The sequence below is a fragment of the Mucilaginibacter sp. P19 genome (assembly GCF_050632265.1).
GTDB lineage: Bacteria > Bacteroidota > Bacteroidia > Sphingobacteriales > Sphingobacteriaceae > Mucilaginibacter > Mucilaginibacter gossypii.
On record NZ_CP192586.1, the window covers coordinates 5,245,471 to 5,303,141 of the forward strand.

At 42.4% G+C, this 57,671-nt stretch carries 55 protein-coding genes and 3 pseudogenes (2 of these 58 only partly in view); 24 read left to right on the forward strand and 34 right to left on the reverse strand.

The genetic code is table 11. From position 1 onward, the window contains the following. Positions 1-202, forward strand: partial view of a M24 family metallopeptidase gene (locus ACQ86K_RS25610; protein WP_431199033.1) — the 3' portion only. 635 nt of this gene lie to the left of the window's left edge; only the last 202 of its 837 coding nucleotides appear in the window; its start codon lies beyond the left edge, outside the window; the stop codon is at positions 200-202. Between the two features lie 128 nt (positions 203-330). Here the strand turns inward: ACQ86K_RS25610 and meaB are convergent. Continuing rightward, positions 331-1,154 (reverse strand): annotated as a pseudogene (gene meaB / locus ACQ86K_RS25615) (methylmalonyl Co-A mutase-associated GTPase MeaB). 332 nt (positions 1,155-1,486) lie between these two features. Here meaB and ACQ86K_RS25620 point away from each other — a divergent pair. Genes ACQ86K_RS25620 through ACQ86K_RS25630 form a run of 3 tightly spaced genes read left to right on the forward strand, consistent with a single transcriptional unit; the run spans position 1,487 to position 3,535 of the window. Beyond that, the gene (locus tag ACQ86K_RS25620) at positions 1,487-2,479 is read left to right on the forward strand and encodes a glycosyltransferase family 9 protein (RefSeq protein WP_256337394.1); all 993 of its coding nucleotides are present in this window, start codon (positions 1,487-1,489) and stop codon (positions 2,477-2,479) included. Continuing rightward, positions 2,476-2,838, forward strand: a complete 363-nt coding sequence (locus ACQ86K_RS25625) for a hypothetical protein (RefSeq protein ID WP_431199034.1) — start codon at positions 2,476-2,478, stop codon at positions 2,836-2,838. The genes ACQ86K_RS25620 and ACQ86K_RS25625 overlap by 4 nt, the downstream gene beginning before the upstream one ends. After that, a complete protein-coding gene (locus ACQ86K_RS25630; protein ID WP_431199035.1) occupies positions 2,810-3,535 on the forward strand; it encodes a glycosyltransferase family 4 protein in 726 nt (241 codons plus the stop codon). The genes ACQ86K_RS25625 and ACQ86K_RS25630 overlap by 29 nt, the downstream gene beginning before the upstream one ends. Here ACQ86K_RS25630 and ACQ86K_RS25635 read toward each other — a convergent pair. From ACQ86K_RS25635 to ACQ86K_RS25645, 3 genes are all read right to left on the reverse strand, one after another. After that, positions 3,508-4,776, reverse strand: a complete 1,269-nt coding sequence (locus ACQ86K_RS25635; protein WP_091165849.1) for a glycosyltransferase family 4 protein — start codon at positions 4,774-4,776, stop codon at positions 3,508-3,510. The two genes, ACQ86K_RS25630 and ACQ86K_RS25635, sit on opposite strands and share 28 nt — an antisense overlap. Positions 4,777-4,794: 18 nt before the next feature. Continuing rightward, complete coding sequence (locus ACQ86K_RS25640) at positions 4,795-5,448, reverse strand: glycosyltransferase (protein ID WP_091165846.1); 654 nt, start codon at positions 5,446-5,448, stop codon at positions 4,795-4,797. Between the two features lie 148 nt (positions 5,449-5,596). Continuing rightward, a complete protein-coding gene (locus ACQ86K_RS25645) occupies positions 5,597-6,619 on the reverse strand; it encodes a glycosyltransferase family 2 protein (RefSeq protein ID WP_431199036.1) in 1,023 nt (340 codons plus the stop codon). 187 nt (positions 6,620-6,806) lie between these two features. Between ACQ86K_RS25645 and ACQ86K_RS25650 the strand changes: the two genes are divergently transcribed. Then, positions 6,807-8,687 (forward strand): ABC transporter ATP-binding protein, encoded by a 1,881-nt coding sequence (locus tag ACQ86K_RS25650; RefSeq protein ID WP_431199037.1) that lies wholly within the window; start codon positions 6,807-6,809, stop codon positions 8,685-8,687. Between the two features lie 105 nt (positions 8,688-8,792). Here the strand turns inward: ACQ86K_RS25650 and ACQ86K_RS25655 are convergent, their stop codons facing one another. The 3 genes from ACQ86K_RS25655 to ACQ86K_RS25665 are packed head-to-tail and all read right to left on the reverse strand — an operon-like array spanning position 8,793 to position 11,174. Continuing rightward, entirely contained in the window at positions 8,793-9,158 is a 366-nt protein-coding gene (locus ACQ86K_RS25655; RefSeq protein WP_091165836.1) for a CoA-binding protein, read from the reverse strand. Further along, positions 9,151-9,627, reverse strand: a complete 477-nt coding sequence (locus tag ACQ86K_RS25660) for a DinB family protein (protein ID WP_091165832.1) — start codon at positions 9,625-9,627, stop codon at positions 9,151-9,153. The genes ACQ86K_RS25655 and ACQ86K_RS25660 overlap by 8 nt, the downstream gene beginning before the upstream one ends. Next, on the reverse strand, positions 9,624-11,174 hold the full coding sequence (locus ACQ86K_RS25665) for an NAD(P)/FAD-dependent oxidoreductase (protein ID WP_431199038.1): 1,551 nt from the start codon (positions 11,172-11,174) through the stop codon (positions 9,624-9,626). Before ACQ86K_RS25665 ends, ACQ86K_RS25660 begins: the two co-directional genes overlap by 4 nt. A 249-nt stretch (positions 11,175-11,423) precedes the next feature. On the opposite strand from ACQ86K_RS25665, the gene ACQ86K_RS25670 reads away from it, so the two are divergent. From ACQ86K_RS25670 to ACQ86K_RS25700, 7 genes are all read left to right on the forward strand, one after another. Continuing rightward, positions 11,424-12,017 carry an RNA polymerase sigma factor gene (locus ACQ86K_RS25670; protein ID WP_431199039.1) on the forward strand — a complete coding sequence of 198 codons (594 nt, stop codon included), beginning with the start codon at positions 11,424-11,426 and terminating at the stop codon, positions 12,015-12,017. 265 nt (positions 12,018-12,282) lie between these two features. Next, a complete protein-coding gene (locus ACQ86K_RS25675) occupies positions 12,283-12,864 on the forward strand; it encodes a LemA family protein (RefSeq protein ID WP_090528807.1) in 582 nt (193 codons plus the stop codon). 119 nt (positions 12,865-12,983) lie between these two features. Beyond that, positions 12,984-13,418, forward strand: coding sequence for a TPM domain-containing protein (locus ACQ86K_RS25680; protein ID WP_090528810.1), 435 nt, complete (start codon positions 12,984-12,986; stop codon positions 13,416-13,418). A gap of 11 nt (positions 13,419-13,429) precedes the next feature. After that, on the forward strand, positions 13,430-14,080 hold the full coding sequence (locus ACQ86K_RS25685; protein WP_431199040.1) for a TPM domain-containing protein: 651 nt from the start codon (positions 13,430-13,432) through the stop codon (positions 14,078-14,080). Position 14,081: 1 nt separating this feature from the next. Continuing rightward, positions 14,082-14,210 carry a hypothetical protein gene (locus tag ACQ86K_RS25690; protein ID WP_431199041.1) on the forward strand — a complete coding sequence of 43 codons (129 nt, stop codon included), beginning with the start codon at positions 14,082-14,084 and terminating at the stop codon, positions 14,208-14,210. 28 nt (positions 14,211-14,238) lie between these two features. Continuing rightward, positions 14,239-14,643, forward strand: coding sequence for a hypothetical protein (locus ACQ86K_RS25695; protein ID WP_091165818.1), 405 nt, complete (start codon positions 14,239-14,241; stop codon positions 14,641-14,643). Next, positions 14,636-15,187, forward strand: a complete 552-nt coding sequence (locus tag ACQ86K_RS25700; protein WP_091165815.1) for an NUDIX hydrolase — start codon at positions 14,636-14,638, stop codon at positions 15,185-15,187. The genes ACQ86K_RS25695 and ACQ86K_RS25700 overlap by 8 nt, the downstream gene beginning before the upstream one ends. Positions 15,188-15,191: 4 nt before the next feature. On the opposite strand, the gene ACQ86K_RS25705 is transcribed toward ACQ86K_RS25700, so the two are convergent. From ACQ86K_RS25705 to ACQ86K_RS25725, 5 genes are all read right to left on the reverse strand, one after another. After that, the gene (locus ACQ86K_RS25705) at positions 15,192-15,647 is read right to left on the reverse strand and encodes a nuclear transport factor 2 family protein (RefSeq protein WP_091165812.1); all 456 of its coding nucleotides are present in this window, start codon (positions 15,645-15,647) and stop codon (positions 15,192-15,194) included. A gap of 38 nt (positions 15,648-15,685) precedes the next feature. Next, entirely contained in the window at positions 15,686-18,088 is a 2,403-nt protein-coding gene (locus ACQ86K_RS25710; RefSeq protein WP_143020730.1) for a DUF6263 family protein, read from the reverse strand. A 111-nt stretch (positions 18,089-18,199) separates the two neighbouring features. Then, entirely contained in the window at positions 18,200-19,624 is a 1,425-nt protein-coding gene (dnaA, locus tag ACQ86K_RS25715) for a chromosomal replication initiator protein DnaA (protein ID WP_090528828.1), read from the reverse strand. 433 nt (positions 19,625-20,057) lie between these two features. Beyond that, positions 20,058-21,608 carry a methylmalonyl-CoA mutase family protein gene (locus ACQ86K_RS25720; protein WP_091165807.1) on the reverse strand — a complete coding sequence of 517 codons (1,551 nt, stop codon included), beginning with the start codon at positions 21,606-21,608 and terminating at the stop codon, positions 20,058-20,060. Between the two features lie 4 nt (positions 21,609-21,612). Next, the gene (locus tag ACQ86K_RS25725) at positions 21,613-22,143 is read right to left on the reverse strand and encodes a hypothetical protein (protein ID WP_091165804.1); all 531 of its coding nucleotides are present in this window, start codon (positions 22,141-22,143) and stop codon (positions 21,613-21,615) included. A gap of 92 nt (positions 22,144-22,235) precedes the next feature. On the opposite strand from ACQ86K_RS25725, the gene ACQ86K_RS25730 reads away from it, so the two are divergent. Then, complete coding sequence (locus ACQ86K_RS25730) at positions 22,236-22,583, forward strand: HesB/IscA family protein (protein WP_091165800.1); 348 nt, start codon at positions 22,236-22,238, stop codon at positions 22,581-22,583. 162 nt (positions 22,584-22,745) lie between these two features. On the opposite strand, the gene ACQ86K_RS25735 is transcribed toward ACQ86K_RS25730, so the two are convergent. After that, the gene (locus ACQ86K_RS25735; RefSeq protein ID WP_091165795.1) at positions 22,746-23,552 is read right to left on the reverse strand and encodes a redoxin domain-containing protein; all 807 of its coding nucleotides are present in this window, start codon (positions 23,550-23,552) and stop codon (positions 22,746-22,748) included. 185 nt (positions 23,553-23,737) lie between these two features. Between ACQ86K_RS25735 and ACQ86K_RS25740 the strand changes: the two genes are divergently transcribed. Next, a complete protein-coding gene (locus ACQ86K_RS25740) occupies positions 23,738-24,976 on the forward strand; it encodes an ABC transporter permease (protein WP_091165792.1) in 1,239 nt (412 codons plus the stop codon). A gap of 142 nt (positions 24,977-25,118) precedes the next feature. On the opposite strand, the gene ACQ86K_RS25745 is transcribed toward ACQ86K_RS25740, so the two are convergent. The 6 genes and pseudogenes from ACQ86K_RS25745 to ACQ86K_RS25770 form a co-directional block, all read right to left on the reverse strand. Further along, positions 25,119-25,520 (reverse strand): hypothetical protein, encoded by a 402-nt coding sequence (locus tag ACQ86K_RS25745; RefSeq protein ID WP_091165788.1) that lies wholly within the window; start codon positions 25,518-25,520, stop codon positions 25,119-25,121. A 460-nt stretch (positions 25,521-25,980) separates the two neighbouring features. After that, a pseudogene (locus ACQ86K_RS25750) lies at positions 25,981-26,720 on the reverse strand (tyrosine-protein phosphatase). 2 nt (positions 26,721-26,722) lie between these two features. Further along, on the reverse strand, positions 26,723-27,775 hold the full coding sequence (gene rfbB / locus ACQ86K_RS25755) for a dTDP-glucose 4,6-dehydratase (RefSeq protein ID WP_091165779.1): 1,053 nt from the start codon (positions 27,773-27,775) through the stop codon (positions 26,723-26,725). Positions 27,776-27,790: 15 nt separating this feature from the next. Next, positions 27,791-28,813: a UDP-glucose 4-epimerase GalE gene (galE, locus tag ACQ86K_RS25760; protein ID WP_091165775.1), complete on the reverse strand. Its 1,023-nt coding sequence runs from the start codon at positions 28,811-28,813 to the stop codon at positions 27,791-27,793. 113 nt (positions 28,814-28,926) lie between these two features. Then, positions 28,927-29,910 carry a UDP-glucuronic acid decarboxylase family protein gene (locus tag ACQ86K_RS25765; RefSeq protein WP_091165770.1) on the reverse strand — a complete coding sequence of 328 codons (984 nt, stop codon included), beginning with the start codon at positions 29,908-29,910 and terminating at the stop codon, positions 28,927-28,929. Then, complete coding sequence (locus tag ACQ86K_RS25770) at positions 29,907-31,223, reverse strand: UDP-glucose dehydrogenase family protein (RefSeq protein ID WP_091165765.1); 1,317 nt, start codon at positions 31,221-31,223, stop codon at positions 29,907-29,909. Before ACQ86K_RS25770 ends, ACQ86K_RS25765 begins: the two co-directional genes overlap by 4 nt. Positions 31,224-31,376: 153 nt before the next feature. Between ACQ86K_RS25770 and ACQ86K_RS25775 the strand changes: the two are divergent. The 10 genes and pseudogenes from ACQ86K_RS25775 (at position 31,377) to hemH (ending at position 39,719) form a co-directional block, all read left to right on the forward strand. Continuing rightward, positions 31,377-32,626: pseudogene (locus ACQ86K_RS25775) on the forward strand (3-deoxy-D-manno-octulosonic acid transferase). A gap of 221 nt (positions 32,627-32,847) precedes the next feature. Further along, on the forward strand, positions 32,848-33,657 hold the full coding sequence (locus ACQ86K_RS25780; protein ID WP_091165758.1) for an alpha/beta fold hydrolase: 810 nt from the start codon (positions 32,848-32,850) through the stop codon (positions 33,655-33,657). A 2-nt stretch (positions 33,658-33,659) separates the two neighbouring features. Next, on the forward strand, positions 33,660-34,283 hold the full coding sequence (locus ACQ86K_RS25785; protein ID WP_091165755.1) for a lysophospholipid acyltransferase family protein: 624 nt from the start codon (positions 33,660-33,662) through the stop codon (positions 34,281-34,283). Positions 34,284-34,405: 122 nt separating this feature from the next. Further along, a complete protein-coding gene (locus ACQ86K_RS25790) occupies positions 34,406-35,032 on the forward strand; it encodes a 1-acyl-sn-glycerol-3-phosphate acyltransferase (RefSeq protein ID WP_091165753.1) in 627 nt (208 codons plus the stop codon). Positions 35,033-35,035: 3 nt separating this feature from the next. Further along, positions 35,036-35,443, forward strand: a complete 408-nt coding sequence (locus ACQ86K_RS25795) for a glycosyltransferase (protein ID WP_431199042.1) — start codon at positions 35,036-35,038, stop codon at positions 35,441-35,443. Then, positions 35,424-36,125, forward strand: a complete 702-nt coding sequence (locus ACQ86K_RS25800; protein WP_431199043.1) for a glycosyltransferase — start codon at positions 35,424-35,426, stop codon at positions 36,123-36,125. Before ACQ86K_RS25795 ends, ACQ86K_RS25800 begins: the two co-directional genes overlap by 20 nt. Positions 36,126-36,273: 148 nt before the next feature. Then, positions 36,274-36,780 (forward strand): carotenoid biosynthesis protein, encoded by a 507-nt coding sequence (locus tag ACQ86K_RS25805; protein ID WP_431199044.1) that lies wholly within the window; start codon positions 36,274-36,276, stop codon positions 36,778-36,780. A 93-nt stretch (positions 36,781-36,873) separates the two neighbouring features. After that, a complete protein-coding gene (locus ACQ86K_RS25810; protein WP_091165745.1) occupies positions 36,874-37,725 on the forward strand; it encodes a 4-hydroxy-3-methylbut-2-enyl diphosphate reductase in 852 nt (283 codons plus the stop codon). A gap of 28 nt (positions 37,726-37,753) precedes the next feature. Then, positions 37,754-38,440, forward strand: a complete 687-nt coding sequence (locus tag ACQ86K_RS25815) for a fatty acid desaturase (protein ID WP_091165742.1) — start codon at positions 37,754-37,756, stop codon at positions 38,438-38,440. A gap of 259 nt (positions 38,441-38,699) precedes the next feature. Beyond that, positions 38,700-39,719 (forward strand): ferrochelatase, encoded by a 1,020-nt coding sequence (gene hemH, locus ACQ86K_RS25820; protein ID WP_091166956.1) that lies wholly within the window; start codon positions 38,700-38,702, stop codon positions 39,717-39,719. 134 nt (positions 39,720-39,853) lie between these two features. Here hemH and ACQ86K_RS25825 read toward each other — a convergent pair whose 3' ends face one another. The 15 genes from ACQ86K_RS25825 to ACQ86K_RS25895 form a co-directional block, all read right to left on the reverse strand. Beyond that, on the reverse strand, positions 39,854-40,045 hold the full coding sequence (locus ACQ86K_RS25825) for a cold-shock protein (protein ID WP_090528875.1): 192 nt from the start codon (positions 40,043-40,045) through the stop codon (positions 39,854-39,856). A 167-nt stretch (positions 40,046-40,212) separates the two neighbouring features. Next, entirely contained in the window at positions 40,213-42,150 is a 1,938-nt protein-coding gene (locus tag ACQ86K_RS25830; RefSeq protein ID WP_091165739.1) for an alpha-amylase family glycosyl hydrolase, read from the reverse strand. Between the two features lie 210 nt (positions 42,151-42,360). Beyond that, the gene (locus tag ACQ86K_RS25835; RefSeq protein WP_091165736.1) at positions 42,361-43,338 is read right to left on the reverse strand and encodes a glycoside hydrolase family 43 protein; all 978 of its coding nucleotides are present in this window, start codon (positions 43,336-43,338) and stop codon (positions 42,361-42,363) included. Positions 43,339-43,554: 216 nt separating this feature from the next. Next, positions 43,555-44,559 carry an arabinan endo-1,5-alpha-L-arabinosidase gene (locus ACQ86K_RS25840; RefSeq protein ID WP_256337391.1) on the reverse strand — a complete coding sequence of 335 codons (1,005 nt, stop codon included), beginning with the start codon at positions 44,557-44,559 and terminating at the stop codon, positions 43,555-43,557. Positions 44,560-44,561: 2 nt separating this feature from the next. Next, a complete protein-coding gene (locus ACQ86K_RS25845; RefSeq protein WP_431200934.1) occupies positions 44,562-45,758 on the reverse strand; it encodes an alpha-L-arabinofuranosidase C-terminal domain-containing protein in 1,197 nt (398 codons plus the stop codon). Continuing rightward, positions 45,641-46,528 (reverse strand): carbohydrate binding domain-containing protein, encoded by an 888-nt coding sequence (locus ACQ86K_RS25850; protein ID WP_431199045.1) that lies wholly within the window; start codon positions 46,526-46,528, stop codon positions 45,641-45,643. The genes ACQ86K_RS25845 and ACQ86K_RS25850 overlap by 118 nt, the downstream gene beginning before the upstream one ends. Before the next feature lie 7 nt (positions 46,529-46,535). After that, positions 46,536-47,708 (reverse strand): aldose epimerase family protein, encoded by a 1,173-nt coding sequence (locus tag ACQ86K_RS25855; protein ID WP_256337389.1) that lies wholly within the window; start codon positions 47,706-47,708, stop codon positions 46,536-46,538. A 212-nt stretch (positions 47,709-47,920) separates the two neighbouring features. Further along, positions 47,921-48,580, reverse strand: coding sequence for a fructose-6-phosphate aldolase (fsa, locus tag ACQ86K_RS25860; RefSeq protein WP_090528887.1), 660 nt, complete (start codon positions 48,578-48,580; stop codon positions 47,921-47,923). A gap of 17 nt (positions 48,581-48,597) precedes the next feature. Next, complete coding sequence (locus ACQ86K_RS25865; RefSeq protein WP_091165733.1) at positions 48,598-50,298, reverse strand: sodium:solute symporter family transporter; 1,701 nt, start codon at positions 50,296-50,298, stop codon at positions 48,598-48,600. Positions 50,299-50,837: 539 nt separating this feature from the next. Next, positions 50,838-52,328 (reverse strand): L-arabinose isomerase, encoded by a 1,491-nt coding sequence (gene araA / locus ACQ86K_RS25870; protein WP_091165728.1) that lies wholly within the window; start codon positions 52,326-52,328, stop codon positions 50,838-50,840. 33 nt (positions 52,329-52,361) lie between these two features. Then, positions 52,362-53,786, reverse strand: a complete 1,425-nt coding sequence (locus ACQ86K_RS25875; protein ID WP_091165725.1) for a glycoside hydrolase family 27 protein — start codon at positions 53,784-53,786, stop codon at positions 52,362-52,364. Positions 53,787-53,788: 2 nt separating this feature from the next. Further along, on the reverse strand, positions 53,789-54,487 hold the full coding sequence (locus ACQ86K_RS25880; protein WP_091165722.1) for an L-ribulose-5-phosphate 4-epimerase: 699 nt from the start codon (positions 54,485-54,487) through the stop codon (positions 53,789-53,791). 7 nt (positions 54,488-54,494) lie between these two features. Beyond that, on the reverse strand, positions 54,495-56,201 hold the full coding sequence (locus ACQ86K_RS25885; RefSeq protein WP_091165719.1) for a ribulokinase: 1,707 nt from the start codon (positions 56,199-56,201) through the stop codon (positions 54,495-54,497). Positions 56,202-56,627: 426 nt separating this feature from the next. After that, entirely contained in the window at positions 56,628-57,443 is an 816-nt protein-coding gene (locus ACQ86K_RS25890; protein ID WP_256337388.1) for an alpha/beta hydrolase, read from the reverse strand. Positions 57,444-57,591: 148 nt separating this feature from the next. Next, on the reverse strand, positions 57,592-57,671 hold the end of the coding sequence (locus tag ACQ86K_RS25895; RefSeq protein WP_091165716.1) for an NAD-dependent epimerase/dehydratase family protein. 595 nt of this gene lie beyond the right edge of the window; 80 of the gene's 675 nt are visible here — the last part of the coding sequence; its start codon lies beyond the right edge, outside the window — the gene reads right to left on this strand; the stop codon is at positions 57,592-57,594.

Genomic DNA, 57,671 nt, shown 5'->3' on the forward strand with positions numbered 1-57,671 from the left:
GGATGTTCATGACTATGCCAGCAGGTATAAACCTTTCGAGGCAGGGAATATACTAACCTGCGAACCAGGCATTTACATTTCCGCTGAGGGGTTGGGTATCCGCCTCGAAAACAATATCCTCATCACCGGCACCGGTAATATAGATTTAATGGGCAGCATCCCGGTTGAAGCAGAACACATTGAAGAAATTATGAACAGCTAAAACATACATTAAATTTATATAAACAAAAAAGCTCAATCTGTATTTTCTTTACATTAAGCTATCAAATAACTATACATAAGTATCCACAAAACTATACAGGTTAAAATTTCCGGCCTCCAAAGCTTTAGCTATATCAAGCTGAAGCTTTTTTTATCGATTCCAGTCATCATTTTTTGCTGAATAAGTTTGTATACTTTTTCGGTCAACAGCAATTTACGCCTGTTATTTTGCTTTAAATTGGCGTTTTGTATAAAGGCGGCTATATCCACGAGCCCCTGGTTTTGGGAGGCTATAGTTTTAAAAATGGGCGGCTGCTCGTTAACGCTGTGTGCAATGATCTTTTTTAAATTATTGGCAAACACATCGGCCCCCTCCCGATCTGCTTTATTGATAATAAAAGCATCAGCAATTTCCATCAAGCCCGATTTAATATGCTGAATCTCGTCTCCTGCCTCAGGCACCAATACAACCAGCGTAATATCGGCAAGCCCAGTAATTTCAATTTCAGATTGCCCTACGCCTACTGTTTCAATCAACACGAAATCAAACCCTGCAGCCCTTAGCACATCGGCCATCTCAATAGTTTTTGCTGACAAGCCTCCTAAAGAGCCCCGTGTGGCTAATGATCGGATAAAAACATCGGGATGAGTAAAATGAGAAGCCATCCTAATCCTGTCGCCAAGCAGGGAGCCAAAATTAAACGGCGATGTAGGGTCAATAGCCAGCACAGCCACTTTTTTCCCTCTCTTAAAAGTAAATCAATAACACCGTTTACCAGCGTACTCTTGCCGGCTCCGGGTGGGCCGGTAATGCCGATAACCGGGCAGCTTTTATCAAACTTAAGGCTTTTAAGCAATGCGCCGCTGCCATTAAGATCATTCTCAACGATCGTTAAAGCACGCGCAATTACACGAAAATTTAATTGACCAACGATATTTTGATGCAAATTCAAAGCAAATGATAATAAAGTCCAAATCTATTCATTATGTAACAAACACCTTATACCAATATTAAAACTTCGCTACGGGGAATTGGCTTATTTATTATATATCATGCGTATTATACCACTAACATAAATAACTAATATTTAAGCAAAAGACGAATAAGTAAAACTATAAATTGTTAATCAGATAAATAAGATATCTATAAACTACTATCTATAAAAGATGCGGATTAATATAACAACGATATAAAATTACATTAACCCTGTAACAGATTTAATCTTATCATTGCAAATTAATGTGTAGCATTTTTTTAATCCTGCCCGTACAATTCTTTAAGACAATGGCCGATATTAATTATATAAAAACACCACACATCTTAATAAGCAGGGTTGACGCTATTGGCGATGTTGTACTTACTTTACCTGTAGCAGCATACATTAAGCAATTATTTCCAAATGCTATGGTATCTTTTTTAGGCCGTACCTATACGCAGCCAGTAATCAATACCATATCTTCAATAGACTCATTTATTAATTACGATGAATTAAAAAAGCTCTCCGAAGCACAACAGATTGAATATCTGCAGAAACAAAACGTAGATGCAATAATTCATGTGTTGCCTAATAAACATATTGCCAGGATAGCAAGACAATCGGGTATTAAGCTCCGGATAGGAACAACCAACAGGGTTTTTCATTGGTACACCTGCAACAGGCTGGTAAAATTAAGCCGCAAAAAGTCCGACCTGCATGAGGCACAGCTTAATCTGGTGTTGTTAAAACCATTGGGGCTTAAGTATGTACCGTCCTTAATAGAAATTATATCCAATAATAACTTTCACAGCAAAATTGAGCTTACGCCGGCTTTAAGTTCTGTACTTGTAAATGATAAGTTTAACCTGATCATCCATCCAAAATCACACGGCAGCGGTATGGAATGGGGCCTGGATAATTTTGCCGAATTGATACACCTCCTTTCACCCGAAAAATTCAACATCATTGTAACTGGCTCCGAAAACGAAAAGGCCTTGCTTGCAAACTGGCTGAAAACACTCCCTTCAACAGTACAAGATATGACCGGAAAGATGTCGTTAAGTGAGTTAATTGCATTTATAAGTAAAACTGGCGGGCTTATTGCTTCAGGTACAGGCCCGCTGCATTTGGCTGCTCTAACCGGGATCAATACCCTTGGATTATTCCCCTCATTAAGGCCTATACACCCTGGCCGATGGGCACCTGTTGGCAAAAAAGCGAGCTATATTGAAAGCGGAACAAACAATTTAGAAACAATTACGCCGTTTATGGTGTCAGAGAAAGTTAAAACATGGATATGAATAAACCTCGTGTATTGGTAACGTTTGATTCGATGCAATATCCCAATACAGGCTTATTTTATTTTGGAAGAAGCTTGGGAAAGGCACTGATAAAAGAAAATAAAAATTTTGATTTGAGTTATTTTTTATATGACGCCACATCTGACTTTGATAACGATGAAGTGAAGCGGCATTTCCGCCAAAAATATCATAAGTTTTTTTTCATAAACAGAGACAGTATAAAACTTTTCCATTTTACCGATCAATTTTCAAGGTTAAAACCCAAAAAAGTACATAGCAAGTACAAGAAGATCATGACTATACATGATATTAACCAGATTCACGAAAATATTGGCAAAAAAACTAAATCATTACCTTAAAAAGTTAGGCGAGCGTATTAATAAATGCCACCGTATAGTAACCATTTCTAAGTTTGCTGCAAGAGATGTTGTTACTTATTTTCCTGAAGTAGCTGATAAATTAACGGTAATTTACAACGGTGCCGACAAACTTGAATCACCGCACGGCCACCTCCCCGCATATCATACTAAAGGAAAATTCCTGTTTACTATAGGTATCGTATCTGCCAAGAAAAACTTTCATGTTTTACCTGCATTATTAGCCAATAACAACTTTGAACTCATTATAGCCGGGATAAAAACCCCGTATGAAGACGAAGTTATGGCAGAAGCAAAAAAATATGGAGTGGAAAGCAGAGTAAAAATAATTGGAACAATATCAGATAATGACAAAGCATGGTATTACAAACATTGTGAGGCCTTTGTTTTCCCTTCAATAGCCGAGGGCTTTGGCTTGCCTGTAATAGAGGCGATGCACCACGGCAAACCTGTTTTTACTTCAACGCATACTTCGTTACCCGAAATTGCAGGAGATTGCGCTTACTTTTTCCCGAGTTTTGATGGCAGCGAGATGCAAAAAGCATTTAATGAGGGTATGCAGCATTTTCGCCAACATAACCCGTCAGAAAAAATCAAGGCCCATGCGCAAAAATTCAATTGGGATGAAACAGCAAGGCAATATCTGCAGCTTTATTGCGAGATGCTTGACGAAGAATGACCGGCTACATAGTCAACAGCCGCATCAAATTTCTCTAACACTTTTACCCAGGTATAATTTTCGGCTACATATGATTTGGCTTTTTCGCTCAGATCCGCAACATTTGTATTATTACTAAAAGCTGTTTGGATAGCCGCTATAAAAGTTTCCTGGTTGTTATATAAGAAACCGGCTCCACTTTTATTAATATGATCTTTGATAACCTCGCATTTTTCATTGGCTATAACAGGAATACCATAAGCCATGCTTTCGAGCGTTACTAATGATAAGCTTTCAAATATTGAGGGAATTACCAACGCCCTGGAATTTTTGAGCAGGTTAAATTTAATATATTCATCAACAAAGCCAGTGTAAATGATTGACGGATGTTCTGTAACCGGCATAAATGCCCTGCCTACAAATACAAGCTTAATATCATTATCCGTACTGGCCTTAAACTTTATAAAGTTGCTGATAAGTTCATCACAGGCCTTAGCAACCTCTATACGCCCGATATAAATAATATAATTGCCGGCCTGTTGTAGCAGAGCATTGGCGCCCGGACTGGGTTGAAGTGCCGGCACATCAATTCCAACCCCAACAACGTCTGAATAGATATCCTCGTTACCAAAAACTTTGTTAACAAAGCGTCTTTCGCTTTCGGTATTATAAAGAATGGCCTTAGGCTGTTTAAAAAAGCTTCTAAAAAATTCGAGATATATAGGTGGCTCGTCGTGAGCAGTAGGTATCAGTATAGATTTATGAGAGGCCACTGAAATCCCTATAGCGGTGGGATAATACAAATAGGTAAAAAAGATAAGGACATCATAATTTTCCTGATTGGTTTTCAAAAACGTGATGAGCTCGGGCACATAAGGCCCCTGTTCCTTTATCCACGCTAACTCGTTTTCGGCCCGGGGTTTAACCCCGGTCAATTTTTCAAAGTTTTTCAGCTGCCCGAAATAGCCAAGCAACCTATGATATCTTCTTTGCTTTTTCTTCCGTAACCTGCGGCCTGCAAGCTTAAATTTTTTCAAGTCCCTTGGGTGTTCAACACCGAAACGTATCACCTTAACGCCATTTATAAATTCGGTGCCGATAGCGTATTCGTTTGCCCATGACATATAATCTTTAGCACAGGTAGTAAGCACCTCAACAGTAAAACGGTTGTTTAGTTTTTCAGCAACTAAACGGCAATGGTACTCGGCACCACCATTAACCTCGATGCCATACCGCTGAACAATAAAAGCTATACGTTTCACTAAAATAAATGTGTTTGGTCAGGATTGTAAGGTATCATAAAAATTGTTTTGGGCTTCCTGTCGTTCAAGGTTTTTAATGTGCATCAGGCAATACTTCTCATTTTTACGAGGCAAATAGCAGCTTTTTTCAAAGCCATAAAGTTCTTCATGTACCTTATTTTTCCATTTAATATGCCCGTTTAACTTGAGGATCCTAAACTGGTAATCCGGAAAGTTAACGCGGTTAAGTTTATCAACCGTCCAGTTCCATTTTTGTATATGCGCCTCTGTAAGCCCTTCAACAATATTAACCCTTGGTACCAGGAAGCAATCGCAATCTGGCTTCCGGTACAAACGTTTTTTTATACGTTTGATAAGCGTTTTCTTAGGGATTTCATCGGCATCTATCTGAAACAGGTAGTCGCTGGATGCATTTTTCACCAGGTTATTTTTAAACGATGCAAAATCGCTGTTAAGCTTTGCCTTTAAATGTACTATTTGATGCTTATACTTTTCAATTACTGCGGTAGTTTTTTCATCCTCCTTAGTAATATCCTGCAATATTATTACTTCATCATTTTTATCAATGTTTTTGAGCAAATGAGCCAGCAATTTGTTTAGTTGCTCATGTTCATTACAAACCGTTACGCCGTATGATATGCTTACTTTATTTTTATAAAAACTGAAAAACATTATTTCCTTTTGATGAGCAGGTGTTGATAAGTTGCAAAGTTAGCTATCCTGACCCGGAAAATATGCTTTCTGAATATCATATTGCCCAACCCTAACAACTTGTAAATTATTGCAGTTCGTTTCTGTCTTTTGCGCGTAATTAAGCCGCTTAGGTTTTCCAGGATATCCAGCGAACGTGCACCAAATTTCTTTCCGTCAAAAAAAACAAGGATGTCATTTTCTTTTTTTGATGGTATGATTTTATCTTATTATTTAAATTAAACAGGGTATTCCGTTGCTCCCGATCAATATATTCGTTGAAATCACCATCTACATAAACGGTAGCACAAAGTGGTTCTATTTTTTCAAGCAACTCTGTGCTTCCATTCTTTACTACAAACCCAACGTCGTATTTTATTTTTACTGCCGATGAATTTTTGAAACCCCACTTCCTGAAAAAATTACGGTTAGAGTTTAGTTCAATCTGCATGGTACGGTTTTGATACTCCTCTGAAAACCTGGATGTTTTACTAACAAAGTGATAACACAAAGCATTAACTGTTACGTATCCTGTGAGGCCCAGCAGTCCCAGTCTTATAATCATATCGTCATCCTCACAAAACATCGGATTGTATAAAGGGTCAAAGCCGCCGATATCGAGCAATGTTTCTCTTAGCATACAAAAGAAAAAAGTTGTAGCATCATTTTTAACATCGGGTTGCTTTTTGTTTTGAATTTCAGCAGCGTATTTATAAAACCCCGCAATATCAAAGGTGTTAATATCGGCTCCAAAATCTTTTACAAGTTTGCCTGGTCTTTCGTCATCAGCAAAAACCGGCGGTTCAACGGTGGTAAATTTGGTGATGCTTTGTTTCGATATGCTTTTCTCCAGATATTCAATAAAATTGGGAGCAATTATTATATCGTTATGTAATAAGGCAACGTATTTTTTTGTTGCTATTTCAATGCACTTGTTATAAGTATCTGAAAATGTTTTCGCTTCATCCGAATAATAATACCTGACATTGCTGTCATTCAAACTATCCAACCATAAATGGGTTCCGTCGGTACTATTGTAACTTGTAAAAACAATTTCAACATCAGGGTAAAGGGCGCGCGTGGTAGCATAAAAGTTTTTACTGTAGTCTAAATTATTCTTCAGTCCTACCAGTAATGCTATATTATTATTCATTTTTTTAACGTTGATATGCCTGATGTATTTAAGCACAATCTTTGATAAAGGTATATAAAATCGGATAGTTTCTAACAGGCCAGGTTCTGTCAGCTGTAAGTATTAGTAAATGCCCCCGGCAGCTTCTATATTTTTGATCACTTTAATTACTTAATTACTATTAGCTTTGCACTTTTAAAATAATTTGATGAAGATATATTTCAGGCTTCTGTCATTCGCTCGTCCTATAGGAAAATTTGCATTCCCTTATTTTATATGCACGTTGTTCTCGGTAATATTTAATACGCTCAATATAGCGTTGCTTGCACCCTTACTTACTACAATTTTTGATAAACACGCTGCAAATGCCGTAATTGTTAAACCCAAAAACTGGTGGGACCCTATTAAGGACTTTGAATTTTTCGCTCATACAGCTAATCAACATTATGGCCCGTTTGGCGCTTTAAAGTTTGTTTGCATAGCAATCGTTACATCAGTTTTACTTAGTAATTTATTCAGGTATTTATCGCAGCGCATAATGGAAAACCTGCGTATTTATACATTGCTTAACCTTCGCCGTACTGTATTTAACAATGTAATGAACCTGCACCTTGGTTATTTTAGTAATGAACGCAAGGGCGATATCCTTTCAAAAATTTCAGCAGATGTGCAGGTGGTGCAGTTTTCGGTTACCGGTACTTTACAGGTTGCTTTCAAAGAACCTTTTCAATTGATAGCCTACCTGATAATGCTGTTTGTAATATCCGTTAAACTAACCTTGTTTTCCATGCTGATAATTCCTGTTTCGGCGTTTATAATATCAAGGATAGTTAAACGGCTTAAAGAACAGGCCGCCGAATCACAACAAACCTATAGCAACATGATCAGTAATCTTGATGAAGCATTATCGGGTATTAAGATCATAAAAGCATTTAATGCTGCTTCATTTATAAAAGACCGTTTCGATCACGAAAACAAGGAATATTCAAGAATTACCCGATCAATGGCCAAGAGGCAGCAAATGGCCTCGCCTGTATCCGAATTCTTAGGCGTTTTAATGGTTGCCGGCATCGTGTTATATGGTGGCTCGCTAATTATAAGCGGCACCGGCACTTTAGCCGCCTCGGATTTTATTGTTTACATTGCCCTTTTTTCGCAAGTTATGCGTCCGGCTAAAGCAATTTCAGATTCTTTTAGTAACATTCACTCCGGCATAGCAGCAGGCGAACGCGTACTGGCGCTAATAGATGAGAAACCACTAATTGTTAACGCTCCTGATGCCACAGAACTTACCGGCTTTGAAGACAAGGTTACATTTGAAAATGTATCATTTGCTTATGCAGTTAAACCTGATGTTAAGCAATCCGCTGATACCGGAAAGTCATTGATTGAAACTGAAAAATATGTACTTAAAAACATTAACTTCGAAATTCCGAAAGGAAAAACAGTAGCCCTTGTCGGGCCATCCGGCGGAGGAAAATCAACTTTGATGGATCTGCTGCCCCGGTTCAGTGAGCCTCAATCTGGTACGATCTCTATCGATGGTAAAAATATCCAAACCGTTACCATGGAATCATTAAGAGCTTTAATGGGTATAGTTAACCAGGAGTCCATTTTATTTAATGATACCATTTTTAACAATATCGCTTTTGGTAAAACAGGTGTAACGCAGGCAGAGGTTGAAGCGGCTGCGCGAATAGCCAATGCCCATAACTTTATTATGGAAACGCCAAATGGCTATCAAACCAATACCGGCGACCGCGGCACAAAATTGTCCGGCGGCCAGCGCCAGCGGATCTGTATTGCACGCGCGGTGCTCAACAACCCGCCAATCATGCTATTAGACGAAGCTACCTCTGCATTGGATACCGAATCCGAAAAACTGGTACAGGAAGCATTGAACAACCTAATGCAGAACCGGACATCGCTTATAATAGCCCACCGTTTAAGCACCATACAAAATGCAGATATCATTCTCGTTCTTGAAAATGGCTGCATTGTTGAACGTGGCTCGCATTTGGAATTATTGCAAAACAATGGTTTGTACAGGAAACTGATAGATATGCAGGCCTTTAACAGCGGAGAGTGAGTTGAGAGTCCAAAGTCATAAGTCCTAAGCCCTACAAGTTCAAAGTATTAATCTGATCATGTCTGACAGACATCCGACTTTGAACTATCGACTTAGACTTCGAGCTTAATACTGTCCTATCGATAACATTACTAACGTACAGGCATACTCCGTTTCGATGCCCTGCTCGTTAGCCTTGCGCCTCAGTTCGCTGTTTTCAGTACCAGGGTTAAATATGATCCGTTTGGGTTTTGTGTTCAATATATAATCATACAACGAAGGTTGATTTTGTGGGCCAACATACAGCGTTATGGTATCAATATCACGGTGTATGGTTTCAGGTTTTTCAATAGGTACGCCAGCTACTTCGCCCGTTTTTACGCCGACATTAACAATGGTATGCCCGCGTTCAACCAAACGGGTAGCCGCAAAATTGGCATACCTGCTGGTATCTGGCGTTGCCCCTAATATTAATGTTTTTTTATTAGCCATTGATCATCCTGTTTAATAAAGCAATTTGCGCGGAATGATAAATATGATGCTGTATCAAACCGGTCACCTGGTATTCGTAAGTTTCTCCGGCTTCTCCGCCCTTTTTGGTAACAGGCTCGTTCCATTTTTCTTCCGGGAAGTTTTGGATAAAGCCTGCCAGGTTTACATTCACCAGCTTTATATCTTCAACAATCCATTTCCACTTTTGTTCGTCGGGCAGGCCGGGTTCAGGCCAGTCACCACGAACCGGCAACTGTGCGTCCATGCCATTCATGCGGTCCATTACTTCTTCAGTCCATCCGGTCATGTGCAAAATAATAGCGGCAATATTATGTATTGAGCCAGCGGGCTTTTCATAGGCAGCTTCAAAACTGATATTATCAACAATGGAATAAACTGAGGGGCCATACCATGGTTCGCCCGACAAAACGCTTTGAAGCTGGTTAAATAATTTTTGAGATGTGGTCATGATAATATTTTTAAAGCAGCAGTTGCACAGTTAATTCCATCAATAGCAGCAGAAATTATACCACCCGCATAGCCCGCCCCCTCTCCGCAGGGAAATAAACCCCTAACCTGTGGATGCTGTAAGGTCTCCCTGTCGCGCGGAATTTTAACAGGCGATGATGTACGCGATTCAACGCCAACCAAAATGGCGTCGTTGGTATAATAGCCTTTCATTTTTTTACCGAATACCGGTAGCGCTTTGCGCAAGCGCTCATTGATCCACCCCGGTAACAATTCTTTAAGTTCAACGCTTTTAGTACCGGGCAAGTATGAATTAACGGGTAAATCGTTTGATAAACGGTTCTGCACAAAGTCAACCATCCGTTGTCCGGGCGCTACCAGATTACCGCCACCGGCTACAAAAGCAGCATGTTCAACCTGTTTCTGAAAGTTGAGCATCTTAAAAGGATCGCTATCATCGCCGGCAACGTCCTCCAGGTTAATCTGAACTACCGTACCCGAATTGGCAAATGGGTTATTTCGCTTTGAAGGGCTCCAGCCGTTTACCACAATCTCCCCTGCTTCTGTTGAGCACGGGGCTATGATGCCGCCCGGGCACATACAAAAAGAAAACACACCGCGGTCGTCAACCTGTTCAACAAGGCTATAATATGATGGCGGCAAATCAGGGCCTCGCAATTCGCAATGATATTGCGCGCGGTCAATTATTTCTTGCGGATGCTCTATCCTTACACCTAAAGCAAAAGGTTTAGCTTCGATCAGGATATTTTGGCTATGCAGCATTTCAAACACATCCCTTGCCGAGTGGCCTGTAGCCAGGATCACAGCATCTGACATAATCTTTTCGCCCGCAGCTATTTTGACGCCTTTAATTTTTCCAAAATCAACCAACAGTTGACTTACTTTGGTATCAAACATGATCTCACCGCCTGCGTTCAGCACTGTTTCGCGCATGGCAGTGATAATCTGCGGCAGTTTGTTGGTACCGATATGCGGACGGGCGTCAATCAAGATATCTTCGGCAGCACCATGGGCTACAAACATTTTAAGCACCTGGGTCACGTCTCCCCGCTTGGTTGAGCGGGTATACAGCTTACCATCCGAATAAGTACCTGCCCCGCCTTCCCCAAAACAATAATTTGATTCGGGGTTAACGAGGCCTTGTTTGTTGATATTTGCCAAATCACGGCGGCGTTGTTTTACATCTTTGCCCCGTTCAATAACAATTGGTTTTAAACCCAGTTCGATGCATTGCAGGGCAGCAAATAATCCGGCCGGGCCTGCACCAACGATGATTAATGGTCGGCCAAATTGCACGTTGGGGTAATTAACAGAAAAAATTTCAGGCTGGTAGACCTCTTCTATAAAAACCCTCACCTGCATGCGGTAAACCACACGGCGGCCGCGCGCGTCAATAGAACGCTTTAAGATTTTTAACGCCGAAATATTTTTCAGGGGAATTTTCAGCGCTGCTGACGCCAGTTGCTTTAAAACTGCTTCATCTTCCTGTTGCCCGGGAGGACAAACTATCTCTGTTTCTTTTGTCATGACTGATGCCGGGTTTTTATCCCGGATGGTGCAAAGTTAAGAATCCCCGGTTAAATCTCTCCTCAAAGGGGGAGACTTTTAAAAGTATCGGGAGAAGGTTCAAAATCCTCAAAACCGTTCGGCTTTGCACATTGACCGTACGCTATCGAACAGTTTTAAAAGCCAACAAAAAATAAAATACTGAAAATCAATAAATTACAAAATGGCACTTAGATTGGCATGCACCTCATGTATTTAAATAATAGAACAATGACTACCGCCGACGAACGCTTACACACTATATGGAATGGCTGCATGACTAACGACAGGAAGAGCCAGGAACAATTATACAGGTTATTAGCACCACGTATGCTTGCTGTTTGCATGCGTTATGCAACCGATAAAGACGAGGCACAGGATATATTACAGGAAGGTTTTATAAAAATGTTCCGCAATATGAAAAACTACCGTGGCGAAGGCAGTTTGGAAGGATGGATCCGCCGCATCATGGTACATTGCGCCATATCACGTTATCGCAAGTTAAAGCCAATAGTTTTGGTTGATGATTTTGCAGCAGAGGAAGCCGCCGCTATACCTATCAGCAGCTCATTTAATGATAATGGACTTGAAGCTAAAGACCTGATGAAACTGGTACAAAAATTACCAAAAACATACCGCTCTGTTTTTAACATGTACGCCATTGAAGGTTACTCGCACCAGGAAATAGGTCTCGTCGCTGGGCATGAGCGAACTTTTATCACGCACTACACTGCACCGTGCCCGTACGCTTTTAAAAGATATGGTAGCGAAACTAACCATGCGCGAAGAACATTGCCTGGCAGGATAAGCCGGTCCCGCTATTAACCTTATACAAATCATTTACAATGACGCAGCCCCTGATGGGGCTTTCTGCTTTTATAGGGTAAAAGAACAGAACATTCTCATAACTCACGTCTCATATCTCAAATCCATTAATTATTTCTCATATCGCACATCTTACGTCTCACATCCTTCTATAATTTACCAAAAAGCCGTAACTTGACACCTTGTCAGCAACTCATGCCCTTTGTAACAACGGTACGTGATTTGCACTCTAACCCAAAACATCACAAAAACACACGAAAAACAAATGAAAAAGTTATTCTCGGTTATATTAATCATAGCTGCAGCTATGTCCTTAAGTTCATGCAGCTATAACAGTATGGTTAAATTAGATGAAACTGTTAAAGCTAAATGGGGTGCCGTGCAAAGCGATTACCAGCGCCGTAGCGACTTGATCCCCAATTTAGTTAATACCGTAAAAGGCGCAGCAAATTTTGAAAAAAGCACCCTTACAGCTGTGGTTGAGGCACGTTCAAAGGCAACATCGGTGCAAGTTGACCCCAACAAGCTTACACCCGAATCAATAAAAGCTTTCCAGGCATCACAAGGTGAGCTAAGCGCGGCCCTTGGTAAATTGCTTTCAATTACTGAAAACTACCCCGACCTGAAATCGAATTCCAACTTCCACGACTTGCAAATTCAACTGGAAGGCACCGAAAACAGGATCAATGTATCGCGCAAAGATTTTAATGATGCCGTTCAGGAATATAACAGCAAAATCCGTTCGTTTCCAGCCAATATAACTGCCAAAATGTTCGGTTTTTCTGAAAAAGGCTATTTCACTGCCGAGCCTGGTGCCGACAAAGCCCCTAAAGTAGAGTTTAATTAATTATTGAATTACTGAATTATTGAGTTATTGAATTACGACTTGTACTTCAACAGTTAAACAAGCCCACAGATGCAATAACTCCACAATTCAACAATTCACAAAATCAATAATTAAAATATATGGCTGTATTTAACGAAGAGGAACAGCAGCGCATCCGCAAAGCTATTGAAGATGCCGAGCACCGCTCATCGGGCGAAATCAGGGTGTGCATCGAAAAGCGGTGCAGTGAAAATGTTCTTGACCGTGCTGCAAAATATTTCCAACAGCTCAATATGCATAAAACCAAGCTCAGGCATGGGGTGCTTGTATATGTGGCCACCGTCGACCGCAAATTTGCCATCATAGGCGATGCCGGTATTAACCAGGTTGTCCCCCCCGATTTTTGGGATACCACCCGCGATGATATGCTGCAGCATTTTAAATATGGCGATATTGTTGAAGGAATTGTTACAGGCCTTAAAATTGCCGGGGAACAGCTCCAAAAATATTTCCCTCATCAAGATGGCGATCAAAACGAACTTCCGGATGATATAGCCTTTATGGATGGCGATTAAAAATTAAAAACATGCTCAAAAAGTTTATACTGTTTTTCGGATTTACACTTTGCGTTATTGCCGCAATTGCTCAGGACTTTCCGGAACGCTCCAATACTCTCGTAACAGATTATACCAACACTCTAAACCCGGCTGATAAACAGCGACTGGAAACTAAGTTGGTAGCCTTCAATGATTCCACTTCAACGCAAATTGCAGTGGTGATCCTGAAATCGACAGGGAGTTATGATATTAATGACTATGGCGTTCAACTGTTACGGAAATGGGGTATAGGGCAAAAAGACAAAAATAATGGCGTATTGGTATTGGTTGCTATTGGCGACCGTAAAATGAGTATTCAAACCGGCTACGGCGCCGAGGGCGCCTTGCCCGATATCGTTACTCAGGATATTATCCAAAATGACCTTAAACCGCACTTTAAACAAGGCGACTATTATGGCGGACTTGATGCTGGTACCAACAGCATTATCAAAGCAATGAAAGGCGAGTATAAGGCGGCAAAAAAACAAAAGCAAAGCAACGGCGGCCCGGCTGGTTTTATAGTCATTGTCATAGTCGTAGTTATCCTGATCCTGGTATTCCGCAATCGCGGCGGCGGAGGCGGCAGGCAAATCATTGGTCGCAGGGGGTGCAAGCCCATTCTGGTGGTTCCTGGCAGGTAACATGCTTGGCGGCGGAGGCCGGAGCGGCGGTGGCGACTGGGGAGGTTTTTCCGGCGGTGGCGGAGGCGGTGGCTTTGGTGGTTTTGGCGGCGGAAGCGGCGGCGGCGGCGGCTCAAGCGGCAGCTGGTAGTCGTTCACGGTATAACACATCTTAACCAATGCAAAAAGACTTCATCTTACGCGAGATTGAAAAGATCGTATATTCGATATCAAAGCTGGCAGGTTTCAAAAACGCTGCAAATCCTGAAGCATTTATTCAACATGCTGATCAAATGCTTCAGGACGAGTATGATCTAAAATTGAACGATCTGCTTGAACTAAGCATCGAAGATTTTGACATTTTACTCAACGAGAGAAACTATTCGCCCGAAAAGCTGGATGCTTTAGCTCAGTTGTTATATATGTATTATGAACCTTTTGCAGCTAATGACGAAACCTTGGCCGCCTTACAAAAGATCATTTCTATATTTAACCGACTGGAGAAGAATCACAATCGAGCATCATTCGAAAACATAAACAAGCGTAACGCTATCTATCAATTTCTGCAAAATAACTATGAGTAAAGATCTCACCTGGAAACTACTTTCATCATCATACATCCACAAAGGCCCCTGGGCCACCCTCCGCATTGATAAATGCGAAATGCCAAATGGCAAAATAGTTGAAGATTACTATGTACTTGAATATTCAAACTGGGTTAACGCAGTAGCCATAACCGAAGACAATAAAGTATTGATGGTGAAACAATACCGTCATGCCGCAGGTGTTATCTCGCTCGAAATTCCGGGCGGTGTGATTGATGCAGGCGAAGAACCTGTACACGCAATACGCCGGGAATTGCTGGAAGAAACCGGCTACCAGTTTGACGAATTTGAACTGATTTGCACTGTATATGGTAACCCATCCACTGCTAACAATCAAACATTTACCTATTTTACTAAAGGTGGCAAAAAGGTGCAGGGCCAACACCTCGATGAACTGGAGGAACTGATTGTTGAAGAATACACCATTGAAGAAGTAAAACAACTACTGCTCAATAACGAGATAAAACAAGCTATGCATTGCGCCGGTTTGTTTTATGGAATGATGAAGTTGGGTGTGATGTAGAATATCACTCCGGGCAATTGCCCTTCCGCCTTGTATCAACTATGTAAATGATTTTCCAGCCATCTGCGGTTTTCATCAATTGAAAAACATCCACTCCACAATGGCTGTATTTATCATCTAAGTAAAACTTGTATGGAGCCCAAACGCTGGCCAGCGGACCGTCAATTTTAATATCGGCAAAAGTTATACGTTCATCATAAACACCCTTATGTGGCGTGCCAATAAGTTTGATAAAATCGTCAGGGTTTTCAATTTCCAAAGTTACGGTTCCATCCTTTTTGTTGGCTACGCTATGAAAAGCGATTCCTTTAGCAAAGGTGGATCTAAGCATCGTGCTATCGCCCTTACGCATGGCGTTAAACATAGTATTGATGGTTTGCTTAATAGCATCCTGCTCCGTTTGCTGGGCGAAGGATTGGAACGACAATAAAATAAATACTGCGAGGATAAGTTTTTTCATAACTAAATATACCTCATTTACCTTTCTCCATAACAATTTTAGTTATTTGCCGGATACATCTGATTAAGCTTTTTAATGATCCCCGTCCAGTCGCCACCAAACTTCAGGGTCAGCATTTTACCCTCGGGCGATATAATAATCTTAGAAGGATAGCTTGAAACGCTATATTGCTTTTCAATAGTATCATTCGCCATAGCCGCAGGTATCTCAAACTTATTAGCGGTAATATATAGTTTTACCTCCTGCTCGTTATCCCGGCAGGCAATACTTAAAAAATTGATACCGCTATGTTTGCCTTCACTCAGCTCCTTGTTAAAAGCATTAATTTGGGGCATCTCAGCGCGACATGGGCCGCACCAGGTTCCCCAAAATTCAAGTACCAACCAACTATTCCTGAACGCGGCCAATGAATATTCCTTGCCATCAAGTGCCTTAAGGGTAAATGGCGGTGCGGTTTTCCAGGTACTTATCACATCCGAAACAAAAAAATCCTTAAAACTTTTATTTGTAAAATGCGACTCATACAATTTTTGTAATTCGTCAATATTATCCAATCCGGCGTTAACGTGATCAACAAATACCTTAAGCGCTTGTGTATCATCCCCACTATTAAAAAGCCGTTCAATGAACTCTTCCCTATAACTCTCCTTTGAATGCAGGAAAACCCGGTCGTAATAACTGGCATGAGCCTTTTCCTTGGTAGTAGCGGGTGAACACCTGGCCGCTTTTGAGAGGTATTGCAGCGCCTTAACCGAATCGGCAGGTTTTTCGGCCTGATATTTCAGATACCAGGCATAAGCCAGCATATTTTGATCGGCATAGTGGTTAGCATTAAGCGTATCTGCGCTGTATCGCTCCAGGTTTTCAATCGTTTTTAACAAAAGTGCATTTGCCTTGGCAGTTGCGTGAGCGCCTAAAAGCAGCTTATACGTCAATAAGGCATATCTGCTACCATTTCCAGCTTTCATACTGGCATCGTCCATATGCATAAAAGCTTTGGCTGTTTTGTTTAACAAGTTGGGCTCTTGTTCATGTTTTTTTGCGTTTACCCACAAATAAAGCGGGTTTATTTTTTGTTGAATCAACACATCTTTATCCTGATGCAGTAAAAGTAGCAGCTCATTTGCCTTTTGCACAGAATTGCGCCGTTGCTCGCTTTGCTCGGCAAGCACTTTCTTTACATCTGCGTCACTTAGTTTTTGTAAAGCCACATACCTCTTAAAGCCTTCGTCCTGCATAAGACTGGCTATATCTGAACTTAAAAAACTTTGTGCATATGATTCCTGAATGAGTTGATCAAACAATCTGGTTTTATAAAGGTATTTACTGATCACATAGGCCGAGTCGGCAGAGGTATTACTCACCTCAACAAATTTATTGAACAAGTGCCCTTCCTCGTCTTTCAAAAACCTTGTGGGTGTATTTCTGAGCATTTTGGAGTAAGCATCATAATTACTGGAACCGGCTATTTCTTGCATTAAATTTAATCTGGTTACTACATAATAAGGATCATTACCAAATTTAGCATCGTTATCCCTGAAATAGCGATGCACCTTTACCGAATCGAACATCGTATTGGTTTTAAGAGCATCACTAAATGAACGACTTGTTTTTATGGCCATGCTAATCCAGGCAGTATCCTGCGTATAATGCCTTTCACCATACCGCAGGCTTTGCTTGTAGGCATACTGCGGCACCATTATTTTTCTCCCTTCTTCTTCCTGTTCAAACTTGGTTTCTGTTGCATATTGCCACTGCTCCATGAGCCCCGTTACCTGGTTAAAAATACCCGAGCCGCTCATGCCCTGGCCATTTCCTGTTTTAATACTTGTTGAAGTAATATAAAGCAAAGCACCATTAATAGCAGTAACCTTATAATTTAAGTTATCGCTTGTCCACTCGCTTTTGTAACTGATGGTTTGTGGCGGCAATTGAGTAAATATGCCGGTTATACTGGTTTCAGGAAAGCTTTTACCATTAGCCTTTAGCTGTGAAGCCATTGCATCGCTGAGGCCCCATTTGTCAATGGCAGCCTGCAAAGCTTTATCAACACCGGTAATACTCAGCAATTGCCCGCGCGGGCTCATTGTTACAGTTAACGGCTGATGCATCAACGCCAGATGTAAAAGCAGCCAGGACGAGTTTAATTTAAGTGTATGGATGCTATCGGTATTTAATATACTATTGGAACCTGGATATTTAGCATAGAGGCTACTCATAACCACTTTTACAATCCTGCACTCAAGTACAGTATTAGGCCCGTCTTTACCCTCTACCTTAAAGGCAAAGGTTAAAGTGGAATAGTCCGCCATATCGGGCGACCTCGTTTCTGTATGCACATCAACCTCAAATTGCTTGCCTTTTTCAAGGGTAACGGATTGACCATAAATATTTGAAAAATGGAAAAAAAACAAAAACAGCAGGAGGGTGTGTTTTTTCATATGCAGTTTTATGATAAGGTTTACAACCGTTAAAACTACATTTAAAAAACATAAAAACAAAAAAGGCCGGTTAAAAATAACCGGCCTTTTTGTTGTATTAGCGAGCAATTATTAGCTCATTTTTAGTTTCTTCTGAATATCTGCTACGTACCCTTTAAATTTCTTGTCCGTGTCAATCAAATCCTCCACAGTTTGGCAGGCATAGATCACGGTTGAGTGGTCACGGCCACCAAAAAAATGACCGATTGATTTCAATGAACTTTTGGTATGTGCCTTAGCCAGGTACATCGATATTTGACGGGCTTGTACAATTTCACGTTTGCGGGTTTGAGATTTTACCATTTCAATAGGTACTTCAAAGTACTCGCACACTAAACTTTGGATATACTCCATCGAAATTTCTTTAGATGAGTTCTTCACAAAGTTTTTCAACATTTGTTTAGCCAGGTTCAGGTCAATCTCCTTACGATTAAGGGTTGACTGGGCCAGTAACGATACCATGGCGCCTTCCAGCTCCCGTACGTTATTATCAATGTTATGAGCAACGTATTCGATCACATCGTTTGACAGATCGATGCCATCCTGGTAAATTTTATTCTTCAGGATAGCCATACGGGTTTCCAGGTCAGGGATCTGCAAATCGGCAGATAAGCCCCATTTAAACCTCGAAAGCAGGCGTTCTTCCAAACCGGCCAGATCCTTAGGCGCTTTATCTGATGTAATGATTAGTTGTTTGCCCGATTGGTGCAGGTGGTTAAATATATGGAAGAAGAAATCCTGTGTCTTTTCCTTACCGGCAAAGTTGTGCACATCGTCCATGATCAGCACGTCAATGGCCTGGTAAAAGTTCACAAAATCATTAATATTATTGTGCTTTAAAGCATCAACAAATTGCTGCGTAAATTTTTCGCATGATACATACAGTACCAGTTTATCGGGCAGGGTGCGCTTAATTTCGTTACCAATAGCTTGTGCCAGGTGCGTTTTACCCAAACCTACACCACCATAAATCATTAAAGGGTTAAATGAAGTACCTCCGGGTTTAGCGGCAACGGCATAACCGGCAGAGCGGGCCAAACGGTTGCAATCACCTTCAACAAAGTTTTCGAAGGTGTAGTTACGGTTAAGCTGAGGATCTACGTTCAACTTCTTGAGCCCGGGTATAACAAAGGGGTTTTTAATATCCTTGTTAATTGAAATAGGTATCGGCATACTCTGATGTTTTGAATCAGCGCCATTTCCGTTTGAAGGCATGTTAGTTGTGTATGGTTTACTTGATGATTGCTCAACAACTATATTATACTCTAAACGTCCTTCGTCGCCCAATTGTTTTTTGATTGTCTTGCGCAGTAACCCTACATAGTGCTCTTCAAGCCACTCGTAAAAGAATAAACTTGGTACTTGTATGGTTAATACGCTTCCCTCCATTCTCAAAGCTTTAATCGGCTCAAACCAGGTTTTAAAACTCTGGGCCGGTATGTTGTCTTTGATGATCTGAAGGCAGCTATTCCAAACGTTCGTACAAGTTTTTTCCATATAAATAAAAGTAAAATATTGATTTCCAACCCCCAGCGAAACAACTTTTGGCCTTGCTACGGAACATCGAATATTGCCAAAAAAAGCTTATAAAAAAATTAAATTTTCACTTTTTTAACATTTGGCTTTTTACTAACAAATTCGATTTTTTAATGAAATTTTTGTATGGATAACATAATTTTTGGTATAAAAATCACAATCCAAATATTTCTCAATTGTTTTTTTCTTTTTTGGAATTTCAAAAAAAAGAATAATAAAACCGCCGGTTACAACCCTTAATTATACGTCAAAACAGGGGTAATTGTTGAGCCGTTTCAGCTATTATTATAAACTAAAAAATAATGCGCTGGTTTAGTGTTTTATAAAATTAAAAATTAACTTTTTTTGATTTGCGGCACGCAATAAACACATACCTAAAAGCCGCACCCCGATCCTAATATTCCCCAAAAACGCCGCGCAATACGTCGGCAATCTCTCCCAGGGTTGCATAGCTCTCTACCGAAGTTACTATAAACGGCATTAAGTTTTCAGCACTGGCAGCAGCCATTCTCAAAAGATGTAAACTTTTCTCAACTTCTTCACTATTACGCGCCTTTTTTAGCTCTGCAATTTTTTCCGATTGCATTTTTCTGATCGCATCATCCACCCTAAACACGTTAACGGGAGCTTCCTCCTGCTGGGTAAACCTGTTAACACCTACAATCACTTTTTCGCCGGTTTCAATCTCCTGTTGGTACTGATAAGCAGAGGCTGCTATTTCCTGCTGGATATAATCCTGCTCTATGGCTTTTACCGCGCCACCCATAGCATCTATCTTATTTATATATAATTGGGCTGCTGCTTCTATCTCATCTGTCAAAGCTTCGATAAAGTATGAACCGGCAAGCGGATCAACCGTATCGGTAACACCGCTTTCAAACGCGATAACCTGCTGGGTGCGCAAGGCTATTTTGGCTGCGGCTTCTGTTGGTAACGACAAGGCTTCATCATACCCGTTGGTATGCAATGATTGTGTACCCCCCAGCACGGCAGCCATTGCCTGGTTGCTTACCCTTATAATATTATTGAGCGGCTGTTGAGCGGTTAAAGTAGAGCCGCCTGTTTGCGTATGAAAGCGAAGTTTTTGAGCGCCGGCATCGGTAGCTCCCAATTGTTTAGTAATATGCGCCCACATGCGCCTTGCAGCCCGGAACTTGGCTATTTCCTCAAAAAAATTACTATGACAGTTAAAAAAGAAGGAAAGCCGCTTGGCAAACACATTAATATCAAGCCTTTTATCCAACGCGGCCTTTAAATAAGCTTTGCCATTGGCCAATGTAAATGCAAGCTCCTGCACGGCGGTTGAGCCTGCTTCGCGGATGTGATAACCTGATATGGAGATAGTATTCCATTTGGGCACCTCTTTACTGCAGTATTCAAATACATCGGTAATGAGCCGCATGGATGGCGCAGGGGGATATATATAGGTACCACGGGCAGCATACTCTTTTAATATATCGTTTTGGATAGTACCCGAAATCTGTTTCAGATCAGCGCCCTGTTTTTTTGCCAGGGCAATGTACATGGCCAGCAAAATAGGAGCGGTTGCGTTGATGGTCATGGAGGTGGTGATATTCTTAAGTTCAATACCCTCAAATAAAACCTCCATATCTTTTAACGAATCAATGGCTACGCCTACCTTGCCTACCTCACCCTCGGCAAGGGGGTGGTCGGAGTCATAGCCTATTTGTGTTGGGAGATCGAAGGCTACCGAAAGTCCGTTTGTTCCCTGGCTTAATAAATAGTGGTAGCGCTTGTTTGATTCTTCGGCGGTTGAAAAACCGGCGTATTGACGCATGGTCCAGGGTTTGCCCCGGTACATATCTTTTTGGATGCCGCGGGTAAAAGGGAACTCACCGGGCAATTCATTCATATTTGAAGGTTCGGTATAAACCTCCTTAATTTCGATACCCGATGTAGTGGTAATTTTTTTATCCCTGGCCATAAGCTTAGTGTAATTCTTCCATGTCCTGCCTGATGAGCCCAAGCGCCACATCATAAGGGTTATCTTCAAGCTTACTTAAATGTACCAGGATAACCTTACTTAACTCAAGTGCTGAAGTATCAGGAGGTAAAGCCTTTACAGCATTATTGATCATATTAATGGTATCGTCCTTTACCCTTTTTACCACGTTCCAAACCCGGGCGCTTACATAAATTTGCTGCGTAATGTTATGCTGAAACTCGTTGCGCACCTCGTTAACAATAATAGCCTGCAATTCGGCGGCGGTATCGGCCGATCCGTTAAGGCGGATAAGTAAACTTGCAGGATTAACCCTTTCAATGAAAAGTACAACCCTTTCGTAAGCCTGCAGGCGCAAGGGCAGTGTTTGATTACTGATAGTACGTTTTAATTCCAATAGCTGGATACTTTCTGATTTATCAAGGTATGGTTTAAACAGGTAAAAAGCGATATACACAACGCCTAAGCCCGAAATAGTATATTTTAAAATATCAAACAAAAAAGGTAGAGTGGGCATGTTTATAAATGTTATACAGGGGTCATAAAATTATGACACTAACAAAAATCTGCATTTTACGTTATATTTGTGTGGAATAAATAAAAATAAAGATGAGTATAGCTGTTGAAGCTGCTCCGGTTTCTTTTACACCGGGCGCAGTAAAAGAACTTTATAAATTAAAAGACCAGCAAGAAATACACGACGAATTTGGTTTACGTGTTGGTGTTGAGGGTGGTGGATGTTCGGGCATGAACTATATTTTAGGCTTCGACATGAAAAAAGACGGCGACCAGGAATATATTATTGATGGTATTAAAGTTTTCATGCACAAAGCGCACGGTTTATACCTGGCCGGTATGCAAATCGATTACCAGGACGGATTAAATGCCCGTGGTTTTACTTTCAACAATCCTAATGCTGCCAGCACCTGCGGCTGTGGTTCTTCTTTCTCGGTTTAAAATTTTCTTTAAAATATTATAAAGCGGTATCACGATCATCCTGATGCCGCTTTTTTTGTAAGACGCATAATTGCGTCTCTACCGCGTGCAATTTACGCAATTGGGCATGCGGCTTGTCTTACGGGAGACACAATTATGCGCCCCCACATTGAAACAATTGCCTCATTTTAATCCCTCGTTAATCGTCTTTCTCATCCAATACGGGGAGTTTACTGCAAATCCTACAGTATGAAAGGTAACTTTTCCCTCCTTATTTAATATAACACTGGTTGGATAAAGGCCTATTTTATACCTGGCGGCTATATTCCGGCCATCATCGATAATATCATACTTAAACTCCGTTTGCTTCAGAAATTTCTTCAGATCGTAGCGATAATCCAGTGCTATTGCCAAAAAAATCACGTTTGAGTTACCCTTATAATCATCAACCAGCTTGTTTAACTCCGGAATCTCCTGCATACAGGCCGGGCAGCCTATAAACCAAAAATTCAAGACAACGACTTTGCCGCGTAAATCTTTTAGTTTGATTTTATTACCGTTAATATCATGTGTACTAAACGGTTCCATTATCTCACCGGTGTTAAAATAGGTCGATTCGTAGGGTTTGGGGAGAGAAGCCATGTACTGCTCTTTGGCTTCTTCGGGCGATAGCTGTTTCGGCATACTCTCTCGTGTTCCTGTCGTTTGCTCAGTTTCAGACTTTATGTACCGCACTTCTTTGGTGCCCTTCTTCTTAACAATAAAGGCAGTTTTAGGATCTTCTATATTCTCGGGCCATAAAACAAACTGCCTGGTACGCACCAGATCGCCCCATTCCTTGTAAGTAAGTTGCTTTCCGGTCGAATCTTTTACTACCGAATGTTCGTCAATATTAAAGGAATGCTTAACAACTTTATGCAACAGGCTGTCCTGAGGCCACGCACCAACACTCAATACAATAAATAAAAACAAGAGGAAAATTTGCTTCATGGCAAGTTTAGTTTATATTTCATAAATATACCTGAAGATATTTAATATATAGGGATTAAAATTGCAACAAACAGGCAATATCATTGACGCCAGGCTATACTATCCATCAAAAAGTTTATTGATCAGCAACTGTAACAAATAGGCGGAGTGCATAGTCATACCAGCAAGTTTTTTATATTTATACCATGCCGGTAAAAACCTCTTACAAAGAAAACATTTCCATTGCATTACAGTCTATAGCCGGCAACAGGCTGCGCACCTCATTAACCGCGCTCATCATAGCTATTGGTATCATGGCGTTGGTGGGTATTTTAACGGCCATTGAAGGCATCAGGCAGTTCACTAATGATGCTTTTGCCGATCTTGGCGCCAACACATTCACCCTGCAAAACCGTGGCGAGGGGTTGAACTTCGGCAACGGCGGGCATCGTAAAGTGTATCCGGCCATTACTTATGACCAAGCTGTACGCTTTAAAAATACTTTTAAATTGCCGGTAGCTATAGCCATTAATTTAGAGGTAAATGGTACCGCAGTAGCCAAATACGGCAATCAAAAAACCAATCCAAACATATCTATCTCCGGCTCAAACGAAAATTACCTGGTTACAGCGGGTAAAAAGCTGGCTTTCGGGCGTAATTTTTCAGCTTCTGAACTGGAACATGGATCGAACGTGGTCATTATTGGCGACGAGATTAAAAAGAAACTGTTTAAAACCGAAGACCCGATAAATAAATCGATATATCTTGGTACCGATAGGTTCAGGATAGTTGGTGTATTTGCATCAAAAGGCTCAAGTTCATTCGGAGGCGATAAATTTTGCGTGATCCCGGTATTGAAAGCCAAACAGATAGACAGTACCAAAAATGCTTCGTTCACAGTAACCATTAAAGTAGCCACTCCCGGTGCCCTTGATGCTACCATAGGTGAAGCCACTTCCTTATTCAGAAACGTAAGAGGGCTTAACGTAATTAACCAGGATAACTTTGAAATAAGCCGAAGCGATTCCATTCAAAAAGAGCTTTCAGGTCAACTTGCAGGTATTACAGCCGCCGGTTTTGCTGTAGGTATTATCACGCTAATCGGTGCCGCCATAGGGCTTATGAATATCATGCTGGTATCAGTAACAGAACGCACCCGCGAAATTGGTGTGCGAAAAGCTATAGGAGCAACCCCGGCAATCATTCGTAAACAATTTTTAATAGAGGCCATAGTGATCTGCCTTATAGGCGGTGCAGCAGGTATGATACTGGGCATGGCTGCCGGAAACCTAATTGCCGTACAAATAAGCGGCGCATTTGTAGTGCCATGGGGATGGCTGTTCTTTGCAGTGGTGTTGTGTACGTTTATTGGTTTGATATCGGGTTACTACCCGGCAAAAAAAGCAGCAAAACTGGATCCGGTTGAAGCTTTGAGGTACGAATAGCAACAATACCGAACTAAAAAACGCAACGATTACATTTACAAAAATTATTACCAGAACCCTACAGAAACAGCAAAGTGCAATTTAAAAGAAAGAGGTCACCCTTAAACTTTTAGATGACCTCCTTATAGAAAACGTATATAATTTAAACGACGGAATAATTTGCCACTCCACTATACCATTCCTGGGCGTGGCCATATGCGGTATAGGTTACGTTTATTGTACAATTCCCGTTTGCATCGATAGAGTAAGTACCACTTGCTGTACCGGCACCTACCGCGTTATCAGGGCTAGTCCCAAAATACTCAACCAAAAATGCGTTAATGTTACCGCTATTCGTTTGCCCGCGCCCGCTTAATGTAACACTATTATTGCCGTTGCTAAAATAAAAATCATATTGCACCAACCTGGCATTTAGCCTGGTAATGTGAACTGATTTTAACTTATAGGCATTTTTTGACTTAGCGGGTGAAAACCCGAATAATACTTGACTGCCAATTGCCAATAAAACAATTAACACCACTTTAAAGAGTTGTCTATTTTTCATAATAATATAGCTTTTGATATAAAGTTATATTTATTATATATAAAATACAAGCAAAAATACCAACTTATTATTTTACAAAAATAAAAAATGTTAATAAAAACAACACCCTACCTTTTCCCCCTAAAGGTTTTGAAATAACTCGTAAACAGGATATTTCCTTCATTCAGCGCGAAGTTACGCTATCGCCAAACTCCAACTATAAACTATATTAATATTTATAAATGAAGAAGGTACATCAAACTTACCTTCTTCGGGATGTTTTTTTAACAACATCACTATGTTTTCTATAAATACCTAATAGCATATTCAGAACAGCGAATCTTGTATGGCGTATACATCAGGGTCCTCTGCGAGAGACCCTGATGGGACGTTAGCATTTAAAACAAATAAAAAAATCGTTATTGCTTCGTACCACAACAACGATTTTTTAGGCTATATCATTTTTGCAATACTGCTTTTGCTAAAACAACATCTTATTCTTAAGCGGATAGTCGATAAGCAATTTTTCGATATAGGTTGTTCTTAGTGCATCGCCAAATGCTGCGGCGTGCCTTAAGTGGTGCATATCACTTGAAATAAAATCTATCAAACTATTATCAATCAGGTCTTCGGCCATCTTCTTTATCTCCTTGCCGTAATACCCGGTAAGAGATATGGTGTTAAGCTGAAAGTCGACACCCCAACTGTGCAAATTTTTCAATTTCTCTAAATCAAGGTATTGATAGCGCTCGGGGTGGGCCAAAATAGGTTTATACCCTTTATCATGAAGCTTTTGAATTACACTGTAAGTATTTGGCGGTTGATTTATAAATGAAAATTCAAATAATACGTGATTATCGCCCATGGTCATGATCGGGCCATCCTCTACACGAGCTTCAAACGTTTCATCAAAATAGTGTTCGGCAGCGGCTTCAACCGGTATATCAATTCCCTGCTTAACCAGTTCGGCTTTTAATATAGCAAGCGCGTTTCCTATGGTTTCGGGGGTGTTGCGATAAAAATCTATCATGATGTGTGGCGTAGCGATAACTTTTTTATCCCCAATTCCATCATCTTTTTTATCAATTCTACCGAGTCTTCAGGCGTTTTAGCGCCATCGTCAATTCCCGGTAACACATGCGAGTGCATATCAACCATGATTCCCTCATAATTGAACTTTGATTCCCTTACTGCCTTCTTCCTCTTAAAAAGCCCGAACATTTTTATCTATCGTTATACTGACTGCTGTAATATTGCTGGTAATGTCCCGACGTTACATCATTAAGCCAATCTTCATTAGCCAGGTACCAATCAACTGTTTTTTCCAAACCTTCTTCAAAAGTTATGCCCGGCACCCAACCCAAATCATTTTTTAATTTGGTTGCATCGATAGCATATCTCAGGTCATGCCCGGCCCTGTCTGTCACAAAAGTGATCAACTTAGCCGATTCTCCCTCAGCTCTGCCTAATTTTTTATCCAATATACTGCAAAGCAATTTGATCAGGTCAATATTTTTCCATTCATTATGCCCGCCTATATTATAGGTTGAGCCCGATTTGGCATTATGAAATATTACATCAATTGCCCGCGCATGGTCTTCAACCCAAAGCCAATCGCGGATATTTTCGCCCTTACCATATACCGGTACAGGTTTACTTTGCTTGATATTATTAATTGCCAGCGGAATAAGTTTTTCCGGAAAATGGAATGATCCATAATTGTTTGAGCAATTTGATATTACGGTATCCATACCATAAGTATCCTGGTAGGCCCGCACAAAATGATCAGAACCCGCCTTTGAAGCCGAATATGGTGAATGTGGATCATAGGCAGTTTCTTCAGTAAACATCCCCTCATCGCCAAGGGTACCGTATACCTCATCGGTAGAAACATGATAAAAACGGGTTTTATCATATTTGCCTTTCCAGTGCTCACGGGCGCTATTCAATAAATTTACGGTGCCTACCACATTGGTCATCACAAAATCAAGGGGGTTAGTGATCGACCGGTCTACGTGCGACTCGGCAGCAAGATGGATCACCGCATCTGGATTTTCAGCCGCAAAAAGTTCATTAATAAAAGCAATATCAACAATATCTCCCTTTACGAACTTATAATTAGGTTCATTTTCAATATCCTTTAAATTGGCCAGGTTACCCGCATAAGTAAGCTTATCTAAATTAACAATGATGTAATCAGGATAATTTTTCACAAACCTGCGCACCACATGCGAACCAATAAAACCAGCGCCCCCTGTTATAATGATCTTTTTCATTCCTTGCTGTTGATATTAATTGAATGGATTTTGAGCAATATATTTTTCCCACTCCCAGGCTGATGACATCATTTCGCCAATACCAAGTTTAGCTGTCCAGCCAAGCTTGGTTGATGATTTGGTAACATCGCCCCAAACCTGCTCCACATCACCTTCACGGCGCGGGCCAATTTCATAGTTCAGTTTTTCGCCAGTAGTGCTTTCAAAAGCATGAATTACTTCCAATACTGATGTGCCATTGCCTGTGCCCAGGTTAAACACATCATAACCTTTAAATTCGTCTTTTTCGGCAAGCCTTAACGCGGCTACATGGGCTTTCGCCAAATCAACTACGTGAATATAATCGCGGATGCAGCTACCATCAGGCGTGTTATAATCATTACCAAAAACGGTTATTTTTTCGCGTTTGCCTATGGCAGTTTGTGTAATAAAAGGCACCAGGTTTTGTGGTACACCTATTGGCAACTCCCCGATCAAAGCAGACTCATGGGCACCTACGGGGTTAAAATAACGCAACGAAATCACTTTATAATCGCTGCCGGAATTTACCATATCAACCAAAATTTCTTCGGCTATTTGCTTGGTATTACCATATGGCGATTGCGCAGGTTGTACCGGAGCATTCTCAGTAACGGGTAATTTTTCGGGCTGTCCGTAAACTGTGCAGCTTGATGAAAATACAAAATTGATAGCCTTACCGTAATAAGCTTCGAGCAGATTGATAAGAGAATAAAAATTATTCCGGTAATATTTCATTGGTTTTTTTACCGATTCGCCCACCGCTTTAAAGGCTGCGAAGTGGATGATACCACCTATTTCGGGTTCGGCAAGTGCAAGTGATCTAACGGCGGCTTCATCGCAAAGATCAAGCTTATGAAATACCGGGGTAAAGCCTAAGATCTTTGTAAGCTGATCTAATATTTTGGGGTCCGAGTTCGACAGGTCGTCAACGATAATGGGGTCATACCCCGCGTTAACCAGCTCAACAACGGTGTGCGAACCAATAAAACCCAAACCGCCTGTTACTAATATTTTCATGGTTTAAATAGAGAGTATGTTTGAATGTTCGGCAAAGTAAGCAGATTGTGACAATTCATCCGCTTTTATATTATAAAAAAGGCCAAAAAAATTAATTTCCGGCCTGGTTACCTTTACTTATTGTAATAGGTAAAGTCTTTATGGTTTATTTCATGTTCGGGCAACGACTTGAAGTATTCTAAGGTGATCTTCAAACCTTCACTCCTGGATACTTTTGGCTCCCAGCCTAATATAGCTTTGGCCTTGGTAATATCCGGGCGGCGTTGCTTCGGATCGTCTGTTGGCAAAGGCAGGCTGATCAGCTCCTGGTTGGTACCCGTCAGCTTAATGATCTCCTCGCCAAATTGTTTTATCGTGATTTCATCAGGGTTGCCGATATTCACCGGCTGGGCGTAATCGCTGTGCAATAATCTGTAGATCCCTTCTATCAGGTCATCTACATAGCAAAACGACCGCGTTTGTGAGCCGTCGCCAAACATGGTCAGCGGTTCGCCCCGCAGTGCCTGCCCTATAAAAGCCGGTAACACCCTTCCATCATTCAGTCGCATCCTTGGGCCATAAGTATTGAAAATCCTAACGATCCTGGTTTCCAACCCGTGGAAGGTATGGTAAGCCATGGTAATAGCTTCCTGGAATCTTTTGGCTTCATCATACACCCCTCTCGGGCCTACCGGGTTTACATTACCCCAATATTCCTCTGGCTGAGGGTTGATGTTCGGGTCGCCGTATACTTCCGATGTGGAGGCGATCAGCATCCGTGCCTTCTTGTTCCGGGCCAGCCCCAGCAGGTTATGGGTTCCCAGTGAACCTACTTTCAATGTCTGGATCGGAATTTTCAGATAATCTATCGGGCTGGCCGGTGAGGCAAAATGCAGGATATAATGCAGTTCGCCCGGTACATAAACAAACTTGGATACGTCATGGTTATAAAACTCAAAGTTCTCCAGTTTGAACAAATGTTCGATATTCCTCAAATCGCCGGTGATCAGGTTATCCATCCCGATCACATGATAATCTTCCTTAATAAACCTGTCGCACAGGTGCGAGCCTAAAAAACCGGCCGCTCCTGTAATCAGGATCCTTTTTCTTTCTGTCATATTGCTACTGTTTTACGGCCTATACTGTTATAATAAAATCCATAATCTTTCATCCTGTCCAGGTCATACAGGTTACGCCCGTCAAAGATCACCGGCGACTTCAGCTTTTCCTTCATAAAGTCAAAGTCTGGCGTACGGAATACCGGCCATTCGGTCACAATCAGCAAAGCATCTGCATCTTCAAGGGCATTGTACCGATTGGTGGCATAGCTTATCTTATCGCCAAGTAGTTTTTTAACGTTTGGCATGCCTTCCGGGTCGTAGGCGGTTACTGTCGCCCCGGCTGCTAATAGCTCATCGATAATGTACAGTGCTGGTGCTTCGCGGATATCGTCGGTTTCCGGTTTAAAAGCCAGTCCCCACAGGGCAAAATGTTTTCCTTTCAGTCCGCCTTCGCCATAATATTCACGCATTTTAACTACCAGCCGTTTCTTCTGATTTTCGTTCACTTCCATCACCGAGTTGAGGATCTTGAAGTCGTATTTATTTTCTTCGGCTGCTTTTGACAGGGCCTGCACATCTTTAGGAAAACAGCTGCCCCCATACCCCACACCTGGGAACAGGAAGCGTTTGCCAATACGGCCATCTGCTCCTACCCCCTTGCGTACCATATCTACATCCGCCCCTACCAGCTCGCACATGTTTGCAATCTCGTTCATGAACGTGATCTTGGTGGCTAAAAATGAGTTGGCTGCATATTTGGTTAGCTCGGATGAGCGTTCGTCCATGTATAATATAGGGTTACCCTGGCGCACGTAAGGTGCATATAAATCGCCCATTACCTGGCGGGCTTTTTCGTCCGTTGTACCGATCACTACCCTATCCGGTTTCATGAAGTCTTCTACGGCTACGCCTTCGCGTAAAAACTCGGGGTTGGATACCACAGCGAAGGGAACATCGGTATTGGCTTTCATCACTGCGGTTACCTTATCTGCCGTACCTACAGGTACCGTTGATTTGGTTACGATCACTTTATATTCGGTGATCAGTTTGGCGATATCTTTTGCCGCGCCAAGCACATAACTCAAATCGGCTGCTCCATCGGCTCCCGGAGGCGTTGGTAACGCCAAAAAGATCACTTTGGCCGGGGCTATTGCTTCGGCAAGATTAGTGGTAAAGGTTAGTCTTTCCTGTTTAATGTTACGCAGAAATAAAATATCAAGACCCGGTTCATAGATCGGCATTTCGCCATTCCGCATCTTGTTTACTTTTTCTTCCACGATATCTACACAGGTTACTTCATTTCCCGTTTCGGCTAAACAAGTTCCCGTTACCAGGCCTACATAGCCCGTACCAATTACTGCAATTTTCATAGTGTTAAATGTGTTTTAAATTTAAGTAAGCAATATTTGTATGATCAATCATATAACCGACTTATTATAGCACCGGGCGGGCCATAAACTAATATTGTAATTATTGTTATTACTTTTATGCCCGGCTAAGATAATCATTCAGCGTTAAAATTGATGTTATTATATAATATAGGTATCAAATTATATTCCCTTTTTATCCGTTTTGCCGCATTGTTTAACAACAAGGCAAAACTTTGGGTTGCAGGGCGTAAAAATCCTGTCTTTGTACGTATAGAAAGCAGTATTTGGTTTCATTTTGCTTCACTTGGCGAATTTGAGCAAGGAAGGCCGATACTGGAAGCAATGAGAAATTTACACCCCAAAAAGAAAATAGTAGTCACTTTTTTTCCCCTTCGGGATATGAGATCAGGAAAAACACCTCCCTTGCGGACTATGTTTACTACCTGCCTTTGGATACTGCCCGAAACGCCCGCAGGTTTATTGATGCCATTAACCCCGAGATTGTCATTTTTACTAAATACGAGTACTGGTTCCATTTTTTTAATGAAGCAAACAAGCGTAATATCCCCCTGTATATCGTATCAGGCATCTTCAGACCCACACAGGTGTTTTTTAAATGGTATGGCGGTTTTAATCGCAGAATCCTAAGTCTGGTATCGCACTTCTTTTTACAGGATGAGGCATCTACGCAGTTATTGAAAGGTATCGGTATTACTAACACATCAGTTAGCGGCGATACCCGGTTTGATCGCGTTTGGGCAAATGCACAAAACCCTAAAGTGCTGCCTTTGATACAACAATTTAAAAACGGTCACAAGTTATTTATAGCAGGCAGCACCTGGCCACAGGATGAGAATATATTAACCAAATTAGTAAGCCAGTATCCCGACTGGAAATTCATCTTCGCTCCGCATGAAATACCGGAAGAAAAGATTAATAACTTGATAGAGTTGCTTCCGCAGGGAAATGCGATCACTTTTTCTCAGCTAAGAACTGAGGCAGAAGGCTTAAAGTCAGGAGATTTTATTAACCAATCGCTTACATCTAACAATCTTCAATCGCTGGTGATAGATAATATCGGCATGCTTTCATCGCTTTATGCTTATGCCGACGTTGCTTACATAGGTGGCGGCTTTGGTGTGGGTATTCATAATACCCTGGAGGCAGCCGCGTTCGGTCTGCCGGTTATTTTTGGCCCCAATTATCAGAAATTTAACGAAGCCAAGGAACTTATAGCCATTAATGCCGGTTTTAGCATCAGCAATGAAACAGAATTAAAAGATATTGTTGACACACTGGTTAATGACGAGGCGTTTTATAATATTACCCGTAAAAAGGTATTTAATTATGTGAAGGAAAATGTAGGGGCTACGGAAATGATCATGAAGTATATCGATAAATAAAAAATGCCATTAATGATATGAGGAACGAGTGAGAAATTGTACACCCGGTAAGTAAACCATGTATGGTGGATTTGCAGGAAGCAGAAGATTTCTCTTCACACCCAGCTTCGCGCCCTTCGCCGTTCATCGAAATGACAATTTTATAAAAAGACTATTCCATCATTCAAAACAAAACATGGCCGTTTACTGTACAAAAGCCATAAATTCTTAATATTGCCTTAATGGGTTTTTTACATCTGCCCGGCTTGGGCAAAGCACATTTTCACGAGTATGGTACCGGTCAAAAACCGCTGCTGGCCTTTCATGGCTATGGCATGACTGGGAAACAGTTTCATGTACTTGATCAATCCATCCTACCCCAATATCACATCTATGGTTTCGATCACTTTTTTCACGGCGAAAGCAGGCTGGATGGCTGGACAGAACAACAGATCGTGGCCGGGATGCCCAAAACCATGGTAAGCGGCTACATGGAAGAATGGTTTAAGCTTTACGGCCGGCAACGTTTTTCGGTAATGGGCTATTCTATAGGCGCCAACCTGGCCCTGATATTGGTTGAAGAATATGCCGATATGATTGATGACATCATTTTAATGGCCCCTGATGGCCTTGCTGTATTTAAAGGCTTTCATTTTATATTGCATAATACGCTTGGACGCGCAATTTTCCGTACGGCCACAAAAAGCAAATGGCTGGCACCTTTTTTAGTTAAAAGCATGAAAACCGTTGGCGCTATTGACGAAAGCCTTTACCGCATAGCTTATAATGAAATTGATACCGAACAAAAACGGCTTGACACCTATTATACCCTAAATTTGATCAGGCAGTTAAAGCCTGATGTGCAGAAAGTAGCACAACTAATCAATCAGCATAAAATTAAATGTTTGCTGATATTTGGCAGGCATGATAAACTATTCCCTAAATCGGCGGCAATGCCATTTTTAGGAATGCTTCATAATGCCGAAGTGCATGAAATTGAACTTGGGCACTGGTTGGTTACAAAGGCACTTGACGAGTATTTAGTTAAATAAACATGGTACCTTCGCGTAAAAAGAAATTTTGGAGTAAATTATTCATCCGTTGTGTAAAATGGTGGATCGGCCGTAATTTTAAAGAGGTTAATGTACAGCCCTTTGAGCCACGCCCGGGCCATTCAATATTGCTTTTGACCAATCATTTTAGCTGGTGGGATGGTTTCATTGCTAACCGGACAGCTGTTTATGATCTCAAAAAGCAATTTTACATCATGATGCAGCAGGACCAGTTCGATCAGCATAGTTATTTTCGATACATTGGTGCCTACTCCATTCAAAAGGGGTCAAGGGCGATACTCGACTCGCTCAGTTACTCGGCCGGGATATTAAATGATCCTGATAATCTTATCGTGATATTTCCGCAGGGCGAGCTCTATTCAAACCATGAAACATTTATACGTGTTGAAACCGGTGTTTATAAACTGATGCGACAGATAAAAGGCCCCTGCCAGGTGGTTTATCATTGTACCCTGATCGATTACTTTGAAAGCCTGAAGCCCCGCGCCTATGTCCATTTGTTTGATTTAGGTGTTGCCGGCGAACTTAGTTTTGAGCAGTTGAAGGAGAACATTAATAACGCACATCAGCAAGCGTTAAAAAACCAGATCAATATGGAACACTAATTATATCAGCACAAATGTTTCGAATTATATCGAATTGGCACTAATTTCATTTGATAAGCCATCAGCAAATTTCGTGTAATTCGATAAAATTGTCGCCGACATGCAATACATTCGTGTAAAATATGATCCGCAATAAAGAAAACTTTTTCATGACCCGTATTGTCCATTACTATGTTAAATGGATAGTTGGCAAAACGTTTCATGAACTGTTGTTTAACGACATTGTAATTGATAAAAATAAATCGGTGCTGCTGATAGGCAACCACTTTAGTTTTTGGGATGGGTTGATATTATACTGCGTAAACGATAAATTGCTAAAGAAAAAGTTACATGTCATGATCCTGGAAGAGACTGCCCGTAGCGAGCGCTTCCTGAAATTTGCCGGTGCTTTTTCGGTAAAAAAAGATTCAAAAAGTATCATCCAGTCCCTTGACTATGCGGCCGGATTGCTTACCGATCCGGCAAATTTGGTTTTGATATTTCCACAGGGCAAACTGTATGCTAACTTTGTTACCGGCATAAACTTTGAAAAAGGGGTTATGAGGATCATTGAAAAAGCAAATGGGAATTTCCAGCTCGTTTTTGCTTCAACTTTTATTCAGTACTTTAAACATAAAAAGGCAACGGCAACCGTTTATTTAAAAAGCGAACCAGAAAATTACACCGGTAAAAGCATAAGTAAATTACAGGAAGCTTATCAAAGGCATTATGAAGCCTCCAAATTACTGCAAACCGAATTTGATATATAAAAAGTGACCATAGCTATATTAATAACCCTCTTTTTTATCATACTCAGGTTTGCGGTAACGCTATTCAATTATATCTCCAACCCCAAACTGCCCCATATAGGGCGGTATTATTCGGATAAAGTTTCTATCCTGGTCCCTGCACGTAACGAGGCCGAAAACATATTAACCCTGTTAAATTCCATCCATCGGCAGGACTATAACAACTACGAGGTTATTATTTATGACGATGATTCAAGCGATGATACTTACCAGGTTTGTACTGAATTTGCCGCCGGGCACCCTCATTTCAGGGTGTTAAAGGGAGGTAAATTACCAGATGGCTGGATGGGGAAAAATTACGCCTGCCACCAAATGGCTAAACAGGCCGATGGTAAATATCTGCTGTTTTTGGATGCCGACAGAACAGGTTAGTAACCGCCTTATCAACAGTGCTGTGCACCGTATGCATTTGCACCAACTGGGTTTATTAAGCCTGTTCAGCAATCAAACCATGCTTACCCTCGGCGAGAACCTGGTAGTGCCTCTCATGCATTTCATATTGCTAAACCTGCTGCCTTTACGCCTGGTATATATATTAAAAAACGCCTCAGTAGCGGCCGCCAGCGGTCAGTTTATGTTGTTTGATGCTGCCATTTATCATAAACACCAATGGCACAAAGCGGTAAAAAACAAGGTGGTGGAAGACGTGGAGATCATGCGCCTCATAAAAGCGGAGCGTTATAATGGCGAGGCCCTGCTGGCCAACGGCATGATCAGCTGCCGTATGTACCGGGGATATGGCGAAGCTATAAATGGGTTCAGTAAAAATTTCCTGGCGGCTTTTAACTACAGCATCATTGGTTTTTTGGTGTACATTACCATCACTATTGCCGGTCCGCTGATTATCATGACAACCCTGAACATGCCGCTGATACTTTTTACCGCAGGCCTTATTTTTCTTACGCGGATCATGATCTCCCTTTCGGCCGGTCAAAAAGCGGAGTATAACATCCTTTTACATCCTGCTCAAATGTTTAGCCTGCTTGTCGTAGCTGTTTTATCCATCCAAAGGTATCTCACCAAAACCACGATGTGGAAAGGGCGAAAAATTTGAAACCCATAGCATCCGATAATGCTGTCCAGAAAAAAACAGGATCTGTATCATAGTTATTTTCCTGTTTCACCTGGTAGGGTTGATAGGCTTTATTATCCCCTCATTAACCGTATTATTTATAACCCTGGTACCATGGCATTTACTATTGATGCTTGGGATTATCATTTATAGTTATGACAATTTCGACAGCAGGTTTCTGCTGTTTGCATTGACCGCCTTCGGCATCGGCTTCATGGCCGAATACATCGGTGTACATACCGGTTGGCTCTTCGGGCATTATCAATATGGCAGAACACTTGGCATTAAACTATTTGAAATTCCCTTGATGATCGGGGTAAATTGGTTCCTGCTGGTCTATGCCGCGGGCATTACCCTGCAGCGAAGCCGCCTAAAAAGTACATTGGTTAGAATACTTTCAGGAGCTATGATCCTTACCCTGCTCGATGTGCTGATTGAGCCTATTGCCATACATTTTGATTACTGGCATTGGCTGGATGCTGGCGTTCCGTTTAAAAACTATGTTTGCTGGTTTGTGCTGAGTGCATTGTTGCTTTTTATATTTGAGCAGTTTAAATTTAAACGGCAAAGCATTGTTGGCCCAACATTACTGATTGCGCAGTTTTTATTTTTTGCTGTTTTGAATTTGGTTTATTGAGCTAAGGGATCAACTATTTAGTGATATAATAATCATCAAAATCAACGCAATCATTACAATCAACGGTTATTTTTGCCGTAAATTTACAGCACCATGGGAGATTATCAGTTAAAAGTTACTATTGACCAGGATTCGGGCTTTTGCTTTGGGGTGGTTTATGCCATTGATATGGCCGAGGAGATTTTAGAAGAAGACGGCTACCTGTACTGCCTTGGCGATATTGTGCATAATGACGAAGAGGTTGAACGCCTGAAAGCAAAAGGCCTTCGCATCATTGAACACGACCAGCTTAAAGATCTCCATAATGAAAAGGTGCTCATCCGTGCCCATGGCGAAGCTCCCGACACCTACCGTACGGCTTTAGAGAATAACATCACCCTTATTGATGCCTCATGCCCGGTAGTGCTTAAACTGCAAAACCGCATCAAAACCTCATACGACTCGAACGAGAAGATCCTGATTTTTGGCAAGCACGGTCATGCAGAAGTGATTGGCCTGCAGGGACAAACTAATGATGAAGCAATAGTTTTCCAGGATATTGCCGAGCTTGACAATGTAGAACTGCCGCACAACATTACGCTGTATAGCCAAACCACCAAGAGTATGGATAAATTCTACTCGGTTAAAGATGAGCTTATTTCACGCGGCTACGACCTTAAGGCTAATGATACTATTTGCCGTCAGGTAAGTAACCGGGATAAAGACCTGCCCAAATTTGCAACGCGCTTTGATAAGATTGTTTTTGTATCGGGCAAAAAATCATCAAACGGTAAGGTATTGTATGAAGTATGCCGCAAGCACAACCCCAATACTTACTTCATATCCTCAACCGACGAACTGGATAAAAACATGTTTGCGCCAAATGATACCATTGGTATTGCCGGTGCAACATCAACACCCATGTGGCTGATGCAGAAAGTAAAAGCCGCTATAGAAAGCTTTTAACAGCACGCTTTTTGCTGTAATAGGTAACATGCAAAAAAGTCCATCAAATATTGGTTTATTTGTGGCCGCGCTGGTAATTGGCTGCTGGGCAACAAGTATTACATTACTGATGCAATGGCATTTCAGCTTCAGCAATCCTCTTGTTTATGTACTGATGCTGGTGCAAATGCACCTTTATACCGGGCTGTTCATCACCGCTCACGATGCTATGCATGGTACAGTTTCGCCCGATAGGGGCTTAAATAACTTTGTGGGTTACCTCAGCACTTTCCTATATGCCTCGTTCTGGTACCCCCAATTGTACACAAAACACCACAAGCACCATAGCCACGTACATACCCATGAAGATCCGGATTATCACCAGGGCAGCTTTTTTGCATGGTATGTACAATTTATCCGCAATTACCTGTCCATATGGCAAATTGTGGTGATGGCTGTTGTATTCAATATCCTGAAGATCTGGATCCCACAGCCAAACCTGATTATGTTTTGGGTTGTACCATCATTGCTGAGCACATTACAGTTATTTTACTTCGGTACATATCAGCCCCATAAAGGCGAACACGATAACCGGCACTTTGCCCGGAGCCAGCGCCGTAATCATTTGGCTGCATTTTTTAGCTGCTATTTTTTTGGTTATCATTATGAGCACCATGAATCGCCGGGTGTACCATGGTGGAGATTGTGGAAAGTTGTTAAATCCAACCCGCGTTAGGGATCGGAGCGGATACCGGCCTGTGACTAACGCCCGTGCAGTATGAGCGTAGAGCCCGGCCGCAGGCAACGCCCTAATCATATAAAAATGCTGATACGCTAAATTCCTTATCAACATATCTCCTTAAAAACAAATAACACAATTCCTAAATTCAATTTCTACTTTCAAACATTCACTTATCTTACACCTCATTTATTTGTAAATTGTGACCACCGTCATAACTTACGGAGCATTTTTTGCTATTTTTGCGCCTACAGTTATGGCTAAAAAAGGAATTTTACTGGTTAACCTGGGCACCCCGGATAGCCCCAGCACAGCAGATGTAAAGCGTTATTTGAATGAGTTTTTGATGGATCCGCGGGTTATTGATATCGGGGCCATTTCACGCACTCTTTTAGTCAAAGGCCTTATTGTTCCGTTCAGGGCACCTAAATCGGCCAAATTGTACCAAGCCATTTGGGACCCTAAAACAGGCTCACCACTGTTACATTACAGTGTTTTACAACAGCAGGCTTTACAACAGCGCCTTGGCGATGACTATATGGTTGAGCTGGCTATGCGTTACCAAAATCCTTCTATCGAGTCGGCTTTGGAGAAGCTGAAAGCAGCCCTTGTTGAAAGTATCCAGGTAATCCCTTTGTTTCCGCAATATGCTTCGGCCAGTACCGGGTCTGTTTATGAAAAGGTGATGGACATTGTTGGCAAATGGCCAACATCGCCAAATATTACGTTCATCAACTCTTTCCACGATAATGAGCTGATGATTGAAACTTTTGCTGATAACGCTCAAAAATATAATCCCGAAACGTACGATCACGTTTTATTTAGCTTTCACGGACTGCCGCAAAGGCAGCTGATTAAAGCAGACCATACGCATAACCACTGCCTTAAATCGGCCGGCTGCTGCGAAACGCTTACTGATGCCAACAGGTTTTGCTATTCGGCACAATCACATCATACGGCGAGACTGATAGCTGAAAAAATGGGCATTCCGAAAGAGAAATATACCATCTGCTTTCAATCGCGCCTGGGCAATGACCCATGGGTGCAGCCTTACACCAGCGAAATTGTAGCCAAACTGGCCGGCGAAGGTAAAAAACGTCTCCTGGTATTTTGCCCCGCCTTTGTAGCTGACTGCCTTGAAACCGTATATGAAGTAACTACCGAATATGGTGACGAGTTTAAAGCTCTCGGCGGTGAGCATGTGCAACTGGTTGAGAGTTTGAATGATGCACCTAAATTTATTGATGCCTTAGTGCAGATGGTAAAGCCTTCTTAGGAAAACTCCCCTGTTGAATATAATTATTGCCTAACGGAGCTGTTTTATAGCATATGTTAGGCTTTTTTATTGCATAAAAAAAGCATCTGCCCATTGCTGAACAGATGCTGTACGATTTTTATATAATTGATAGTTTAACCTACTTTTACATTTACCGCATTTAAGCCTTTTTTGCCTTGCTCTACATCGTAGGTAACGCTATCGTTTTCACGGATAGTGTCGATCAGGCCTGAGACGTGTACAAAAACTTCGGCACCACCATTAGTTGGTGTAATAAATCCGAAACCTTTGGTTTCATTAAAGAATTTTACTGTTCCTTGCATTATATTTTTATTTAATTACTACAAAGGTAACATTAATTATTAACAATCAATTAAAAATAAGGCCATTACACGTTTATAGTTTTCAGAAGTGTAATTTCCTGTTAAAAACTACCTCTTAAAACAGCATTTGTCAACTCCCGGAAGCCTTAACACTTAGTGTTTTAACCTGGTTATTGCTGTAAAGGAGCACTGCTGTAAACATGATATTCGCCGGGTTGCAGCGTCATGGAATATGGCAATGATGTTACACTTATACTGGTTTTGTTAATGTTATCATACCAGGTTCCGGTAGCCGGGAAGCTGATACTGCCGGTTTGCAGCACCACGTCAAAATTGCCTACCACCTCAACATTCGCGCCGGCATCTTTTAGTTGGATTGTTTTAATGGGACCGGCAAGATCATAAGTATAATTGGTTGAGGCAAATACAGCGTTCTTTTCCTTCATCTTAATCATCTTTGCATAAACACCATATAAATGCCTCCTGTTAGGGTCGGTATTATAGTTCCAGTAGATAGGTTTATTGCTGGTGCGGCCTCCCTGGTTAATACTTACATCATAACCAAGCTCCCCAAACTGCCACAGCATTTTAGGTCCCGGAACCGAAAACAGGAACGCGGCTGCCATTTCTTCGCGCGCCAAACCTGTGTTTTTATCTTTTACATTGTAGCTGCCAACCGCATTGCCATAGCTTTCATTTTTAAACTGCAGGCGTTCCTCATCATGGCTTTCAAAGTAGCCTACCAGGTTATACGGCTGCGTAAACGTATGCTGATCATAAAACAAACCCTGAAAATTGGAGTTGGTTAGCCAGCCCATAGTAGCTTCATTGGCATTATAGTTCAGGTTGTTCCAAAGCATCATGCCTTCGCCGGCCAGTTCTTTTTCTTCCTGGTTAGCCGCAAAATGTTCCAGTATTACGTAGAAGTTATTATTATCGATGCTTTTTATATAGTTGTTATAATCTTTCCAGATGGCTACACGACTGGCATCATATTGGCTCCATGCGTTCACGGCTGCATCAGACGTGCCATAGTTAACCTGGGTAAAACCTTTTGAAAGGTCGAAGCGAAAACCATCTATCTTATACTCCGTCATCCAGAATTTGAGCACGTTTTTTACAAAATATTTAGTGTCGGCGCTTTCATGGTTAAACTGGTAACCTACATTGTAAGGATGCGTTGGGTCCACATTATACCAGGGATTGTTGGCCGCAGGTTTGCCCGCTGTTGTATTAAAATACATTTGTACCATTGGCGATTGGCCAAAGGAGTGATTAAGCACTATATCCTGGATAACCGCTATACCCCGCGAGTGGCACTCATCAATAAAAGCTTTCAAGGCGTTTTTGGTACCGTAGTATTTATCAGGTGCAAAATAAAAAGACGGATTATAGCCCCATGAAAGATTGCCTTCAAACTCATTAAAAGGCATCAGTTCAATAGCATTAACTCCCAGGTTTGAGAGATACTTCAGCGTATCTGTAAGGGTTTGATAGTTATGGGCGTCAATAAAATCACGAACCAATAACTCATAAATAACCAGGTTCTTTTTATCGGGACGGGTAAAGCTGGTGTTTTTCCAGCTGTACGCAGGCTGACTGGCCTGAAAAACGCTTACATTACCGGTAGTTTTCCCGGCTGGATACTTTTTTAAGTTGGGATAGGTATCTGAAGAAATGTATGAATCGTTATCAGGGTCAAGCACCTTTTCGGTATATGGATCAGCTACCTTCAATGATTTATCAATATAAAACTGATAACCATATTCAGCAGCGGGATCGAGGTTATCAATTTGTACCCACCAGCGTTTGCCATCGGGTGTGTTATTCATCACGGCCTTGGTATCATTTACATCCCAACCGTTAAAATCACCTATTACTGATATGGATTTTTTGCCCGGCGCATACAGGTTAAAAATTACCGATTTACCCGAATTGATAAAAGTAACCCCATCTTTTGCACCAGCCGGCAACGCCTTTCCGGTGTTTACCACCGTATCACCGGGAACGTTCCCGGAATTGCCCGGCAAAACTTCTTTCTTTTTGCATGAAGTAAAACCGGCCAATAAAAGTCCGGCAAGTAATAAGTAAACATTTTTAATGATCATATTTTATTATAATTGGTTTTTTGCGGTAAAACAGCTGGTAGCCGGTTGGTTTACAGGCCAAACGTACGCAACGCAATATCAGTAAAATAATTGGTAAAGTTACCTTTCATTAAATTATGTACTTATCAATCGGAATAATTCTCCCTTTGGACTATCATGTAGGGAAAACTTCAAAGCCCTCCCCGGTGGAGAAGGCTTGAGTGGGACTAATTATTTCGCCGGCCTAACTCCTTCGCTGGTCATTACCACCCGCTTAATACTTCCATCTTTATTGTAATACAAATAATCGATGCAAACGGAACGGTGAAAACTGCCCGCATCAGGCACTAACGCTCCGTTATGATATATAAAATACCATTTGCCCTTAAACTCAATAATAGCCTGGTGATTGGTATTGGAGTTTCCAGCAATCTCATTGATAATCCCCTTATATTCCCATGGCCCGTTAATATTCCGGCTCATAGCATACGCTATTTTTTCGGGGAACTCATAGGCATATGAAAGATAATACCAGCCATTACGCTCATGGATCCACGGCGCTTCTGTATAATGCGGCAGGGTAATCGTTTTAATCTCCCCGTCAAGCTCGGTCATGTCGCTTTTAAGTTTAGCATAATAGCAAATGCCGTTTCCCCAAAACAGGTAGGCCTGCCCGCCTTTATCAATAATAACCGTCGGGTCAATATCATCCCATGAATGCTTTACGGCCTTGGTCATATCATTGGTAACCAAAGCACTGCCACGGGCGTCCTTAAACGGCCCTAACGGACTGTCAGATACCGCCACGCCAATAGCTTTGCCATGAATAGTGCCATGTTCAACAGCCACATACCAATAAAACTTGCCATTCCGTTCTATCACCTGCGAAGCCCATGCATCATCCTTAGCCCATTTAAACTCCCTAACATTCATAGGCGAAGGATGCTCTGTCCAGTTCACCATATCGGTTGTAGTGAAGCAGGTCCAGTCGTGCATGGTATAGCCGTTATGACCGGGCGCAGCTTCATCATGCCCGGTGTACAGGTATACCTTATCCTTATAAACCATAGCCGCCGGATCGGCAGTATACTTGTGCCTGATAATGGGGTTACCATCGGCATGGAATGTGGTATCGCGGGTTGTGGCATTGGCATATGTCAGGCTGCCAAGTGCCAGGCCTAATGCGATCAGGTATTGTGATGTTTTCATATTGTAATGTTAATGCAACAGATTTCAGGCGAGGAAGCTTAACCTGCGCTGGGTTCAACAATAACAGCCGCCGCCCGGCTCCAGCCGAATGGCTTTTATTCCCAGGCCTCTGGCCTGCTACTCCTGCGTCGGCGGCCAAAGGCCGCTTGATCGTTACCACCCGGCTGGAGCCGAGCGGTGGCGACTAAGTTATAAGCAATAACTATAAGTAGGTATTCATTTCCTTATCACCGGCCATCCATCAATCCAATCCAGCCTCTCTATCCTCAACTTCGAAATCCCTCTATCGGCTGCATCATAGCCGTGGAAAATAATGTAATCCGCGCCGTCAAAGGTACTTACACCGTTATGTCCAACACCGTACCAATCCTTATCGCCGGCCAGCAGGATACTACCGCCACCTTTGTTCATGGCTATGCCTTCTTTATCCAGGTATGGCCCTTTCAGTTTTTTCGAGCGACCGATAATCATTTTGTAAGTACTCTTCGGTCCTTTGCAGCAATAATCTATCGAGGCAAACAGGTAAAAGTATTGATCGTGTTTAAAAATAAACGGCGCTTCAATGGCATTGCCTCCTGCATCAACAGGATTACCGTCAACAGCTGGGAGGTTTTCCGTTGCTACTTTTCGGCGTGTGGCAATGGTTGGAATGTTATCAATATTTTCCGCAACGCTTAACCTGTCTTTATTCAGTTTTACCAGTTTTAATCCATCCCAAAACGAGCCGAAAACTAAATATGGCGTACCGTCTTTGTCGGTAATCAAATTAGGGTCGATGGCATTCCAGTTGGTTTTGCCTGGGATGGATTGAATTACCTTGCCATGATCAATCCATTTATATGCCGGATCATTGGTATGTAATGTAGTATTGGTTGCTAAACCTGTGGCCGAAGTGTTTTTGCCAAAGGCCGATACTGAATAAAACAAGTAATACAGCCCATTATAAAACGAAATATCCGGCGCCCAAATGTGCCCTTTAAAACCGGGAATAGCATCAACCGCCCATTGCGGGGGTGTTGCAAACACCGGTTTCTCGGCCTTCCAATGTACCCTATCACTTGACGACCACATAGCAATGCCGTTGCCCGTACAAAAGATGTAATACGTACTATCCTGTCGGGTCATTACCGGGTCGTGTACCGATATATCAGTCCTTAGTTCCTGGGCATTGCAGAAAATGCCCGGGAACAATAAGGATATGATCAATAGGATCTTTTTCAAGGCTATTTATTTTTAAGCCTTACTACTTTAAACGAGTAAGGTTCAACTGCCAGCTTCAGGGTATTGCCCGAAATATCAATCTTGCTTTCAACAGGGCTAACTGCCGTTGGTGCGGTCAATGAATTTTCAGCATCCTTGTCGTCGGCTTTTAGTGTAGTAACCGTGGCCTGTTTTTGATAACCTTTTGAGCCTGTAATTTTAAAGCTTACATTTTGAGCCGAAGTGCTGGTATTCACAAACTTGATCACCAGTTCATTGGTATTCTTATCTAAACTGGCAGTAGCATAGCTATCATTTTGGCCGGCTATGGCCTCGTTGTTTAAGGTAAGCGGCACTACATCTGTTCCTTTATTAATGGAAAACAGTTGCTGCACATAATAATTCGGCGTAGCATAACTTTTCAGGTTATCAAACCAGATCAGGTTTGGTGTCCATTGCCAGCCTTCTACATGAGCAAAAAGCGGGGCGTATGAAGCCATGTTCACTACATCTGCATTACGCTCCAAACCGGTCATGAAGGCCGCTTCAGATAATGCGCACTCCCAATTGTTTTTGTTATCGGGGTTTACGGTTGATTTGCTTTGCGCGGCATATTCACCGGCGAAGATCTTAGGGCCTTTACGGTCATAGTTATCATAACGGCGGGCATTATCCCTGAACCATTTTGCAGGCGCATAATAATGCTCATCCAAAATATCGGCACCTAAACCGCGGAAGGTTTTATTTAACAGGTCAAACTCTTTACCATCAGGCGATGGGCCTAAAGCAGACACAATCTTGATATCCGGGTATTTAGTTTTGATAGCTTTGGTAAAGATTTTCCAACGGTCGATATATTGCGGGCCCCATTGTTCATTACCCACACCGATCATTTTTAAATTAAACGGTGCCGGGTGACCGAGATCGGTACGCAGCTTACCCCATTTGGTGCTGGCATCGCCATTAGCAAACTCAATCAGGTCGAGCGCGTCCTGTACGTAAGGATCAAGTTTATCCAAAGGCACCAGTTCGCCGGTGTTGAATTCGCAGGCCATACCGCAATTCAGGATAGGCAGGGGCGAAGCGCCAATATCCTCGGCAGTCATAAAATACTCCATAAAGCCCAGACCGAAAGTTTGGTAATAATCAGGCGTTGGACGGTGTTTAAACTCCGTATTCCAGCGGTTAATGATATTCTCGCGTTTATCAACCGCGCCGATAGTTTTTTCCACTGATAGCGGTTGCTCAACTCGCGGCCTTCAACAATACATCCACCGGGGAAACGTAAAAAGCCGGGCTTAAGATCAGCCAATCGCTGTACCAGGTCGGCACGCAGGCCACCCGGGCGGTTTTTCCAGGTGTGCTCGGGAAACAGGGAAATCATATCGAGGTCGATTACGCCCTTACCGCTCATCCAAACATACAGCTGTGCTTTCTGCGTTGTAGCACTCGATTTAAACTTCACGCTGTAACGGTTCCATTCTTTATCGGTTGGCGTAAGTTCGGCTTTACCTATAACAGCATCATTATCGCCGTGCAGTTCAATATTCAGCTTTACGTTGGTATCACCTTCCTGTTTGGCTATCACCGAAAAGCTGTATTCCTCGCCTTCCTTAACCCCCATCCCGCGGAAACCCTCGTTCGAGAAACCGTAAAAACCGGCATCAGTTGTGATATAGCTCTTTATAAAGTGCGCATTTTCCGGACGTTCAACAGCACGGTTGATCACTTCAGTGCGGCCGTCACCGCCGTCCTTTTTTTGCTCTTTCCATCCCATCAAAGGCATGTTAAACTCAAACGAACGGTTTTTTACCAACTCGGCATAAACACCGCCATCGGCAGCAAGGTTAATATCCTCAAAAAATATCCCATACATGGTAGGCTGAATGTGTGCCTTCACCTTATCAGCCGCTATAGTATATTGCGTTTGCGCATGCATCGCGGTAAAAGTACCGGCAGCACACAGCATTAAAAAAGCTCTCTTTAGCATTGCTTATTTATTTGGAGAATTTGTAAATGGTGACCGTATGGTAAGTTTGCCCTGGCTTTAACACGGTTGAAGCAAACGCCGGCTGGTTTGGCGCATCAGGAAAATGCTGGGTTTCCAAACAAAACGCCGAACGGTAAGGGTAAGCTTTGCCGTCTTTGCCATCTTTGGTTTCGCCGGTTAAAAAATTGCCTGAGTAAAATTGCAACCCGGGCTCTTCGGTGAATACCTCCATAGTAATGCCGGTAACTGTACTCTTAACAGTAGCAATTGGAGTACTAAGGTCATGCTTGTTCAATACAAAGTTATGATCATAACCTTTACCGTTTTTCAGTTGCTCATCGGCAATGCTAATATCTTTACCAATGGTTTTTGAAGTGGTAAAATCAAACGGGGTACCTTTAACCGGCTGCAGCTTGCCTGTGGGGATCAATGTGGTATCTACCGGCAAAAATGCATCAGCATTTATTTGCAACACATTGTCGGTAATAGTTGGGTTACCTGCACCATTCAGGTTAAAGTATGCGTGGTTAGTTAAATTAACTACGGTAGCTTTGTCGGTAGTTGCTTTATATTCAATCTTAAGCGCGTTGTCATCGCTCAGGGTATAAACCACAGTTGCAGTTAAATTGCCCGGATAACCACCTTCGCCATCTTTTGAAATATAGGTAAATTCCAGTTGTGATGCGCTCAGTTGCTTAGCCGCAAACACCTTTCCATAAAAGCCGTTGAAGCCGCCATGCAGGGTGTTTACACCATCGTTAATATCCAACTGGTAAGCTTTGCCATCAAGAGTAAATTTACCTTTGGCAATGCGGTTACCATAGCGGCCTATAATGGCGCCGAAATACGGCTCCTTTGGTTTTTGATAGCTTTTCAATGAATCGTAACCTAAAATAACATCGGTAGCCTTACCGTCTTTATCAGGTACCAGTAAGCTTACCAGCCTGCCACCATAATTGGTAACGGCCACTGTTGCACCGCTGTTATTTTTCAGGGTAAAGAGTTTCACTTTTTGCCCCTGTACATCGGCCTCAAAATTGGCCGAATCGGGTATTGACTGGGTAGTTACCGAGGTCGAATCTTTCACGGTTGAATCAGTTGCTTTTGGATTACCGTTACAAGCCGCAAAAAGCGCTGCCGAACAGCTTAACATCATTAATAAATTCTTGTTATTCTTCATAATTTGAGGTTGTTAGCTTGCTTTTTAAAAGCATTTGCCGTTTAACTATTATAATTTCCGGAACAAATAAATTGGTTTAACTAATGGTTTGGGAATCAGTGAGACCAATGTATAAAAATTAATTTATAATTGTTAAAAAAACACTTAAAATATTTAATTTAAAAAAGCCCGCCTCGCGCGGGACTTTCTTATTCAAAAATCAAATATTTCAACTAAACACCTGCAGCCTTGGCATGGTCGGCCAGGAACTGCGCAAGTCCGTTATCTGTAAGCGGATGTTTTAGCAAAGCGGTAATAGCACTCAGCGGACCGGTTATCACATCGGCCCCAAGCTTAGCGCAGTTAACAATATGCATAGCATGGCGTACCGAAGCTGCCAGGATCTGTGTTTCATAACCGTAGTTATCATAAATCAGCCTGATATCTTCAATCAGTTGTAAACCATCCGTCGAGATATCATCTAAACGGCCAATAAACGGTGATACGTAAGTAGCACCAGCCTTAGCCGCCAACAGGGCCTGACCCGCTGAAAACACCAGCGTGCAATTGGTTTTAATTCCTTTTTGCTTAAAATATTTTAAAGCTTTTACGCCATCTTTTATCATGGGCAACTTTACCACAATGCGCTCGTGAAGGGCAGCCAGCGCTTCGCCTTCGGCAACCATCTCGTCAAAAGTGGTTGATATAACTTCGGCACTTACATCGCCATCGGTAATTTCGCAAATGGCTTTGTAGTGGTTAATGATATTTTCATGGCCGGTAATACCTTCTTTAGCCATCAATGATGGGTTGGTGGTAACGCCGTCTAATACACCCAGGTCATGGGCTTCTTTAATTTGTGCCAGGTTGGCTGTGTCAATAAAAAACTTCATTTTATAAATTATTGTACTTACCAGAATTTTGCATAAAGCATGGTAAGCAGGATAAGTGTAACTACAATTAATGCCATGGTTGATTTCTCAACCTTGAACATACTACGCGGAATTTCAAATGCTTTAGGATTAACTTTCGGACCGGCCAGGCTAATGGCCACCATCACTATAATGGTAAACATGAACGACAGTCCCATACAAATCAGGAACGGAATTTCAAACCCGCCTTTACCATTAGGGAAAGCTGTATAAAGCAAGGTCTCGTTACCAAACAATTTTGGCGCATAGTTATTGAACAGCACCGACATGCCGAAGCCTGTCAAAATACCTGCAATAGCGGCTGCGCCTGTGGTACGTTTCCAAAAGAAACCTAAAATGAAAATGGCGAAGATTCCCGGGCTGATAAAGCCGGTGTATTTCTGGATAAAGGTAAAGCCGCCTTCGCCGCCTATGCCTAAAAGATCTTTCCAGGTAAGCATGATAGAGAACACTAATGCAGCCAAAATAGTAAGCCTGCCTACATTAACCATACTCTTTTCACTGGCTTCTTTGCTGATATGTTTTTTGTAAATATCAAGCGTAAAGATGGTACTGATACTATTAGCCTTACCTGCCAGCGAAGCCACGATAGCAGCAGTTAAAGCTGCAACCGAAAGACCTTTTAAGCCGGTTGGTAAAAAGCCCAATATAGCCGAGTAAGCATTATCTGAGTTGAAGTGCCCACCCGATGCCATTTCCTGTTGCAAGCCGCCGTTTTTATACAGTACGTAAGCAGCAATACCCGGTAAAACCACAATAACAGGCATAGCCAGTTTCATTAAACCAGCAAAAAGGATCCCTGTACGGGCAGTTTTCAGGTTAGCACCCAAAGCCCTTTGTGTGATGTATTGGTTACAACCCCAGTAGTTCAGGTTCACGATCCACTGACCGGCAAAATACATGGCAATACCAGGCAGCGCAAGGTATTTGTTGATCTCTGCCTGCGGAGCGCCCGGCTTAGGTTTAGCCATCATCATTTTAAAGTGATCAGGCGCATCGCTCATCATTTTATTTAAGCCCGCCATAGCATCTTTGCCCAAGCCAAAATGCTCACTCACCAAAGTAAGCGCTATGTAAGTAGTAGCTAAACCACCTACAACCAGTACCAATACCTGTATAACATCGGTGAAGCCGATAACTTTCATACCACCAAGGGTGATGAACAGCGCGAAAATGGATAATGCGATGATGATCTCATGCAGATATCCGCCGCCCATTAAGTTATTAATGGCCAATGCACCCAGGTAAAGTATAGAGGTTAGGTTAACCAGTACATACAGCAACAGCCAGAAAATGGCCATGATAAAACTTACCGTTTCATTATACCGAGTATGTAAAAACTGCGGCATGGTGAAAATCTTGTTTTTAAGGTATACCGGTATGAACCACACTGCCACAATGATCAGCGCTATGGCAGCAACCCATTCGTAAGCTGCAACGGCCAAACCCACGGCAAAACCCTGTCCGCTGGTGCCTATAAATTGCTCGGCAGATATGTTTGACGCGATTAGCGAAGCACCAATGGCCCACCAGGTAAGCGAACCCTCGGCCAGGAAAAAGTCGTGACTATCAGATACGCCTTTGATCTTTTTACGGCTGTATACCCAGTACCCGTAGCTCGTAACTACAATAAAATAGATTACGAAGATCACGTAATCGATAGTGGAAAATTTGTTCATTATTTGGTTTAAAATTTAGTTTAGCGCCCCTCCCAACCCTCCCCTAAAGGGTGAGGGCTTTTTAAAGCATTGGTTAAGTTTATACTCTTCTCATTTTTTTGAACCGAAACCTGTGGAATAAAGAAATTAATATCATACTAAATAAATTCCTTAATTCTATGAATTCGAGTTCAGACAATTCCGAAATCCCACATCCGAAATCTCAAATTCACAATGGCGTTACCTGCGGCCGGGCTATCCGCTCATACTGCACAAGGCCTTATTCACTGGCCGGTATCCGCTGCTATCCCTAACGCGTTTTATTACTTATGTCATTGCGAGCGTAGCACGGCAATCTAATAGCCATGCTCTTAGCCCTGTAAGGCGGCTATACATTGCTACGAGATTTCCACGTCGCCCCGTTTGCACAATCCCTTACCGCTCCTCGCAATGACATTTTATTTTTTACGTCATCCTCATCTGCCGCCACTCGGCCGGGGCCGAGCGGCGGCTTTTTATATTTTTTAAAGTCTCCCTTTTCAGGGGGAGATTTAGAGGGGCTATTTATAAGCCGCGTCATTCCACCTGATCTCGTTTCTGAACTGATCAAGCTTGGTGTCTTTACCAATGCGTAAAAACTCGATACCGGCCATATCAGCAAAATCGTTGATCAGCTCGGCCGAAAGGTTTTGGCTGTATGCGGTATGGTGTGCACCACCGGCATAGATCCATGCTGCGCAACCGGTTTTCATATCGGGCAGTGGTTTCCAAAGTACTCTCGCAACAGGCAGTTTTGGGAGGTCTTCTACCGGCTCAATGGCTTCAACCTCGTTAACAATTAAACGGAAACGGTTGCCCATATCCACAATTGAAGCATTAAGCGCAGCACCGCCGGCTACGTTAAATACCAAACGGGCAGGATCGGCCTTGCCACCAATACCTAAAGCATGTACTTCTAACGCTGCTTTGCCATTAGCTAAGCTGCTATCTACCTCAAGCATGTGTGAGCCTAAAACCAAAGCATTGTTTGGGTCGAAGTGATAGGTATAATCTTCCATAAAAGCGTTACCGCCCGGCAAACCAGCACCCATTACTTTAAATGCACGTACCAGGGCAGCAGTTTTCCAATCGCCTTCACCGGCAAAACCGTAACCATCGGCCATTAAGCGCTGTGAAGCAATGCCCGGTAACTGGATCATGCCGTGCAGGTCTTCAAACGTATCGCTGAAACCTTTGTAGCCGCCGTCCTGTAAAAACTTACGTAAGCCAAGTTCAATTTTGGCAGCGTCATATACCGATTGATACCTTGCACCGCCTTGCTTAAGGTCATCGGCCATAGTGTAAGTAGCTTCGTACTCATCGGTAAGGGCTTTAACTTCAGCATCGCTGATACTGTCAACTACCGCTACTAAATCACCAATACCATAAGTATTTACAGCGAAACCAAATTTCAATTCGGCCTCAACTTTATCGCCATCGGTAACAGCAACAAAACGCATGTTATCACCAAAGCGAACAAATTTGGCACCTTGCCAATCGTACCAGCCTGCTGCTGCACGGCTCCAGCTTTCAATGTCTTTCAACACTTCGCTATCCTGCCAGTGACCAACAACTACTTTACGGTTAATGCGCATGCGTGATACCATGAAGCCGAATTCCCTGTCGCCATGGGCGCTTTGGTTCAGGTTCATGAAGTCCATATCTATTGAGCTCCATGGAATATCGCGGTTATACTGGGTGTGCAGGTGCAGCATCGGTTTTTTAAGGATGCTTAAGCCCCTGATCCACATTTTGGCTGGCGAAAAAGTATGCATCCAGGCAATAACACCGATGCAGTTTTCGGCAACGTTAGCCTGCTGCAAAGTGTTATAAATTTCTTCGGTTGACTTAACAACTGGTTTATATACCACACGCACGGGGATATTGGCAGCGCCATCAATACCTTTAGCAATTTCCTGCGAGTGCTCGGCAACTTTTTTCAGTGTTTCTTCTCCGTATAAATTCTGGCTCCCGGTTATGAACCATATTTCAAATGTTTTCAGATCGATCATTATAATTAATTATTGATTTAGCGAATGAGTGATTTAGTGAATTGGTTTAGTTTTTGGCGACAGCCTGAATAATGCTGCACCGTGTTTATTTATTTTTTGCTGATAACCTGAGCTGTACTGGCCAACATCCTGTTTCTTCCACAGGTCACGTACAGTTACTTTGCCTTTCAGTCCCAGTTCCTTGAAATTGAGGGATACAGATTTGTCATCATCGCCAATATTGAAAAAGGCGGCATAAATATCCTTGCTGCCGGGGATCTGCGAATACCAGATCATGGCGCCATCTTTTTTGTATAACTGCTTAGGATTCGATCCTTTTTGATTTACTGCAATTACTTCATCGTTGGTAAAAAGTTTCAGCTCAAAATCGCGGTTTTCGGGCATGTTGCCACCTATCATCAGCGGCGAACGGAAGATGCTCCAGAAGGTCATGTGGGTATATTCCTCGTCCTCGGTAAAGCGGCTGAAGCGCTCCTGCCCTACCGGGCCGCGTTTACTTAGCTTACCGATCTGGATCATATCACAATCGGGCCAGTGACCGGGGCCACTTACGCCTTCCCAGCTTTTAGCATATTCAAACATATGAAGGATCTCTTTCCAGTTATCCCAAAAGTCATCGGCCATGCGCCACATATTGGCATATTTGGTAGCATGAGCCGCTTGCGCAACCGGGGTTTCACCGGGTGATAAGCTTAATACAACTGGCCTGCCGCATTGCTGAATGGCTTTTTGGTAACCTTCAACCTCGGCACTACTGTACGGGCGCGAAAGGTCATCTACCTTAATAAAGTCAACTCCCCATGAAGCATAAAGCTCCAGCAGCGAATTCAGGTATTCCTGTGCACCGGGCTTTTTCATGTCCAAGCCATACATGTGGTTCATCCATGGGCATTTTGAGTTGGTATCGGCTACCATATCGGCAGTAATGCCATTAGTACCTTTTACCGGCGATTTTGACCAAACCGCTTGCCTCGGGATTCCGCGCATAACGTGGATGCCAAATTTTAAACCTTTGCTGTGGATATAATCGCCCAGCGGTTTAAAACCATTACCGCCAAAAGCCGAAGGGAATTTAGTAGGCTGCGGCGTAAGGCGGCCCCATTTATCCATAGTTAACCATGGCACATATGAGCCATCCTGTAAACGTAACTGGAATGGGTTGCCGATATTACTACCCGGAGGATTATCGTAAGACCATAAAAAGTCGACTACCACATACTCCCAGCCATGTTGTTTCAGATGCTCGGCCATGTAATCGGCATTAGCTTTTACTTCATCTTCATGTACTGCCGAACCAAAACAGTTATAACTGTTCCAGCCCATTGGCGGTGTAGCTGCCACCTGTGCCGATAAACGAGTACAGGCAAAAAAACAAAGCAGCAGGAAAAAAGTAACAAAGCGGAGCCTGTGCGATTCCCCTCTCGAGAGGGGAGCCAAAAACGTTTTTATCTTTCCCATACTTATTGTCCGTAATATGAATCAGGTCCGTGTTTGCGTTCGTAATGCTTTTTGATCAGCGCATCTTTTAAACGGGGGGCGCTTCTGTCAATTTGCTCGGTAAGGTAGGCCATTTGAGCTACGGCTTCCAGCACAGCACTGTTGTAAACCGCCTTTTCGGCAGTTTTACCCCAGGTAAATGGTGCGTGGTTACCAACCAACACCATTTCAACCTCTTTATAATCCAAGCCTTTTTCCTCAAAACATTCCATGATTTGGAAACCGGTTTGGTATTCGTAGTTGCCTTTAATCATTTCATCATTCATAGGCGGTGCACAAGGGATATCAACCGTTAAATGATCGGCATGGGTAGTACCGAAGATCGGGATATCTCGTTGCGATTGTGCCCAGGCAGTGCCGTAGGTAGAGTGCGTATGCACAATACCGTTGATGCCTTCCCAGTGTTTATAAAGTACGGCGTGTGTTTTGGTGTCACTTGACGGGCGAAGGTCACCTTCAACGGTATTACCATCAAAGTCAACGATCACCATTTTCTCCGGCGACAAATCCTCGTAAGGTACACCGCTTGGTTTAATGGCGAATACACCTAATTCCCTGTCGGCGGCGCTTACGTTACCAAAAGTGAACAGCACGAGGCCCAGTTTGGGCAGCTGCATATTGGCATTATAGGCACTAAGCCTTATATGATCATATTTACTCATGTCTTTATTAAGCGTTTTGCAGTTCAGGATTATTTTTCAAAGCAACTTCGGCAGCTACAAACTTGCCCAATATGCTGTATTGGTTATAGCGTTGCTGATAAACTTCTTTTAGCGCGATGTTTGGCTCATAAACCACGTCAAAGCCGCGGCCCATGGCTGTCATAGCTTCTTCAATAGTTGGGTAGATACCGGCAACCACTGCGGCAAACATCGCAGCGCCCAAAGCACAGGTATGTTTAAACTGGTGAATGCGGATAGGCATTCCCAAAACATCGGCCATCATTTGCATCACGAAAGGTGATTTTTTTGCTACCCCGCCGATACCGATGATCCCTTTAACCGGGATACCCTCGCTGATAAAACGATCAACAATGCTCTTGGCACCAAAGCAGGTAGCCTCGGCCAGCGCACGGAATACCCGTGGTGCATCGCTGCCCAAACCTAAACCGGTTATAGCGCCCTTCAATTCCTGGTTAGCATCCGGTGTACGTCGTCCATTAAACCAATCAATAGCCAGCTCATTGCTTTCTTCGATGGGTAACAATGCTGCCTGCCTGCTCAATTCAGGGATGATCATTTCTGAAATCTCCTCTTTCAACGCTTCAGCAGTAGCCGCGTCAATTACCTGCGATTGCGAAAGCAGGTTATTCAATGGCCAGGCCAGGATATTTTTAAACCAGGCATAAGTATCGCCAAAAGCCGATTGGCCAGCCTCTAAACCTGCCATTCCCGGAATAACCGAGCCATTTACCTGTCCACAGATACCGCGTACCAGCTTGCCTTCCATCTCTGATGTTGGGGCAACCAGGATATCGCAGGTTGATGTGCCCATTACCTTGCTCAGGTGATAAGGCTCAATCTGGCCGCCAACAGCGCCCATGTGTGCGTCAAAAGCGCCGGTACCTACAATCACATCGGTTGAGAGTCCCAATATCTCCGCCCACTCCGCGCTGAGGTTTCCGGCTGCTTCATCGGCCGTGTATGTACCTTCATATAATTTATCCCTGAAACCAGCCAGTATCGGATCAAGGGAAACAAAAAATTCTTCAGGAGGCAGGCCATTAAATTCTTCGGCCCAAAGGGCTTTATGCCCCGCAGAACAACGGCCGCGTTTGATAGCCTTAACATCGGTACCACCGGTTAACAGAAACGGTACCCAGTCGCAATGCTCAACCCATGAGGCGGCAGCATCACGTACACTTTTATCAACTCTTAGCACATGCAGCAACTTAGCCCAAAACCATTCTGACGAGTAAATGCCGCCAACATATTTCAAGTAATTGGTATCAAATTTTGTAGCATGTTCATTGATCTGTGCAGCCTCTTTAACCGAAGTATGGTCTTTCCACAATACAAACATGGCATTTGGGTTAGTTTCAAAACCCGGGGTTAGGGCAAGCGGAGTACCTGTAGCATCAACCGCTACAGGGGTTGAGCCCGTGGTGTCAACAGAAATGCCTTTTATATTTTTTGCAATGGCTTCACCGCCGGCCTGTGCAATACAATCTTTAATGGTGGCTTTAAGTCCGTCGATATAATCCTGCGGATGCTGGCGGAACTGGTTTTCGGCAGGTACACAATACTTGCCATCGCGCCAGCGGGGATAATTAAATACTGATGATGCTATTTCTTCTCCGTTGGCCGCGTTTACTATCACGGAGCGCACGGAGTCAGACCCGTAATCAACCCCGATCACTAATTGGTTATTGCTCATATAAAGATTTATAATTATTGTCGAAATAACACTTAATTTTTGACAAAGAAAAATTTTATTTAAAATTTTATTCGGATAAAATGCATTATTTAATTAAAGGAACCTTTTGGCCTGTAAAAAAGTCATTACATAGTTCAAGCGCCTGTTAAAAAAATTGCCGTTACGTCTATTCAGACAAGCAATAATTAGTGTTATTTTAACAATATAAAATAAGGTTTGCACAACGGATTGGCTGTTTTGAGATGGTAAAACGTTTAATTTACTCATAAAGTATATAGCATTGCCGTTACTAAAAATGAATCCGGCGCACTGGGAAAATCAAATAACATCTTTGCCCTGTGACAACACTTTTCCGGCAAACCAATAAAAAAGCGGAACAGTCAATCATGACCAATTCCGCTTAAAACTGTAACAAAAACTATCTGATTATTTAACGCCATTTGCCGCGTCGATGATGACTTTGGCAACGGCCTCGGGCTGCGAAATGAAAATCACGTGGCTGCCTTTTACCTCTGTTACTTTTGCACCGGCACGTTTGTACATCGTGCGCTCAACGTCGGGCACAATGCTTTTATCTTCGGTGGCCACTATAGCATAGCTTGGTTTGGTTTTCCATGCAGCTTCGGCAACAGGCGTAACAAAACACTGAACAGAAGTTGGCCCCTGCGATGCAAACATAAAGTCAGCTTCGGCTTTACTTAAGTCGCCGGCAAAGCCGCCATGAAATTTGGCTTTATCATAGTAAACAAAACCTTTATCATCCGGCGGCAAAATACCGTTTTCGGGAGCCGGAGGAGCCGACTGTACCCATTTTATCGTATTTTCCCCTTTATCGGGCATAAAAGCGGCTATATAAACCAATGCTACCACTTTTGAATTATTCCCTGCTTCGGTAATTACCGTACCGCCATAAGAGTGGCCTACCAATACTGTCGGGCCATCCTGTTTATCCAGGATCCGGTTGGCGGCGTCAACGTCGTCCTTTAAAGAAGTAAGCGGATTTTGCACTACTGTAACATTATAACCTTTTTTAGTAAGGATATTGTACACGGCCTTAAAGCCCGAGCCATCGGCAAAAGCCCCGTGCACTAATACAATGTTTTTAACGGGCTGTGCCTGGGCAGCGGCCTTAAAAGTAAAGGCAAACAAGCTGCCTAATAAAATAGTCGCCGCTATTAAATGTGCTTTTAAGCGGCTTTTCATGAATTTTGTGTTCATTTTTTGCTGGAGTTTAAGTTTCATAAATAATACTGTTAACAGTACCATTTCAAAGCTTGCTCCAAAAACACAAAATACTATTAATCAATACATTAATCAAAATACAACTACCCAACATTTACGATATATCGGGTTTTACACGATGGCCTCCTCCATATATCATTACCCGCTATTAGCTATTCGCCATGGCAACAATATCTTTTCCATCTAATATCCAGCGACCAGCACCGCGGTTTACCGTATTGATCATGG

Bases quoted from the DNA above. Each gene is read 5' to 3' on its own strand.
- ACQ86K_RS25805 (WP_431199044.1), top strand. From the start codon at position 36,274: ATGCTTGGGATTATCATTTATAGTTATGACAATTTCGACAGCAGGTTT.
- araA (WP_091165728.1), bottom strand. From the start codon at position 52,328: ATGATCGATCTGAAAACATTTGAAATATGGTTCATAACCGGGAGCCAG.
- ACQ86K_RS25660 (WP_091165832.1), bottom strand. From the start codon at position 9,627: ATGACCACATCTCAAAAATTATTTAACCAGCTTCAAAGCGTTTTGTCG.
- ACQ86K_RS25700 (WP_091165815.1), top strand. From the start codon at position 14,636: ATGAGTAAAGATCTCACCTGGAAACTACTTTCATCATCATACATCCAC.
- rfbB (WP_091165779.1), bottom strand. From the start codon at position 27,775: ATGAAAAAGATCATTATAACAGGGGGCGCTGGTTTTATTGGTTCGCAT.
- dnaA (WP_090528828.1), bottom strand. From the start codon at position 19,624: ATGGAAAAAACTTGTACGAACGTTTGGAATAGCTGCCTTCAGATCATC.
- ACQ86K_RS25650 (WP_431199037.1), top strand. From the start codon at position 6,807: ATGAAGATATATTTCAGGCTTCTGTCATTCGCTCGTCCTATAGGAAAA.
- ACQ86K_RS25770 (WP_091165765.1), bottom strand. From the start codon at position 31,223: ATGAAAATTGCAGTAATTGGTACGGGCTATGTAGGCCTGGTAACGGGA.
- ACQ86K_RS25680 (WP_090528810.1), top strand. From the start codon at position 12,984: ATGGCTGTATTTAACGAAGAGGAACAGCAGCGCATCCGCAAAGCTATT.
- ACQ86K_RS25710 (WP_143020730.1), bottom strand. From the start codon at position 18,088: ATGAAAAAACACACCCTCCTGCTGTTTTTGTTTTTTTTCCATTTTTCA.
- ACQ86K_RS25885 (WP_091165719.1), bottom strand. From the start codon at position 56,201: ATGAGCAATAACCAATTAGTGATCGGGGTTGATTACGGGTCTGACTCC.
- ACQ86K_RS25850 (WP_431199045.1), bottom strand. From the start codon at position 46,528: ATGCTAAAGAGAGCTTTTTTAATGCTGTGTGCTGCCGGTACTTTTACC.
- ACQ86K_RS25785 (WP_091165755.1), top strand. From the start codon at position 33,660: ATGGTACCTTCGCGTAAAAAGAAATTTTGGAGTAAATTATTCATCCGT.
- ACQ86K_RS25790 (WP_091165753.1), top strand. From the start codon at position 34,406: ATGATCCGCAATAAAGAAAACTTTTTCATGACCCGTATTGTCCATTAC.
- fsa (WP_090528887.1), bottom strand. From the start codon at position 48,580: ATGAAGTTTTTTATTGACACAGCCAACCTGGCACAAATTAAAGAAGCC.
- ACQ86K_RS25875 (WP_091165725.1), bottom strand. From the start codon at position 53,786: ATGGGAAAGATAAAAACGTTTTTGGCTCCCCTCTCGAGAGGGGAATCG.
- ACQ86K_RS25780 (WP_091165758.1), top strand. From the start codon at position 32,848: ATGGGTTTTTTACATCTGCCCGGCTTGGGCAAAGCACATTTTCACGAG.
- ACQ86K_RS25640 (WP_091165846.1), bottom strand. From the start codon at position 5,448: ATGTTTTTCAGTTTTTATAAAAATAAAGTAAGCATATCATACGGCGTA.
- ACQ86K_RS25695 (WP_091165818.1), top strand. From the start codon at position 14,239: ATGCAAAAAGACTTCATCTTACGCGAGATTGAAAAGATCGTATATTCG.
- hemH (WP_091166956.1), top strand. From the start codon at position 38,700: ATGGCTAAAAAAGGAATTTTACTGGTTAACCTGGGCACCCCGGATAGC.
- ACQ86K_RS25735 (WP_091165795.1), bottom strand. From the start codon at position 23,552: ATGAAGCAAATTTTCCTCTTGTTTTTATTTATTGTATTGAGTGTTGGT.
- ACQ86K_RS25865 (WP_091165733.1), bottom strand. From the start codon at position 50,298: ATGAACAAATTTTCCACTATCGATTACGTGATCTTCGTAATCTATTTT.
- ACQ86K_RS25655 (WP_091165836.1), bottom strand. From the start codon at position 9,158: ATGGCTAATAAAAAAACATTAATATTAGGGGCAACGCCAGATACCAGC.
- ACQ86K_RS25810 (WP_091165745.1), top strand. From the start codon at position 36,874: ATGGGAGATTATCAGTTAAAAGTTACTATTGACCAGGATTCGGGCTTT.
- ACQ86K_RS25765 (WP_091165770.1), bottom strand. From the start codon at position 29,910: ATGACAGAAAGAAAAAGGATCCTGATTACAGGAGCGGCCGGTTTTTTA.
- ACQ86K_RS25890 (WP_256337388.1), bottom strand. From the start codon at position 57,443: ATGAAACTTAAACTCCAGCAAAAAATGAACACAAAATTCATGAAAAGC.
- ACQ86K_RS25685 (WP_431199040.1), top strand. From the start codon at position 13,430: ATGCTCAAAAAGTTTATACTGTTTTTCGGATTTACACTTTGCGTTATT.
- ACQ86K_RS25880 (WP_091165722.1), bottom strand. From the start codon at position 54,487: ATGAGTAAATATGATCATATAAGGCTTAGTGCCTATAATGCCAATATG.
- ACQ86K_RS25815 (WP_091165742.1), top strand. From the start codon at position 37,754: ATGCAAAAAAGTCCATCAAATATTGGTTTATTTGTGGCCGCGCTGGTA.
- ACQ86K_RS25800 (WP_431199043.1), top strand. From the start codon at position 35,424: ATGCCGACAGAACAGGTTAGTAACCGCCTTATCAACAGTGCTGTGCAC.
- ACQ86K_RS25620 (WP_256337394.1), top strand. From the start codon at position 1,487: ATGGCCGATATTAATTATATAAAAACACCACACATCTTAATAAGCAGG.
- galE (WP_091165775.1), bottom strand. From the start codon at position 28,813: ATGAAAATATTAGTAACAGGCGGTTTGGGTTTTATTGGTTCGCACACC.
- ACQ86K_RS25670 (WP_431199039.1), top strand. From the start codon at position 11,424: ATGACTACCGCCGACGAACGCTTACACACTATATGGAATGGCTGCATG.
- ACQ86K_RS25625 (WP_431199034.1), top strand. From the start codon at position 2,476: ATGAATAAACCTCGTGTATTGGTAACGTTTGATTCGATGCAATATCCC.
- ACQ86K_RS25705 (WP_091165812.1), bottom strand. From the start codon at position 15,647: ATGAAAAAACTTATCCTCGCAGTATTTATTTTATTGTCGTTCCAATCC.
- ACQ86K_RS25690 (WP_431199041.1), top strand. From the start codon at position 14,082: ATGCTTGGCGGCGGAGGCCGGAGCGGCGGTGGCGACTGGGGAGGTTTT.
- ACQ86K_RS25720 (WP_091165807.1), bottom strand. From the start codon at position 21,608: ATGGCCAGGGATAAAAAAATTACCACTACATCGGGTATCGAAATTAAG.
- ACQ86K_RS25725 (WP_091165804.1), bottom strand. From the start codon at position 22,143: ATGCCCACTCTACCTTTTTTGTTTGATATTTTAAAATATACTATTTCG.
- ACQ86K_RS25745 (WP_091165788.1), bottom strand. From the start codon at position 25,520: ATGAAAAATAGACAACTCTTTAAAGTGGTGTTAATTGTTTTATTGGCA.
- ACQ86K_RS25730 (WP_091165800.1), top strand. From the start codon at position 22,236: ATGAGTATAGCTGTTGAAGCTGCTCCGGTTTCTTTTACACCGGGCGCA.
- ACQ86K_RS25835 (WP_091165736.1), bottom strand. From the start codon at position 43,338: ATGAAAACATCACAATACCTGATCGCATTAGGCCTGGCACTTGGCAGC.
- ACQ86K_RS25830 (WP_091165739.1), bottom strand. From the start codon at position 42,150: ATGATCATTAAAAATGTTTACTTATTACTTGCCGGACTTTTATTGGCC.
- ACQ86K_RS25665 (WP_431199038.1), bottom strand. From the start codon at position 11,174: ATGACAAAAGAAACAGAGATAGTTTGTCCTCCCGGGCAACAGGAAGAT.
- ACQ86K_RS25645 (WP_431199036.1), bottom strand. From the start codon at position 6,619: ATGAATAATAATATAGCATTACTGGTAGGACTGAAGAATAATTTAGAC.
- ACQ86K_RS25855 (WP_256337389.1), bottom strand. From the start codon at position 47,708: ATGAAGAATAACAAGAATTTATTAATGATGTTAAGCTGTTCGGCAGCG.
- ACQ86K_RS25675 (WP_090528807.1), top strand. From the start codon at position 12,283: ATGAAAAAGTTATTCTCGGTTATATTAATCATAGCTGCAGCTATGTCC.
- ACQ86K_RS25740 (WP_091165792.1), top strand. From the start codon at position 23,738: ATGCCGGTAAAAACCTCTTACAAAGAAAACATTTCCATTGCATTACAG.